Annotated in this window: 47 protein-coding genes and 1 riboswitch; of the genes, 35 read left to right on the forward strand and 12 right to left on the reverse strand. The window is 72.2% G+C overall.

Going from position 1 to position 53,108, the window contains the following annotated elements:
- Positions 1 to 59: 59 nt before the first annotated feature.
- Positions 60 to 2,513: a DNA gyrase/topoisomerase IV subunit A gene (locus ACWGIG_RS07245; protein ID WP_453320541.1), complete on the reverse strand. Its 2,454-nt coding sequence runs from the start codon at positions 2,511 to 2,513 to the stop codon at positions 60 to 62.
- Positions 2,514 to 2,768: 255 nt separating this feature from the next.
- On the opposite strand from ACWGIG_RS07245, the gene ACWGIG_RS07250 reads away from it, so the two are divergent.
- The 4 genes from ACWGIG_RS07250 (at position 2,769) to ACWGIG_RS07265 (ending at position 7,583) form a co-directional block, all read left to right on the forward strand.
- The gene (locus ACWGIG_RS07250; protein WP_453320581.1) at positions 2,769 to 4,139 is read left to right on the forward strand and encodes a M16 family metallopeptidase; all 1,371 of its coding nucleotides are present in this window, start codon (positions 2,769 to 2,771) and stop codon (positions 4,137 to 4,139) included.
- Positions 4,140 to 4,165: 26 nt separating this feature from the next.
- A complete protein-coding gene (locus ACWGIG_RS07255; protein WP_453320582.1) occupies positions 4,166 to 5,533 on the forward strand; it encodes a M16 family metallopeptidase in 1,368 nt (455 codons plus the stop codon).
- A gap of 232 nt (positions 5,534 to 5,765) precedes the next feature.
- A riboswitch (cyclic di-AMP (ydaO/yuaA leader) is annotated at positions 5,766 to 5,933 on the forward strand.
- A 14-nt stretch (positions 5,934 to 5,947) separates the two neighbouring features.
- On the forward strand, positions 5,948 to 6,742 hold the full coding sequence (locus ACWGIG_RS07260; protein ID WP_453320542.1) for a M23 family metallopeptidase: 795 nt from the start codon (positions 5,948 to 5,950) through the stop codon (positions 6,740 to 6,742).
- Between the two features lie 181 nt (positions 6,743 to 6,923).
- A complete protein-coding gene (locus ACWGIG_RS07265; RefSeq protein ID WP_453320543.1) occupies positions 6,924 to 7,583 on the forward strand; it encodes a GntR family transcriptional regulator in 660 nt (219 codons plus the stop codon).
- A gap of 239 nt (positions 7,584 to 7,822) precedes the next feature.
- Here ACWGIG_RS07265 and ACWGIG_RS07270 read toward each other — a convergent pair whose 3' ends face one another.
- On the reverse strand, positions 7,823 to 8,104 hold the full coding sequence (locus ACWGIG_RS07270) for an HPr family phosphocarrier protein (RefSeq protein WP_398422442.1): 282 nt from the start codon (positions 8,102 to 8,104) through the stop codon (positions 7,823 to 7,825).
- Positions 8,105 to 8,242: 138 nt separating this feature from the next.
- Here ACWGIG_RS07270 and ACWGIG_RS07275 point away from each other — a divergent pair, with 138 nt between their 5' ends.
- The 5 genes from ACWGIG_RS07275 (at position 8,243) to ACWGIG_RS07295 (ending at position 14,159) form a co-directional block, all read left to right on the forward strand.
- A complete protein-coding gene (locus ACWGIG_RS07275; RefSeq protein WP_453320544.1) occupies positions 8,243 to 11,200 on the forward strand; it encodes a bifunctional acetate--CoA ligase family protein/GNAT family N-acetyltransferase in 2,958 nt (985 codons plus the stop codon).
- Positions 11,201 to 11,264: 64 nt separating this feature from the next.
- The gene (locus ACWGIG_RS07280) at positions 11,265 to 11,861 is read left to right on the forward strand and encodes a DUF5998 family protein (protein WP_453320545.1); all 597 of its coding nucleotides are present in this window, start codon (positions 11,265 to 11,267) and stop codon (positions 11,859 to 11,861) included.
- Positions 11,861 to 13,051, forward strand: coding sequence for an alkaline phosphatase family protein (locus ACWGIG_RS07285; RefSeq protein ID WP_453320546.1), 1,191 nt, complete (start codon positions 11,861 to 11,863; stop codon positions 13,049 to 13,051). Before ACWGIG_RS07280 ends, ACWGIG_RS07285 begins: the two co-directional genes overlap by 1 nt.
- A gap of 108 nt (positions 13,052 to 13,159) precedes the next feature.
- Positions 13,160 to 13,810 carry a thymidine kinase gene (locus tag ACWGIG_RS07290; RefSeq protein WP_453320547.1) on the forward strand — a complete coding sequence of 217 codons (651 nt, stop codon included), beginning with the start codon at positions 13,160 to 13,162 and terminating at the stop codon, positions 13,808 to 13,810.
- 163 nt (positions 13,811 to 13,973) lie between these two features.
- Entirely contained in the window at positions 13,974 to 14,159 is a 186-nt protein-coding gene (locus ACWGIG_RS07295; protein WP_453320548.1) for a hypothetical protein, read from the forward strand.
- On the opposite strand, the gene ACWGIG_RS07300 is transcribed toward ACWGIG_RS07295, so the two are convergent.
- Both ACWGIG_RS07300 and ACWGIG_RS07305 read right to left on the reverse strand, forming a co-directional pair.
- On the reverse strand, positions 14,120 to 15,661 hold the full coding sequence (locus ACWGIG_RS07300; RefSeq protein WP_453320549.1) for an MFS transporter: 1,542 nt from the start codon (positions 15,659 to 15,661) through the stop codon (positions 14,120 to 14,122). The two genes, ACWGIG_RS07295 and ACWGIG_RS07300, sit on opposite strands and share 40 nt — an antisense overlap.
- A gap of 318 nt (positions 15,662 to 15,979) precedes the next feature.
- Positions 15,980 to 17,902, reverse strand: coding sequence for an anthranilate synthase family protein (locus ACWGIG_RS07305; protein WP_453320583.1), 1,923 nt, complete (start codon positions 17,900 to 17,902; stop codon positions 15,980 to 15,982).
- A gap of 478 nt (positions 17,903 to 18,380) precedes the next feature.
- On the opposite strand from ACWGIG_RS07305, the gene ACWGIG_RS07310 reads away from it, so the two are divergent.
- The 15 genes from ACWGIG_RS07310 (at position 18,381) to ACWGIG_RS07380 (ending at position 33,478) form a co-directional block, all read left to right on the forward strand.
- Positions 18,381 to 19,589 (forward strand): 3-deoxy-7-phosphoheptulonate synthase, encoded by a 1,209-nt coding sequence (locus tag ACWGIG_RS07310; RefSeq protein WP_453320550.1) that lies wholly within the window; start codon positions 18,381 to 18,383, stop codon positions 19,587 to 19,589.
- Positions 19,590 to 19,599: 10 nt separating this feature from the next.
- On the forward strand, positions 19,600 to 19,860 hold the full coding sequence (locus ACWGIG_RS07315) for an acyl carrier protein (protein WP_453320551.1): 261 nt from the start codon (positions 19,600 to 19,602) through the stop codon (positions 19,858 to 19,860).
- Positions 19,857 to 21,128: a beta-ketoacyl-[acyl-carrier-protein] synthase family protein gene (locus ACWGIG_RS07320; RefSeq protein WP_453320552.1), complete on the forward strand. Its 1,272-nt coding sequence runs from the start codon at positions 19,857 to 19,859 to the stop codon at positions 21,126 to 21,128. The genes ACWGIG_RS07315 and ACWGIG_RS07320 overlap by 4 nt, the downstream gene beginning before the upstream one ends.
- Positions 21,118 to 22,149 carry a hypothetical protein gene (locus tag ACWGIG_RS07325; protein WP_453320553.1) on the forward strand — a complete coding sequence of 344 codons (1,032 nt, stop codon included), beginning with the start codon at positions 21,118 to 21,120 and terminating at the stop codon, positions 22,147 to 22,149. Before ACWGIG_RS07320 ends, ACWGIG_RS07325 begins: the two co-directional genes overlap by 11 nt.
- Positions 22,146 to 23,690: an AMP-binding protein gene (locus ACWGIG_RS07330; RefSeq protein ID WP_453320554.1), complete on the forward strand. Its 1,545-nt coding sequence runs from the start codon at positions 22,146 to 22,148 to the stop codon at positions 23,688 to 23,690. Before ACWGIG_RS07325 ends, ACWGIG_RS07330 begins: the two co-directional genes overlap by 4 nt.
- On the forward strand, positions 23,687 to 24,838 hold the full coding sequence (locus ACWGIG_RS07335; RefSeq protein ID WP_453320555.1) for a beta-ketoacyl-[acyl-carrier-protein] synthase family protein: 1,152 nt from the start codon (positions 23,687 to 23,689) through the stop codon (positions 24,836 to 24,838). Before ACWGIG_RS07330 ends, ACWGIG_RS07335 begins: the two co-directional genes overlap by 4 nt.
- Positions 24,835 to 25,851: a beta-ketoacyl synthase N-terminal-like domain-containing protein gene (locus tag ACWGIG_RS07340; protein ID WP_453320556.1), complete on the forward strand. Its 1,017-nt coding sequence runs from the start codon at positions 24,835 to 24,837 to the stop codon at positions 25,849 to 25,851. The genes ACWGIG_RS07335 and ACWGIG_RS07340 overlap by 4 nt, the downstream gene beginning before the upstream one ends.
- Positions 25,848 to 27,164, forward strand: a complete 1,317-nt coding sequence (locus ACWGIG_RS07345; RefSeq protein WP_453320557.1) for a beta-ketoacyl-[acyl-carrier-protein] synthase family protein — start codon at positions 25,848 to 25,850, stop codon at positions 27,162 to 27,164. Before ACWGIG_RS07340 ends, ACWGIG_RS07345 begins: the two co-directional genes overlap by 4 nt.
- Positions 27,161 to 28,156, forward strand: a complete 996-nt coding sequence (locus ACWGIG_RS07350; protein ID WP_453320558.1) for a beta-ketoacyl synthase N-terminal-like domain-containing protein — start codon at positions 27,161 to 27,163, stop codon at positions 28,154 to 28,156. Before ACWGIG_RS07345 ends, ACWGIG_RS07350 begins: the two co-directional genes overlap by 4 nt.
- Entirely contained in the window at positions 28,157 to 28,963 is an 807-nt protein-coding gene (locus ACWGIG_RS07355; RefSeq protein WP_453320559.1) for an SDR family oxidoreductase, read from the forward strand.
- An 82-nt stretch (positions 28,964 to 29,045) separates the two neighbouring features.
- Complete coding sequence (locus ACWGIG_RS07360) at positions 29,046 to 29,300, forward strand: acyl carrier protein (protein WP_453320560.1); 255 nt, start codon at positions 29,046 to 29,048, stop codon at positions 29,298 to 29,300.
- A 114-nt stretch (positions 29,301 to 29,414) separates the two neighbouring features.
- Positions 29,415 to 30,161 (forward strand): 3-oxoacyl-ACP reductase FabG, encoded by a 747-nt coding sequence (gene fabG / locus ACWGIG_RS07365; protein ID WP_453320561.1) that lies wholly within the window; start codon positions 29,415 to 29,417, stop codon positions 30,159 to 30,161.
- Positions 30,158 to 31,150 (forward strand): alpha/beta hydrolase, encoded by a 993-nt coding sequence (locus ACWGIG_RS07370; RefSeq protein WP_453320562.1) that lies wholly within the window; start codon positions 30,158 to 30,160, stop codon positions 31,148 to 31,150. Before fabG ends, ACWGIG_RS07370 begins: the two co-directional genes overlap by 4 nt.
- Entirely contained in the window at positions 31,147 to 32,205 is a 1,059-nt protein-coding gene (locus ACWGIG_RS07375; RefSeq protein WP_453320563.1) for an LLM class F420-dependent oxidoreductase, read from the forward strand. The genes ACWGIG_RS07370 and ACWGIG_RS07375 overlap by 4 nt, the downstream gene beginning before the upstream one ends.
- An 85-nt stretch (positions 32,206 to 32,290) precedes the next feature.
- Positions 32,291 to 33,478, forward strand: a complete 1,188-nt coding sequence (locus tag ACWGIG_RS07380) for an NAD(P)/FAD-dependent oxidoreductase (RefSeq protein WP_453320564.1) — start codon at positions 32,291 to 32,293, stop codon at positions 33,476 to 33,478.
- 112 nt (positions 33,479 to 33,590) lie between these two features.
- Here the strand turns inward: ACWGIG_RS07380 and ACWGIG_RS07385 are convergent, their stop codons facing one another.
- From ACWGIG_RS07385 to ACWGIG_RS07395, 3 genes are all read right to left on the reverse strand, one after another.
- Positions 33,591 to 34,013, reverse strand: a complete 423-nt coding sequence (locus ACWGIG_RS07385) for an acyl-CoA thioesterase (RefSeq protein ID WP_453320565.1) — start codon at positions 34,011 to 34,013, stop codon at positions 33,591 to 33,593.
- Positions 34,014 to 34,038: 25 nt separating this feature from the next.
- Complete coding sequence (locus ACWGIG_RS07390) at positions 34,039 to 36,114, reverse strand: LuxR C-terminal-related transcriptional regulator (protein ID WP_453320566.1); 2,076 nt, start codon at positions 36,112 to 36,114, stop codon at positions 34,039 to 34,041.
- Positions 36,115 to 37,037: 923 nt separating this feature from the next.
- On the reverse strand, positions 37,038 to 37,811 hold the full coding sequence (locus ACWGIG_RS07395) for a VOC family protein (protein WP_453320567.1): 774 nt from the start codon (positions 37,809 to 37,811) through the stop codon (positions 37,038 to 37,040).
- A 248-nt stretch (positions 37,812 to 38,059) separates the two neighbouring features.
- Here ACWGIG_RS07395 and ACWGIG_RS07400 point away from each other — a divergent pair, with 248 nt between their 5' ends.
- Positions 38,060 to 38,887 (forward strand): sulfurtransferase, encoded by an 828-nt coding sequence (locus ACWGIG_RS07400; protein WP_453320568.1) that lies wholly within the window; start codon positions 38,060 to 38,062, stop codon positions 38,885 to 38,887.
- A gap of 67 nt (positions 38,888 to 38,954) precedes the next feature.
- Here the strand turns inward: ACWGIG_RS07400 and sepH are convergent, their stop codons facing one another.
- Positions 38,955 to 40,061, reverse strand: coding sequence for a septation protein SepH (gene sepH / locus ACWGIG_RS07405; RefSeq protein ID WP_453320569.1), 1,107 nt, complete (start codon positions 40,059 to 40,061; stop codon positions 38,955 to 38,957).
- 529 nt (positions 40,062 to 40,590) lie between these two features.
- On the opposite strand from sepH, the gene ACWGIG_RS07410 reads away from it, so the two are divergent.
- Complete coding sequence (locus ACWGIG_RS07410; protein ID WP_453320570.1) at positions 40,591 to 41,514, forward strand: hypothetical protein; 924 nt, start codon at positions 40,591 to 40,593, stop codon at positions 41,512 to 41,514.
- A gap of 32 nt (positions 41,515 to 41,546) precedes the next feature.
- On the opposite strand, the gene ACWGIG_RS07415 is transcribed toward ACWGIG_RS07410, so the two are convergent.
- Positions 41,547 to 42,863 (reverse strand): D-arabinono-1,4-lactone oxidase, encoded by a 1,317-nt coding sequence (locus ACWGIG_RS07415; protein ID WP_453320571.1) that lies wholly within the window; start codon positions 42,861 to 42,863, stop codon positions 41,547 to 41,549.
- Positions 42,826 to 44,073, reverse strand: coding sequence for an MFS transporter (locus ACWGIG_RS07420; protein WP_453320572.1), 1,248 nt, complete (start codon positions 44,071 to 44,073; stop codon positions 42,826 to 42,828). The genes ACWGIG_RS07415 and ACWGIG_RS07420 overlap by 38 nt, the downstream gene beginning before the upstream one ends.
- Before the next feature lie 161 nt (positions 44,074 to 44,234).
- Between ACWGIG_RS07420 and ACWGIG_RS07425 the strand changes: the two genes are divergently transcribed.
- Together ACWGIG_RS07425 and ACWGIG_RS07430 are read left to right on the forward strand one after the other, a co-directional pair.
- Positions 44,235 to 45,404 carry a ferrochelatase gene (locus tag ACWGIG_RS07425; RefSeq protein WP_453320573.1) on the forward strand — a complete coding sequence of 390 codons (1,170 nt, stop codon included), beginning with the start codon at positions 44,235 to 44,237 and terminating at the stop codon, positions 45,402 to 45,404.
- A 20-nt stretch (positions 45,405 to 45,424) separates the two neighbouring features.
- Positions 45,425 to 46,252 (forward strand): inositol monophosphatase family protein, encoded by an 828-nt coding sequence (locus ACWGIG_RS07430; protein WP_453320574.1) that lies wholly within the window; start codon positions 45,425 to 45,427, stop codon positions 46,250 to 46,252.
- A gap of 76 nt (positions 46,253 to 46,328) precedes the next feature.
- Here the strand turns inward: ACWGIG_RS07430 and ACWGIG_RS07435 are convergent, their stop codons facing one another.
- A complete protein-coding gene (locus tag ACWGIG_RS07435) occupies positions 46,329 to 46,556 on the reverse strand; it encodes a hypothetical protein (protein WP_453320584.1) in 228 nt (75 codons plus the stop codon).
- A 261-nt stretch (positions 46,557 to 46,817) separates the two neighbouring features.
- Here ACWGIG_RS07435 and ACWGIG_RS07440 point away from each other — a divergent pair, with 261 nt between their 5' ends.
- From ACWGIG_RS07440 to ACWGIG_RS07455, 4 genes are all read left to right on the forward strand, one after another.
- Entirely contained in the window at positions 46,818 to 47,471 is a 654-nt protein-coding gene (locus tag ACWGIG_RS07440; protein WP_185026810.1) for a response regulator transcription factor, read from the forward strand.
- A gap of 7 nt (positions 47,472 to 47,478) precedes the next feature.
- Positions 47,479 to 48,723, forward strand: coding sequence for a sensor histidine kinase (locus ACWGIG_RS07445; RefSeq protein ID WP_453320575.1), 1,245 nt, complete (start codon positions 47,479 to 47,481; stop codon positions 48,721 to 48,723).
- A 402-nt stretch (positions 48,724 to 49,125) separates the two neighbouring features.
- A complete protein-coding gene (locus tag ACWGIG_RS07450) occupies positions 49,126 to 49,422 on the forward strand; it encodes a DUF4193 domain-containing protein (RefSeq protein WP_185026814.1) in 297 nt (98 codons plus the stop codon).
- 13 nt (positions 49,423 to 49,435) lie between these two features.
- Complete coding sequence (locus ACWGIG_RS07455; RefSeq protein ID WP_453320576.1) at positions 49,436 to 50,410, forward strand: hypothetical protein; 975 nt, start codon at positions 49,436 to 49,438, stop codon at positions 50,408 to 50,410.
- Positions 50,411 to 50,472: 62 nt separating this feature from the next.
- Here ACWGIG_RS07455 and ACWGIG_RS07460 read toward each other — a convergent pair whose 3' ends face one another.
- Entirely contained in the window at positions 50,473 to 50,928 is a 456-nt protein-coding gene (locus ACWGIG_RS07460; protein WP_453320577.1) for a DUF3093 domain-containing protein, read from the reverse strand.
- A gap of 149 nt (positions 50,929 to 51,077) precedes the next feature.
- On the opposite strand from ACWGIG_RS07460, the gene ACWGIG_RS07465 reads away from it, so the two are divergent.
- Genes ACWGIG_RS07465 through ACWGIG_RS07475 form a run of 3 tightly spaced genes read left to right on the forward strand, consistent with a single transcriptional unit; the run spans position 51,078 to position 53,033 of the window.
- Positions 51,078 to 51,704, forward strand: a complete 627-nt coding sequence (locus ACWGIG_RS07465) for a PaaI family thioesterase (RefSeq protein WP_453320578.1) — start codon at positions 51,078 to 51,080, stop codon at positions 51,702 to 51,704.
- A complete protein-coding gene (gene dut, locus ACWGIG_RS07470; protein WP_453320579.1) occupies positions 51,701 to 52,267 on the forward strand; it encodes a dUTP diphosphatase in 567 nt (188 codons plus the stop codon). Before ACWGIG_RS07465 ends, dut begins: the two co-directional genes overlap by 4 nt.
- Position 52,268: 1 nt before the next feature.
- Positions 52,269 to 53,033, forward strand: a complete 765-nt coding sequence (locus tag ACWGIG_RS07475) for a DUF3710 domain-containing protein (protein ID WP_453320580.1) — start codon at positions 52,269 to 52,271, stop codon at positions 53,031 to 53,033.
- Positions 53,034 to 53,108: the final 75 nt, after the last annotated feature.

Genomic DNA, 53,108 nt, shown 5'->3' on the forward strand with positions numbered 1-53,108 from the left:
TCCACCGGGGGCACCGGTGCCGGGGCCGCCCACTGGGGACGCCCGTGCCGGGGGCCTCGCTACACCGGCCCCGCCAGCGATGCCACCGGCTTCGTCAGCGGGGTTCCCGAGCCGTCCCTGCGCGGGTCCGGGACCGGGAGGTCCGACGGGGTGCCGTTCTGCTGGGCGGCCCTGGCCGGGGCCGCGCCCGCCCAGGCCAGCGTCAGGATGTTCTCGCCGCGCAGGAACCGCTGACAGCGGACGCCGCCGGTGGCCCGGCCCTTGCGCGGGTACTGGTCGAACGGGGTGAGCTTCGCGGACGATTCGGCGTCGCCGATCAGCGTCCCCTTCGAGCCCGCCACGGTGAAGACCACCGCGTCCGCCGCCGGGTCCACCGCGGCGAAGGCGATCACCTTGGCGCCCGTGGCCAGCTTGATGCCCGCCATGCCGCCCGCCGGACGGCCCTGCGGCCGTACCTGCCCGGCCTGGTAGCGCAGGAGCTGGGCGTCGTCGGTGATGAAGACGAGGTCCTCCTCACCGGTGCGCAGCTCCCGCGCGCCCACGATGCGGTCACCGTCCTTGAGGGAGATGACCTCCAACTCGTCCTTGTGGGAAGGGTAGTCGGGGACGACGCGCTTGACGACGCCCTGCTCGGTGCCGATCGCCAGTCCGGGCGACGACTCGTCGAGCGTGGTCAGGCAGATGAGCGTCTCGTCGCCTTCGAGGGACAGGAACTCCGACACCGGGGCCCCGCCCGACAGGTTGGGCGCGGACGCCGTGTCCGGGAGCTGCGGCAGGTCGATGACCGCCATGCGCAGCAGCCGACCGGCCGACGTCACCGCGCCGATCTCGCCACGGGCCGTCGCGGGGACCGCGGAGACGATCACGTCGTGCTTGGTGCGCCGCGCGTCGTCGAGGGCGAGGGGCTCGCCGTTGGGCGTACGGGCCAGCAGTCCGGTGGAGGAGAGCAGCACGCGGCACGGGTCGTCCGGCACTTCGAGCGGGACGGCGGCGACGGCCGAGGCGCCGGATTCGAGAAGTACCGTGCGGCGCTCGGTGCCGAACTTCTTTGCCACCGCGGCCAGTTCGGTCGAGACGAGCTTGCGCAGCTCCGTGTCGGAGTCCAGGATTCCGGTCAACTCGTCGATCTCGCCGTTGAGCCGGTCGCGCTCCGACTCCAGCTCGATGCGGTCGAACTTGGTCAGGCGGCGCAGCGGAGTGTCCAGGATGTACTGCGTCTGGATCTCGCTCAGCCCGAAGCGCTCGATCAGCCGCTCCTTGGCCTGTGCCGAGTTCTCGCTGGAGCGGATGAGGCGGATGACCTCGTCGATGTCGATGAGGGCGACGAGCAGGCCCTCGACCAGGTGCAGACGGTCCCGGCGCTTGGTGCGGCGGAACTCGCTCCGGCGTCGTACCACCTCGAAGCGGTGGTCGAGGTAGACCTCAAGGAGCTCCTTGAGACCCAGGGTGAGGGGCTGACCGTCCACCAGCGCCACGTTGTTGATGCCGAAGGACTCCTCCATCGGCGTCAGCTTGTAGAGCTGCTCCAGGACGGCCTCCGGCACGAAGCCGTTCTTGATCTCGATGACCAGGCGCAGGCCGTGCGAGCGGTCGGTGAGGTCCTTGACGTCCGCGATGCCCTGGATCTTCTTCGAGCCGACCAGGTCCTTGATCTTCGCGATCACCTTCTCCGGGCCGACCGTGAAGGGCAGCTCGGTGACCACCAGGCCCTTGCGGCGCGCCGTGACGTTCTCCACGGTGACCGTGGAACGGATCTTGAAGCTGCCGCGGCCCTTCTCGTACGCGTCCTTGACGCCGGCGAGGCCGACGATCCGGCCGCCGGTGGGCAGGTCGGGGCCCGGCACGAAGCGCATCAGCGTTTCGAGGTCGGCGCCCGGGTGCTTGATCAGGTGGCGTGCGGCGGCCACGACCTCGCCGAGGTTGTGCGGCGGCATGTTGGTCGCCATGCCGACCGCGATGCCGGTGGCGCCGTTGACCAGCAGGTTCGGATACGCGGCCGGCAGTGCGACGGGCTCGCGCTCCTTGCCGTCGTAGTTCGGGGTGAAGTCGACCGTGTTCTCGTCGATCGACTCCGTCATCAGCGACGTCGCGTCGGCCATCTTGCACTCGGTGTAACGCATCGCGGCCGGCGGGTCGTCGTTGCCCAGCGAGCCGAAGTTGCCGTGGCCGTCGACCAGCGGCAGCCGCATGGAGAACGGCTGCGCCATGCGGACCAGCGCGTCGTAGATCGACGCGTCGCCGTGCGGGTGCAGCTTGCCCATCACCTCGCCGACGACGCGGGCGCACTTGACGTACCCCCGGTCGGGGCGCAGGCCCATCTCGTTCATCTGGTAGACGATGCGGCGGTGCACCGGCTTCAGGCCGTCCCGCGCGTCCGGCAGGGCGCGCGAGTAGATCACCGAGTAGGCGTATTCGAGGAAGGAGCCCTGCATCTCGTCGACGACATCGACGTCGAGGATCTTCTCCTCGAACGCCTCGTCAGGCTGCGGGGTCTTCGTGCTGCGGCGGGCCATCGCGCTGCGGCTCCTTCTCACTGTTCAAAGGGTGGTTGTGGGATCGGTGGTGCGGGACGCGGGGGTGCTGACGCGGACCATTGTGGACCGCCGCACTGACAACGCCGACCTCGACCCGTCCGTAGCGGTTTTTGGGGCATCCCCGAGAAGAGTGCCCGGACCGGGAACTTCGCGGACTGTCAGTGCGCTTGCATACAGTGGCAGGACTTACTTGCAGGACCTGTCTCATACGCGATCGAAGGGACGTACATGCCCATGGGTCACACGGCCACAGCGCAGGCCGGCTCCGGCGGCCTGACAGCGACCGAGCACCGGCTTGCGAACGGTCTGCGGGTGATCCTCTCCGAGGACCACCTGACCCCGGTCGCCGCGGTCTGTCTCTGGTACGACGTCGGCTCCCGCCACGAGGTCAAGGGCCGTACGGGCCTGGCGCACCTCTTCGAGCACCTGATGTTCCAGGGCTCCGCCCAGGTGCACGGCAACGGCCACTTCGAGCTGGTGCAGGGCGCCGGCGGTTCGCTCAACGGCACCACCAGCTTCGAGCGGACCAACTACTTCGAGACGATGCCCGCGCACCAGCTGGAGCTGGCGCTGTGGCTGGAAGCCGACCGGATGGGCTCGCTGCTCACCGCGCTCGACGACGAGTCCATGGAGAACCAGCGCGACGTCGTCAAGAACGAGCGCCGCCAGCGGTACGACAACGTGCCCTACGGCACCGCGTTCGAGAAGCTCACCGCCCTCATGTACCCCGAGGGCCACCCCTACCACCACACCCCGATCGGCTCGATGGCCGACCTGGACGCCGCGACGCTCGAAGACGCCCGCGCCTTCTTCCGTACGTACTACGCGCCCAACAACGCGGTGCTGTCCGTGGTCGGCGACATCGACCCCGAGGCGACGCTGGCCTGGGTCGAGAAGTACTTCGGCTCGATCCCCTCGCACGACGGCAAGCAGCCGCCGCGCGACGGCTCGCTGCCCGACGTCATCGGCGGCGAACTGCGCGAGGTCGTCGAGGAGGAGGTCCCGGCGCGTGCGCTGATGGCCGCCTACCGCCTGCCGCACGACGGCACCCGGGAGTCGGACGCCGCGGACCTGGCGCTCACCGTCCTCGGCGGCGGCGAGTCGTCCCGGCTGCACAACCGTCTCGTACGACGCGACCAGACGGCGGTGGCGGCCGGGTTCGGCCTGCTGCGCCTGTCCGGCGCGCCCTCGCTCGGCTGGCTGGACGTCAAGACGTCCGGCGGCGTGGAGGTCCCGCAGATCGAGGCGGCCGTCGACGAGGAGCTCGCGCGGTTCGCCGCCGAGGGCCCGACGGCCGAGGAGATGGAGCGCGCCCAGGCCCAGTTGGAGCGCGAGTGGCTGGACCGGCTCGGCACCGTCGCCGGCCGCGCCGACGAACTCTGCCGGTACGCCGTGCTGTTCGGCGACCCGCAGCTCGCCCTGAGCGCCGTGCAGCGCGTGCTGGACGTGACGGCCGAAGAGGTCCGGGCCGTCGCGCAGGCGCGCCTGCGCCCGGACAACCGCGCGGTCCTGGTCTACGAACCGCTCGCAGCCGCCGCCGATCTCGCAGACGACACGGCCGGCGAGGCCGCACAGGAAGACCAGCAGGAAGGGGCGGACAAGTGACGGAGACCGTAGCCGTGACCAGCGAGATGCAGTTCCACCCGCAGCCGCAGGCCGGGCCCGCCACCCCGTGGGCCTTCCCTGCCCCCGAGCGCGGCGCCCTGCCCAACGGGCTGACCGTGCTGCGCTGCGACCGTCCCGGCCAGAAGCTGGTGGCCGTCGAGGTCAATCTCGGGGCGCCTCTTGAGGCCGAGCCCGCGGGCCTGGACGGGGTGGCCACGATCATGTCGCGCGCCTTCACCGAGGGCACCGACAAGCACTCCGCCGAGGAGTTCGCCGCCGAGCTGGAGCGCTGCGGCGCCACCCTCGACGCGTACGCCGACCACCCCGGCATCCGGGTCTCCCTCGAAGTGCCGGTCTCCCGGCTGCCCAAGGCGCTCGGCCTGCTCGCCGACGCCCTGCGCGCGCCCGCGTTCGCGGACGGCGAGATCGACCGTCTCGTGCGCAACCGGCTCGACGAGATCCCGCACGAGGCGGCCAACCCGTCGCGGCGGGCCGCCAAGCAGCTCTCCCACGAGCTGTTCCCGGCGGACCTGCGCATGTCGCGCCCCCGCCAGGGCACCGAGGAGACGGTCAAGGCCATCGACTCCGCGGCCGTGCGCGCCTTCTACGAGGCGCACGTCCGCCCGGCCACCTCCACCGCCGTGGTCGTCGGCGACCTGACGGGCATCGACCTGGACGCCGTCCTGGCCGACACCCTGGGGGAGTGGACGGGCAACACCGCCGCTCCCCGCCCGGTCCCGCCGATCACCGCCGACGACACCGGCCGTGTGGTCATCGTCGACCGCCCGGGTGCCGTCCAGACCCAGCTGCTGATCGGGCGCATCGGCGCGGACCGGCACGACCGCGTCTGGCCCGCCCAGGTCCTCGGCACGTACTGCCTCGGTGGCACCCTCACCTCGCGCCTGGACCGTGTCCTGCGCGAGGAGAAGGGCTACACCTACGGCGTGCGCGCCTTCGGGCAGGTCATGCGCTCCACGGCCGATGGTGCGGGAGCGGCCATGCTGGCCATCAGCGGCTCCGTGGACACCGAGTCGACCGGGCCCGCCCTGGACGACCTCTGGAAGGTCCTGCGGACGCTCGCGGCCGAGGGGCTCACCGACGCCGAGCGCGATGTCGCCGTGCAGAACCTGGTCGGGGTCGCCCCGCTCAAGTACGAGACGGCGTCCGCCGTCGCGGGCACGCTGGCCGACCAGGTCGAGCAGCACCTGCCCGACGACTTCCAGGCCCAGCTGTACGCCCGGCTCGCCGCGACCGGCACGGTGGAGGCCACGGCGGCCGTCGTGAACGCGTTCCCGGTGGACAAGCTGGTCACGGTCCTGGTCGGCGACGCCTCGCAGATCGCGGAGCCCGTACGGGCGCTGAACATCGGTGAGGTCACGGTCGTCACCGGCTGACCGGTGGAAGGCCGCCTCACAGGCCCTCCACACAACCGGTACAAAGCATGACAAGAAGGACCCCGATGACTCCCGAGTCGTCGGGGTCCTCCCTTTTGTCCGATTTATTGGAGAGGTTGCCTGTCTGCCGTGTGGGCTCCGTTACAAAAACGGCTGTCTGTTTGGCGATTGAAAGAAGTGCCGCTTAGCGTCGGTCCGGCTGTCCGTCAGAGTGCGCCGCAACCGTGGCACCGGGCAGTCATCGCCGAGTCCCCGTCAGGCGCGAGCCTGGGGAGCCGGGGACCCATTCAGTCCCTGGGGTGAATCGGACGCCATCGCCCTTCACGGGCCGGTGGGGCCCGTAGGAGACCTTCCTGCTCCGAACCCGTCAGCTAACCCGGTAGGCGAGAAGGAAGGAAAGGAAACAGCCACTTCATGGCGTTCACCCGTGCCGCCGGGAAGCACCGGCGTCCCTCCGTGCTGTCGCGCAGGAGCGCAAACATCGCCGGAGTCGCCGCACTCACCACGACCGGTGTCATCGGAACGCTGGCCCCGCAGGCCATCGCCGCCGAGCACGACCTGGCCGCCGAGGACACCGGCACCATCCGCGCCGTCGTCATGGAGGACTCCGTGACGGAGGCCCTCACCGCCCAGGTCGAGGCCCAGGCCACCGCCCAGAAGCAAGCGTACGAGAAGGCCGAGGCCGAGCGGAAGGCCGAGGAGGCCCGCAAGGCCGAGGTCAAGCGCAAGGCGGAGGCCAAGGCCAAGAAGGAGCGCGAGGAGCGCGAGCGTGCCGCCCGCGAGGCCGAGCGCAAGCGCCTCAACGCCTTCCGGCTGCCCGTCGCCGGCTCGTACGTCTCCACCGGCTACCAGTCCGGCGGCGCGATGTGGTCCTCCGGCAGCCACTCCGGTGTCGACTTCCACGCCTCGTCGGGCAGTTCCGTCGTCGCCGTCGGTGCCGGCACGGTCGTCGAGGCCGGCTGGGGCGGGGCGTACGGCAACAACGTCGTGATCAGGATGAACGACGGCTCGTACACCCAGTACGGCCACCTCTCCTCGATCGGCGTCTCCGTCGGCCGGTCCGTCGCGGCCGGCGAGCAGATAGGCCTCTCCGGCTCCACGGGCAACTCCACCGGCCCGCACCTGCACTTCGAGGCCCGCACCTCCTCCGAGTACGGCTCGGACATCGACCCGGTCGCGTACCTGCGCGGCCACGGCGTCAGCGTCTGACCGCACCCGCCGCGGTCGCACGTGCGGTGGCCGCTCCCGCTGTTCCGGAATGCCCCGGCTCTTCACGAGCCGGGGCATTTCCGTGTGCGCATTCCTCGGAGATCCCGGATTTTCTTCGGTAATTCCCCCGTGTTGCAATAGAGTTGAGAGAAGGCTTCGGCGGGCAGACGGGGGTCCTGGCATGCGCATTCCCGCGCATTCGGTGTGTACGGCGATTCGCGACGACATCGTGTCCGGATTCCTGCCGTGCGGCAGCCGACTCACGGAAGAGGTGCTGGCCCGCAGGTACGGCGTCTCGCGCGTCCCGGTCCGCGAGGCGCTGCGCACCCTCCAGGCCGAGGGCTTCGTCACCACCCGCAGGCACGCGGGCGCCTGCGTCGCCGAGCCGACCGCGCAGGAGGCCGCGGACCTCCTGGAGATGCGCACGCTCCTGGAGCCGCTCGGCGCCGCGCGTGCGGCCGTTCGGCGCAGGGAGGCGCACCTCAAGGTGTTGCGCGGCCTGGTCAGGATGGGCCAGGAGCGGGCCGGGCGGGCGGAGGGCGAGGACCTGACCGCCCTGACCGGCTGGTTCCACGAGACCCTCGCCCAGGCGTCCGGCAGCCCCGGCCTGATCACCCTGCTGACCCAGCTCAAGCACAAGATCGCCTGGATGTACGTGGTGGACCGGCCGGCCAGGCCCGCCGAGGCGTGGGCCGAGCACGGCGCGATCGTCGACGCGGTGACCAGGCGGGACGCGGAGCTGGCCAGGACGCTGACCGCGCGGCACGCGGAGCGGGCGCTGGCCGCGTACCGCATGAGGATTCCGCAACAAGCCGTCAACGCGGCGGGCGGCCGGAATTAACACGAGGGCCGTATACAAGCAGTAGGGGAAATCGGTGGGCGGCGAAAACCCTGGGCGAAAGCCGTATGGGAAAACCGCGGGCCGGAATCGGATACCGGATGGACGCAATTCCACCGGCGTCTTCGGCACCCTGAATTCAGGGGAAACGCCGACAGCCGCGGCCCCCGAATCGGGGGAGGCCACGGCTGCCGGGTCAAGAATTCGCCCGTACGGGCGCGACCTTATGGGGTCTCAGAAGGTCAGACGGTCTCGGGGAGCTCGTCCAGGCCCTCGGCGACCAGCTTCGCCAGACGGTCCAGAGCCGCGTCCGCACTCTCGGCCTCGGACGCGAGCACGATCTCCTCGCCGCCCTGCGCACCCAGGCCCAGCAGCGCCAGCATCGACGCCGCGTTGACCGGGTTGCCGCCCGCCTTGGCGATGGTGACGGGGACGCCGGTGGCCGTGACGGCGCGGACGAAGATGGAGGCGGGGCGGGCGTGCAGGCCCTCGGCCCAGCCGACGGTGACGCGGCGCTCAACCATGGTGTTGCCCTTCATGTGCTTATTGGTTGTCTAGACCAGTCTCTCACGTGGTGCGGGCTGCTCTGCCCGGCAAAAGTCCCGCCGAACAGGACCAGATTGCCCCGCTCCCCGGGTGCCCGCGAGTCGTAGGCTGCACCCATGGCCATGGCTGCGGGCGATCAGGATCACGTCTATCCCGACCACTGGGAGGCCGACGTCGTGCTCCGCGACGGCGGCACCGCGCGCATCCGGCCCATCACCACCGAGGACGCGGAGCGCCTCGTCAGCTTCTACGAGCAGGTCTCGGACGAGTCGAAGTACTACCGCTTCTTCGCGCCCTACCCCCGGCTGTCCGCCAAGGACGTGCACCGCTTCACCCACCACGACTACGTCGACCGGGTCGGCCTCGCGGCCACCGTCGGCGGCGAGTTCATCGCCACCGTCCGCTACGACCGCATCAACGCCGACGGGCTGCCCGCCTCGGGCCCCGACGCCGACCAGGCCGAGGTCGCCTTCCTCGTCCAGGACGCCCACCAGGGGCGCGGCGTCGCCTCCGCCCTCCTCGAACACATCGGAGCCGTCGCCCGCGAACGCGGCATCCGGCGCTTCGTCGCCGAGGTGCTGCCCGCCAACTCCAAGATGATCAAGGTCTTCACGGACGCGGGCTACCAGCAGAAGCGCTCCTTCGAAGACGGCGTCGTGCACCTGGAGTTCGACCTGGAGCCCACCGACCGCTCCCTCGCCGTGCAGCGCGCCCGCGAGCACCGCGCCGAGGCCCGCTCCGTGCAGCGGCTGCTGTCGCCCGGCTCCGTCGCGGTCGTCGGCGCGGGGCGCTCCGCGCAGTCCGTGGGCCGCACCGTCCTGCGCAACCTGCTGGCCGCCGGATTCACCGGCCGTACGTACGCGGTGAACGCGGCCCTTCCCCCGGGCGTCACCGAGCTGGGCGGCGTTCCCGCGCACCGCTCCGTCGCCGGGATCGGCGAGGGCGTGGACCTCGCGGTCGTCGTCGTACCGGCGGAGAAGGTGCCGGAGGTCGTGGCCGACTGTGGCGAGAGCGGTGTCCAGGGACTGGTGGTGCTGGCCGCCGGGTACGCGGAGAGCGGGGCCGAAGGGCGGGAGCGGCAGCGTGAACTGGTCCGCCAGGCCCGTTCGTACGGGATGCGGATCATCGGCCCCAACGCCTTCGGCATCATCAACACCTCCGACCTCGTACGTCTCAACGCTTCCCTCGCGCCCCAGCGCCCGGCGCGCGGCGGGATCGGTCTGTTCGCCCAGTCCGGCGCCATCGGCATCGCGCTCCTCTCCGGGCTGCACCGGCGCGGCGCGGGCGTCTCCTCCTTCATCTCCGCCGGGAACCGCGCCGACGTCTCGGGGAACGACTTCCTCCAGTACTGCTACGAGGACCCGGACACCGATGCCGTCCTCCTCTACCTCGAATCCATCGGCAACCCGCGGAAGTTCACGCGCCTGGCCCGCAGGACCGCCGCCGTGAAGCCGGTCGTGGTCGTCAAGGGAGCCCGGCACAGCGGGAGTACGCCGCCCGGGCACGCGGTACCGGTGGCGCGCATTCCGGACGCCACGGTCTCGGCGCTGTTCCGGCAGGCGGGTGTCGTCCGCGTGGACACCGTCACCGAGCTCGTCGACGCCGGGCTGATGCTGACCGGCCAGCCGCTGCCGCGCGGACCGCGCACCGCGATCCTCGGCAACTCCGAGTCGCTCGGCCTCCTCACGTACGACGCCTGCATCGCGGAGGGGCTGCGTCCGCTCCCGCCGCGCGACCTCACGACGGGCGCCACCCCCGCGGACTTCCGTACGGCCCTGTCCCAGGCGCTCGCGGACCCGGCGTGCGACGCGGTCGTCGTCACGGCGATCCCCTGGGTCGGTGAGGGCGGAACGATGGAGTCCGGCGACGGCGAGGTGCTGGCGGCGGCCCTGCGCGAGGCGGCGGCGACGTCCCCGGCGAAGCCGGTGGCGGTGGTCCACGTGGAGATGGGAGAACTGGCCGAGGCCCTGGCGGCGGCGACGAGCACGGCCCCGGGCAGGACCGCCGCACCGGTGGCCCCGCAGCCGGCACCGGACAGGACCGCCACCGCACCGGTGGCCCCGCAGCCGGCACCGGCGGTGCAGCAGCCGACGCCGTCCCAGGAACCGGCCCCCGAGCCCGTCACTCCTGAGTCCGTCACCCCTGAGTCGGTCACTCCTGAGTCCGTCACCCCCGACCCCCTCGCCCCCGAGCCCCCCACCTCCCGGCGCATTCCCGCCTACCCCGCCGCCGAGCGTGCCGTCCGGGCCCTCGCCGAGGCGGTTCGCTACGCGCAGTGGCGGCGGGAGGCCGCCGAGCCGGGGCGGGTGCCGGAGTACGAGAACATCGACGAGGGCGGCGCCGCCGCCCAGATCGACGCACTCCTCGCCGAGGACGCCGACCCGCGCGGTCTGCCGCTGAAGCCGGACGCCGCAAGGGAGTTGCTCGGCCGGTACGGGATCGCCGTACGCGACGCGCTGGCCGCGCCCACCCCCGACGCGGCCGTCGCGGCGGCCGGGCGCCTCGGCTACCCCGTCGCCCTCAAGACCACCGCCCCGCACCTCCGCCACCGTCCCGACCTCGGCGGTGTCCGCCTCGACCTGGCCGACGAGGACGACCTGCGGCGGGCGTACGGCGAGCTGACCGACGCCCTCGGCAAACCGGAGGAGCTCCTGCTCGTCGTGCAGGCCATGGCGCCGCGCGGCGTGGACACCGTCGTACGGGCCAGCATCGACCCGGCGGCGGGCGCCGTGCTGTCGTTCGGCCTGGCAGGAGCGGCGTCCGAGCTGCTCGGGGACACCTCGCACCGGCTCGTCCCGGCGACCGACAGGGACGCCGCCGAGCTGATCCGGACGATCAGGACCGCCCCGCTCCTCTTCGGCTGGCGGGGCTCCGCACCCGTGGACACCGCAGCCCTGGAAGAACTGCTGCTGCGCGTCTCACGGCTGGTCGACGACCACCCCGAGGTGGTCGGCGTCGCCCTCGAACCCGTGGTCGCCGCCCCCGACGGGCTGTCCGTCCTGGGCGCCACCGTCCGCCTCGCACCCCCCGCCGTGCGGAACGACCTGGGCCCCCGCCGCCTCCCGAGCTACTGAGCCCCCACGGCCCGCCCCCGGCTCAAGGGACATCCGCCCTCCCGGGCCCCGTAGGATGGAAGGCATGGCGAAGACCGGTACGACGACCCAGGGGCTGCGAGCAGCGATCGAGCGCAGCGGCTACTACCCGGCTCTTGTGGCCGAAGCGGTGGAGGCCGCTGTCGGCGCGGAGCCCGTCTCGTCGTACCTGGTGCACCAGGAGACCACCTTCGACTCGAACGAGGTCCGCCGGCACGTCACGGTCCTGGTCCTCACCGGCACCCGCTTCATCGTCAGCCACACCGACGAGCAGAACGCCGACACGAGCTCCCCGACGCCGTACGCCACCACCTCCACCGAGTCCGTGAAGATCGGCCGGATCTCCTCGGTCGTCGTCAGCCGCGTCGTGGCCAACCCGGAGAAGTACGTTCCGGGCACGCTGCCGCGCGAGGTCGTCCTGACCATCGGCTGGGGCGCCGTCGCCCGGCTCGACCTGGAGCCCGCCGCCTGCGGCGACCCCAACTGCGACGCCGACCACGGCTACACCGGCAGCTCCACCGCCGACGACCTGAGCCTGCGGGTCAGCGAGGCCGGGGACGGCCCGGACACCGTGAAGCAGACCCTCGTCTTCGCCCAGGCGCTGTCCGAGGCCACGGCCGCGACCGGCACCTCCGTCCGCTGATGGCGCTGCCCGCCGCCTGGCAGGACCCGGTCCCCCTCGCGCTCGACACCGCCCCGGTCCCGGAGTACGGCTCCGGCTCCCTCGCGGACCTGCTGCCGACGCTGGCGGCAGGCATGGAAGTACCCGGAATGCCCGCCTCCATCGGCGAGTTGACCCCGGCCGACCGGAACTGCGTGTTCCTGATCGACGGTCTCGGCTGGGAGCAGATCAAGGCGCACCCGGACGAGGCCCCGTACCTCCACTCCCTCCTCGCCACCTCGCGCGGCGGCACCGGACGCCCGCTGACCGCCGGCTTCCCCGCCACCACCGCGACCTCGCTCGCCTCCGTCGGCATCGGGCGGACGCCCGGCACGCACGGCCTCGTCGGCTACACGGTCCGCGACCCGGACACCAACGCCCTGATGAACCAGCTGCGTTGGCGCCCCTGGACCGACCCGCACGTCTGGCAGCCGTACCCCACGGTCTTCCAGCTCGCGGACGCGGCGGGCGTGCACACCGCACAGGTCTCGTCGCCCGACTTCCAGCACACCCCCCTCACCAAGATCGCGCTGAGCGGCGGCACCTTCCAGGGCCGCCTCACCGGCGAGGACCGCATGGACCTCGCCGCGCGCCACCTGGCGGCCGGGGACCGCTCGCTGGTCTACACGTACTACAGCGAGGTCGACGGCCAGGGGCACCGTTACGGGGTGGACTCCGACTCCTGGCGCGGCCAGCTGATGCACGTCGACCGGCTCGCCCAGCGTCTCGCGGAACAGCTCCCTGCGCGCAGCGCCCTGTACATCACCGCCGACCACGGCATGATCGACATCCCCTTCGACGAGGAGTCGCGCATCGACTTCGACGAGGACTGGGAACTGAGCGCGGGAGTCGCCCTGTTGGGCGGCGAGGGCCGCGCCCGCCACGTCTACGCCGTGCCCGGCGCGGAGTCCGACGTGCTGACCGTCTGGCGCGAAGTGCTCGGCGAGCAGTTCTGGGTGGCGAGCCGCGACGAGGCGATCGAGGCGGGCTGGTTCGGCCCGCACGTCGAGGAGCGGGTGCGCGGCCGGATCGGCGACGTCGTCGCCGCCGCCCACGCCGACGTGGTGATCACCGCCTCGCGGGGCGAGCCGGGCGAGTCCTCGATGACCGGCATGCACGGCTCGATGACTTCCGTGGAGCAGCACGTTCCACTCCTCGAAGTACGCTCGTAAAGACCGCGGCCCGCACTGCGATCCGTACCGCAGGTCCGTGCCGCGGGTCCGTACCGCAGGTCCGTAAGCCCCCCCACACGCCTCACCGCCCGAAAGGCTCAACTCCTCATGTCCGAGCTGGTGTTCTTCTCTGGAACGATGGACTGCGGGAAGAGCACCCTGGCGCTCCAGATCGGACACAACCGGTCCGCTCGTGGGCTCCAGGGCGTGATCTTCACCCGCGACGACCGGGCGGGGGAGGGCAAGCTCTCGTCCCGGCTCGGCCTGGTGACGGAAGCGGTCGAGGCCGACGAACGCATGGATCTGTACGCGTATCTGGTCGGGCAGATCAGCCGGGGCGGCCGTGCGGACTACGTGATCGTGGACGAGGCGCAGTTCCTCGCCCCGGCCCAGATCGACCAGCTCGCCCGCATCGTCGACGACCTCGAACTGGATGTCTTCGCCTTCGGCATCACCACCGACTTCCGCACCAAGCTCTTCCCCGGCTCCCAGCGGCTCATCGAACTCGCCGACCGCATCGAGGCGTTGCAGGTCGAGGCGTTGTGCTGGTGCGGTGCCCGCGCCACCCACAACGCCCGCACGGCGGGCGGCGAGATGGTCGTCGAGGGCGAGCAAGTGGTGGTCGGGGACGTGGGCATGGCGGCCGAGATCGTCGGCTACGAGGTGCTGTGCCGCCGCCACCACCGCAAGCGGATGACCAGCGCCTCCGCACACGCGGCGGCGCTGTCCCCCGACGTTCTGCCGGTCACCACCGGCTGAGGGGTGACTCCTGGGCCAGACCTTCCGAGCACACTGTGCAAGGAGATCGCAAAGTGGCCCCTGTCGTACGGACCGTGGTGTCAGGATCACCCGAGTTTCACCGGCCCCACGCGCCGCACTTGCCCCGCCGGCGGCGTACCGACGAGTGAGCAGAGGACCCGCCATGAGCCAGAGACCGAAGACCGCGGCCAAGAACCGGAACATGACCCTTCCCGTCCTCTACGCCATCGTCGTCATCCTGGTCGGCGCGCTGGCCAACGGTACGGCTCAGGCCGTCGTCGCCGTGGTGGGCGCCGTGCTGCTGGGCCTCTACTTCGTGTTCGGGCGCCGGGGGCGTACCCGCAACTGACTGACGGGCGGGGCCGTTTCGGGTTCGGCGTCCTGGCTGCCCGCGCCTGCGGGGCGTACCACCTTGTGGTGCGGGACGGCCTTGGTCCGCAGACCGGTCAGAGCGATGAGGACGACCAGTGCGAAGGCGGCGGCGCCGAGCGCGAAGGAGAGCGTGTACTGGCTCTCGGCCGGCACCGCGGGCGCACCGGCAGGAAGACCGGGCAGCAGGCGGGCGCTCAGCAGCGCGGTGATCACGGCGCTGCCCAGCGAACTTCCCAGGGACCTGGCGATCGAGTTGATGCCGTTCGCGATGCCGCTCTGATGGGCGGGAACGCCCGCCACGATGAACGCGGGCAGGGTCGCGAAGCCGAAGCTGACCGCGATGCCGGTGAGCAGCCCCGCCGCCACGATGCCCCCGGGGCTGCCGTGGCCGACGGCCAGCCAGCCGAAGCCCAGTACCCCCGAGGCGGCCCCGGCGGCCAGGGTGACGCGGGCGCCGATCCGCCGCACCAGCACACCGCCGAACTGCGCGGCGATCAACGACGCCACGGTGCCGGGCAGCAGATAGACCACGGCGGCGTCCAGCACCGAGGCGGAGAAGCCGTACCCGGCGATCCGGTGCGGCGTCTGGACCAGGTACGAGATGCCGATGAACTGGGTGAACATGCCGAACCCCAGCAGGACTCCGGCGAGGTTGGTGAACACCACCGGCCGCAGGACGAACATCCTCATGTCCACGAGGGGTTGGCGCACCCGGCGTTCGACGAGCACCCACACGGCGGTCAGGACCGCCGCGGCTGCCAGCAGCCCCAGGCAGCGCGCCGATGTCCAACCCCAGGTGCCGCCCTGCGAGATGGGCAGCAGGAGCAGGACGAGCGCTCCGGCGAGCGTGGTCACTCCGAGCCAGTCCGTACGGCCGCCGGTGGAGGACGGCGACGGGGGGACGGCGATCGCCACGGTGGCCAGCGCGACCAGGGACAGCGCGGTCGCCAGCCAGAACACCCGGTGGTAGTCCGGGTGCGCGCCCTGGGTGAGCAGTCCCGCACCGACCAGCGCGAGGCCGCTGCCGAATGCCAGGGTCCCGCTGACCAGCCCCATCGCCCCCGGAAGCCGTCGCGCGGGCAGCTCGTCGCGCAGCACCGACAGGGCGAGCGGGAAGATCGCCGTCGAAGCCCCCTGCATCGCGCGGGCGAGGAGCAGCAACGGCAGCGAGCTGGTGGTCGCCGCCAGCGCGGACCCGACGACGGTCACCCCGAGGACGCACAGGAGCACGGGCCGCTTGCCGCGCATGTCGCCCAGGCGGCCGAGCAGCGGCGTGAAGACGGCGGCGGACAGCAAGGTCGAGGTGGCCAGCCAGCTCGTGCTCGACGGGGACAGCGACAGATCCTGCTGGACCACGGTCAGGATCGGGACGACCAGGGTCTGCATCATCGACACGATCATGGCCGAGAGGCCCAGGGCGAGAACGAGTCCGCGTCCGCCGGACTCCGTCGTGGCCGGACGGCTGTGGGTGCGTGACATCAGTTGCGCTTTCGGTCGGGTGGGGTGACACGGGAGCGAGGGGTGCGGCCCCTCGCGGAGCGGGCCGGAGCGGTGGTGTGCCGGGCGGTGGTGAGGGCCGGAGCGGTGGTGTGCCGGGTGGCGGTGTGCGCCGGAGCGGTGGTGTGTGCCGGGTGGTGGTGCGCCTAGGGGCAGGGGTGCGCGCCCGTCGTCGGTGTGGGACCGGCGCGGGCCGCTCAGCGCCGCCGGGGGAGCCCTGTCAGGCGTCCGCCCGCGCGGCGGGGGAGCCGTGTCACGCGTCCGCCCGCGCGGCAGGGGACGGGCGCCGAACCGCCCCGGTCAGCCCGCGGCGCGGGCGGGTGCGGGCAGCAGCGCCGCCAGGTCGTCGGCGAGGACGCGCAGCCCGTCCTCGGACAGGAGCGACTCCGGGTGGAACTGCGACGACCGCAGCCACTCGCCGCGCAGCGCGTGGACCTCGCCGCTGTCCGGGTCCCGGCTGACGTCGACGCCCCCGGGGACCTGCGGGCCGCTGAAGCGGTCGGCGGGGGAGAGCGCCGCGTAGGTGTTGTAGAAGCCGAGCGTGGCCGGGCTGCCGAACAGGTCGATCCGCCGCTGAACCCCCTGGTGGGGCGGGTTCTTGCGGATCAGGCCGAGCCCGAGTTCCGCGCAGAGCACCTGGTGCCCCAGGCAGACCGCCAGCAACGGCCGTCGCGCTGCGAGGAGTTCGCGGACCGTGCGGCGCAGGGCGGCGATCTTCGGGTGGTCCTGCTCGCGCGGGTCGCCGGGGCCGGGCCCCACGATCACGAGGTCGTGGTCGGCGGGTTCGTACGCCTCGTCGAAGCGCCGGACGGTGACATGCAGGCCCAGGGCGAGGAGTTGGTGGGCGAGCATCGCGGTGAAGGTGTCCTCGCCGTCGATCAGCAGGACCCGCCGGTCGGCCAGTACCTGCCGGTGGGCGCGGTGGGTCTCCTCGTCGAGCGGGTCCAGCCAGAACCTGGCGAGGGAGCGGTTGCGGTCCGCCAGGGAGTCGAGCACTGCGGGGTCCGCGGTGAGTACGGGCCCCCCGGCCGCCCCCTGCCGGCCGCCGCCGTGCAGGGCCTGGAGCACCGCCGCCGCCTTGGCGCGGGTCTCGGCGACCTCGGAGCCGGGGTCGGAGTGGCGGACCAGCGTCGCGCCGACGCCGATCCGCAGCCGGGAGCGTGCGTCGATGTCGGCACAGCGGATGAGCACCGCGGAGTCCATCCGCCTCGCACCGGCCGCGTCCCGGCCGATCACGGCGAGCACCCCGCTGTAGTAGCCGCGGCCGTCGGTCTCGTACCGGTGGATGACCCGGCAGGCGTTCTCCAGCGGGCTGCCCGTGACGGTGGGCACGAACATCGTCTCGCGCAGGATGTCGCCGACCTCGCGGGTGGTGCGCCCACTGAGGTGGTACTCGGTGTGCGCGAGGCGCGTCATCTCCCGCAGGTACGGCCCCTCCGCCCGTACCCCCGGCTCGCAGATGCGGGCCATCATCTTCAGCTCTTCGTCGACCACCATGTACAGCTCGTCGGTCTCCTTGGGGTCCGCGAGGAAGCGGAGCGTCCCGGGGACGGTCGGGCCGGCGGCGGGATAGCGGTAGGTGCCGCTGATCGGGGTCATGGTGACGGTGCCGTCGTTCAGCGCCACGTGCCGCTCGGGGGTGGCGCCCACCAGGGTGCGCGTCCCCGTGTGCACGAGAAACGTCCAGTACGCACCGGCCTCACCGGCCAGCAGACGGCGGAACACCGTCAACGCGGCCTCGGTGGGCGGACCCTGGACCGTGGCGACGAAGGAGCGCTTGATCACGAAGTTCGCGCCCTCGCCGCGGCCGATCTCCTCGCTCATGATCTTGCGGACGATGGTCTCGTACTCGGCGTCGTCGGTGTCGAAGCCGGAGCCGGCCAGCTCGAAGGGCCGGTCGGGGACGGTGGCCAGGGTCTCCTCGACACTCAGCCTGGTCTGCTCGGCCACCGTCATGGCGAGCAGCGGGGTGCCGTCGTCCTGGTGCGCGTAACCGCGCTCCGCTATCTGACGGTACGGAACCAGCACCACCAGGTCGTGGCGGTCTTCGCCGCCCTGCCCCGGCGGTCCCTGGGGCAGCGGCAGATCGCCGAGACTCGCGACCTCCGTGACGTCCCCCAGCAACAGTTCGACGTCGTCATGACCCGCCGAATGCGGTCGGTGGAGCAGTGCGAACGGCGGTGCGCCGGGACTCAAGAGGGCGCGCAGACGTGCCGTATTCATCTCATTCACGAGAACTCCCCAGAAATTCGCACGGTACCGGTCACGACCGCCACCCCTTGTCCTGCTTTTCCTTTTTCTCGCTTCTCCTGCTTCTCTCCTGCTTCCCGATCAGTCTGGCAGTCGGGCGGGTCCGCGGGCCACTACTCACATGCGCCGCGGTCTGCGGTCAACGAGTAGCGTGTCAACCGCTCCCGGCTACTCACACGGGTAGTCCTCAGGGGCTTCCCCGCAGCTAGAGTCGAAATCGACAGGCCGCGCCGAACCGTGCAGAACCGCGCCGAACCCGGCCGTTCCCGCCGGATATCCAGCCGTAGCAGAAGGCTGTGCAGGTCGTCGTCCTGCGGTAACCCGCCGGACATTTGAGATTCACCTTCGAGCTTCATTCGCTTTCGCCTCATGCACTCGCCTCATGCACTTCGCCTCATTCACTTGCGCCCCTTCCGGGGCAGCCGACAGGGGATACGGGGATCGAACCTTCATGAACGTCGCCATCAACTGGGCCGGACTCACCGAATCCCATTCCGCACTCACCGAGGACGAGATGCGGTCCTGGCGGTTGCTGCCGTCCCGTCAGCAGCCCGCCTGGACCGACGACTGGCTGGTCACCGGCATCAGGAGGGACCTCGCCCACCTGCCGGAACTCGTGGACGCCGACGAGATCCAGGCGCTGCGCTCGGCCCTCGCCGACGTCGCGGCAGGCCGCCGACAGGTCGTCCAGGCGGGCGACTGTGCCGAGGACCCGGCCGAGTGCACGCCCGTCCACCTGGGCAGGAAGACCGGCCTGTTGGACGCTCTCGCCGGGGTGATGCAGATCGGTTCCGGACTGCCGGTGCTGCGGGTGGGCCGCTTCGCCGGCCAGTTCGCCAAGCCCCGCTCCCGCCCGACCGAGGTCGTCGACGGCGTGGAACTCCCGGTCTACCGGGGCCATCTGGTCAACGGCCCCAAGGAGACCGAGGAGGACCGCAGGCCCGATCCGCTGCGGATGCTCGCCTGCCACGAGGCCGCGACCACCGCCATGACGTACCTGCGCAAGCAGCAGGAGATCACCAGGGTGCCGGTGTGGACCAGCCACGAGGCCCTGGTCATGGACTACGAGCTGCCGCAACTGCGCCGCGGCTCCGAGGGCGACATGCTGCTGACCTCCACGCACTGGCCGTGGATCGGCGACCGCACCCGCCAGCTCGACGGTTCGCACGTACGCATGCTGGCCGCGGTCTCCAACCCGGTCGCCTGCAAGGTCGGCCCCAGCATGACGGAGGAGGAACTCCTGCGGCTGTGCGAGCTCCTGGACCCGGCCCGCAGGCCGGGGCGGCTGACGCTCATCTCGCGGATGGGGGCCGGAGAGGCGGCCCGCCGGCTGCCCGCGCTGGCGGAACGGGTGCGGGAGGCGGGGCACCCGGTGGTCTGGCTGTGCGACCCGATGCACGGCAACACAGTACGGGCCGAGAACGGCCGCAAGACGCGGCTGCTCAGCTCCGTCACCCAGGAGATCGGTGAATTCCAGGCAGCCCTGCGGGAAATCGGCGTGCATCCGGGCGGACTTCATCTGGAGACCACTCCCGACAGGGTTGCCGAATGCGTCGCCGACGCGTCGGAACTGACCGGCTGCGACGGTCTCTCCACGACATTGTGCGATCCCCGGCTGAACGCGGAACAGGCAATTTCCGCCGTCGCGAACTGGAATTGAGGCACGGTCAATGTCCGAGGTGCAGAACATTTCCGCTCTCGACCGGGTGCGTGCCATCGTCGCGGAAGTCCTGGAGATCGACGTCGAAAGCGTGGAACCGGATGCGAGTTTCTACGACGAACTGGCGGCGGACTCCCTGGAGAAGGTCGAAATAGCCGTCCGGGTGGAGCGGGAATTCGATGTCCCGGTAAGCCCCGACGAGGCGTCCGGCATGACGTCGGCATCGGCCGTGCTGGCGCTGCTGCGTGCCAAGGGGAAGGTGGACCGATGACGACTGCCGTCGAGTGCCCTCCGGGGCGCGCCGGCATCGTGGTGACGGGGCTCGGCGCGGTGTCGCCCGCCGGACTCGGTCACCGGGCGCTGTGGGACGCCGTACGCGGGGGCCGGGTGACGACGGGACCCGTCACCCGTTTCGACACCTCCCGCCATCCCTCGCACCGCGCCGGGGAGATCCCCCGGTCCACGCTGTCCCGGCTCGACTCCATCGTGCCGCCGCACCGTTCGCTCGCCGCGCGCTGCCTGGCCGCCGCAGCGGCGGAAGCGGTACGGGGCGCCGGACTCACCGGGAGCGGAGGCAGCAGCCGGGGCCGCGCACGTACCGCAGGCGCTACCCGCACCGGTGTCTTCGCCGGGACGGTCATGGGCACCAGGCCGGTCCTGGACCACGGCATCACCCCCGCCGGACTGACGGCCGAGGGCTCCGAATGGGCCGAACCGGAACGGCTGCTCGACCTGGTGCCCGGGGTCGTTCCCGTGGACGGGCCCGTGGTGCTGCTGGCCTCTGGCTGTTCCGTCGGTGGCGACGCCGTGGCGTGCGGCGCCGCCGCGATCTTCGAGGGGGAGGTGGACGTCGCGATCTGCGGAGGGGCCGAGGAGCTCTCCCAGGAGGTGTTCGCCATGTTCACCACGCTGCGGGCCCTCGCCCCCGACGTCGCCCGGCCCTTCGACGGCGACCGGCTCGGCATGCAGCCCGCGGAGGGCGCCGCCGTCCTGGTCCTGGAGAGCGCCGAGCACTGCGCCGCACGCGGCGGCCGGCCGCTGGCCGTCCTCCTGGCGCACGGTGCGGCAGCCGACGCGCACCACCTCACCCGGCCGCGGCCGACCGGCGACGCCCTCGTCGCGGCGATCGGCACCTGTCTGCGGGACGCGGGCCGGGCGCCCGAGGAGATCGACTGGGTGTGCGCGCACGGCACGGGCACCCCGGCGAGCGACGGCGTCGAGGCGAGGGCGATCGCCTCCGCCCTCGGCGGGCCCGGACGGCGCAGGCCCGTCGTGTCCTCGCTCAAGGGGGTGCTCGGCCACACCCAGGGCGCGGCGGGCGTGCTCGAAGCGGTGGTGGCGGTGCACGCGCTGTCCGCGGGGCACCTCCCGGGCAACGCCACCCTCCGCAGGCCCGACCCGGCCTGCGCCGACCTGGACCTGGTGCCGCCGCAGGGGCGCCGGGCCCCCGTCGCCACCGTGCTCAGCCTCGCCTTCGGGCTGGGCGGCGGAGTGTCCGCACTCCTGCTCGGCGCGGCCGGAGGCGACCATGGGGTCTGAGAGCGTACGCACCGTCCGGCGCGGCACCGTCCGGCGCAGTACCGCCCCGCGTGGCCCCGTCCGGCCCGTCCCCGCGCGGCAGTTGGCGGTGGCCGTCGCCGGGATCGGTGTCCGGCTGCCCGGAGCCACGCGCCTGTCGGATCTGCACGCCCCGTCCGGCCTCCGCCGCTTCGCGCACGAGGCGCCGGAGCACGACCACGCGCTCGCCGCCGCGACCGACGCCGTGACAGCCGCGTCCACGAGAAACGTGCCAGGGGAGCCGGGCGCCGCCACCGCCACCGTGTGGGCCTCGTCCACCGCCGGACTCACCGCCTACGCGCAGACCTGCGCCGACATCCCGGAGTTCGGGCCGGACCGGGTCTCCCCGAGGCGATCGGCGCACTCCGCGTTCACCGCGCCCGTGACGGCGGTGTCCGTAGGCCTCGGCCTCGTCGGGCCGTACCTGAACCTGACCGGGGAGCAGGACGCCGGCGCGCACGCCGTCACCGAAGCCGTACGACTGCTGACGCAGGGCCGGTGCGAGCGCGTCGTGGTCGGAGGCTCGGCGGACACGTCCGCATGGCGCTCCGGCCCCGGCGGCGACCCGGCCGACGGCGCACTGTGCGCGGTGCTCCAGCGATACGCCCCGGACGACGGGGGCGCGACCGTCCGCCCGGTCCTCAGGGGCCGTACGGACCACCGAGGCCTCGACGCCTTCGTCCGCTCCTGCCTGGAACGCCTCGACGGGCCGCCGGACCACCTGGTCCTGTCCGCGCCCGCGACGGACACCCGCGCCGCGGGAGCCCTGGCCCTGCTGTGCGCCGCACCACTGCTGCGGATCGAGGAGCACCTCGGTGACCTGGGCGCCGCCGGAGGCATTGCCGCACTGGTCACCGCGGTCGCCCTGACGACCGCCCCCGGCCCCCTGGCGCCACCCCCCGGCCCTCTGGAACAACCGGGTCCGCGCGTCCTCGCGCTGGCCCTCGGCAGCGGCAACGCCGTCGCCCTGGAAGTGACGTCCCGAAGGAAAGGTCCGCGATGAAACTGGTGGAACTACTGGTGGGCAAGCACGTCTCGGCAGGTGCGGGTGACCGCGTCAGCCACGTGGACCCCGACGTCGGCGAGGTGACCTACGCGCGCCTCCACGACGCCGTGACCGACTACGCACAGGCCCTGCGCGAGCGCGGGGTGCCCGCGGGCACCCGGGCGCTGGTGGTGGCCGACGACTCGGTGGCGACCACCGCGGCGATCCTGGGCCTGTGGTGGCACGGCTGTGTGCCCGTGCCGGTCAGCCCCGCCCTGTCCGACGCCGAACTGCGCTTCATGGCCGCGGACTGCGAGGCCGGGTTCGCACACTTCGACCTGCCGAACGCCGCCCGGCGGGAGCTGGGCGCGGACGTCGACCGGCTGCCGCACACCACGGGCGACGAGGTCCGCACGGCCTTCGAAGCCGACGCCGGGCCCCGGGCGCAGGCTCCGGGTGCCCCGGCCGACGAGGCCGACTGGGCCGCCGGACAGCCGGCGCTGATCCAGTACACCTCGGGCAGTACGGGATCTCCCAAGGGAGTGCTGCACGCGGCCAGCGGCATCGAGGCCGTCGCCGCGTCGGTCGGCTCGCTGCTCGGTCTCGGACCCGACGACGTGGTGCTCTCCACCGCCAAGGTGTCCTTCGGGTACGGCTTCGGGAACTCCGTCGTCCTGCCGCTCGCCGTGGGCGCCCGCACCGTGGTGCTGCGCGGCGGCGTCGACGCGCACGCGGTGTACAGCGCGCTGCGCCGCCACCGGCCGACCGTGCTGTTCTCCGTACCCAGGATGTACGTCGCCCTGCTCGCCCTGGCCGCAGGTCACGGCACCGACGCGACGGCCTCGCTGCGGCTGGCGGTGACGGCGGGCGAACACTGCCCCGCCGCGCTCGCCGACCGGGTGCGCGAGACGTTCGAAGTGCCGCTGGTCAACGGCCTGGGTGCCACCGAGGCCCTGCACTTCGTCGTCGCCACCCCGCCCGCTGCCATCACCGCGGGAGCCACCGGTCTTCCGGTCCCGGGCGCCACCGCGACCGTCAGGGACGAGGACGGCGGACCGGTCCCGCAGGGAACCGAGGGCAGGCTGCACGTGTCCGGGCCCTCCGTGGCGCTCGGCTACCTCAACAGGACCGAGGCCACCCGCCGCACCTTCGCCGACCGGGGCGTCTACACCGGAGACGTCGTCCGCCGCGACGAGGCGGGCGAGCTCTGGTACCTGTGCCGCGCCGACGACCTGCTGAACATGGGCGGCTACAAGGTCGCCCCCGGTGAGATCGAGGCGGTCGTGCGCGAGGCCGGAGAAGTGGCGGAGTGCGCGGTCGTGGCCGTGAGCGACGAGAACGGACTCGACCAGGCGGTGGCCTACGCCGTCCCCGTGCCGGGCGCCGACCCCAGCGTCGTCCGCAAGGCGGTCCTCGCCCTGCTCCGCACCCGCCTGGCGGCCTTCAAGCGCCCGGCCAGGGTTGAGGTCATCGACGTCCTGCCCACCACATCCACGGGAAAGCTCGCCCGCAACCGGTTGCGGGAGTCCGCGGGACAGGAAGCGGGGGCCGCCCGATGAGCTGGGACATCACGGGCCTCGGGGCCGTCGCGAGCATCGGCGCCGACCCGCGCGCCGTCTACGACGCCCTGTGCGCGGGCCGCAGCGGCCTCTCCGACCTGCACGCGTTCGACGGGGACAAGTACCGGGCCAAGCAGGCGTACGAGATCGACGACCGCGGCCCGGACGGCGGCGACCGACCGCTGCGCGCCACCCGCTGGCTGGAGACCGCGGTCGAACAGGCCCTCGCCGACGCCGGTCTGGACTCCGGTGCAGCCGGGACCGACGACATCCCGGTCCTCGTCGGGACGACGCTGAGGGAACAGCGCTCCGCCGAACTCTGGTGGCGCGACGGCGCCCCGCTGACCGTGCGGGACCTGCACTTCGGCGGCGCGCTGCGGGACCGGTTCGGCACGGCGCAGAGCTACACCTTCGCCAACGCCTGCGCCGCCACGCTGTACACGCTGGGCATGGCCACCGACATGATCGAGCTCGGACTGGCCGACACCGTGGTGGTGGCGGGCACCGACTCGATCACGGAGAGCGCCTTCGGGACGCTCGACCGGGTCCAGAACGAGACGCCGCGCGCACTGCGGCCCTTCGACCGGGCCCGTGCGGGCATGCTGATGGGCGAGGGCTCGGTCGCCGTCGTCGTCCAGCGAAAGGGCGCCGCCCGCAAGGGAGTTCACGCCGTCGTCCGCGGCGTCAGCATGAACTGCGACGCCGCGCACCCCACCGCCCCCGACCCGACGACCATCTCCTGGGCGATCAGGGACGCGCACCGCAGGGCAGGACTCAAGGCCGAGGAGATCGACCTGGTGATGCTGCACGGCAGCGGCACCCGGCTCAACGACTCCGCCGAGGCGACCGCCGTGTCCGGAGTCTTCGAGGGCGCGGGCGCCGGCCCCCTGCTCACCGCCATCAAGTCCATGACGGGACACACCCTCGGAGGATCGGGGCTGCTCAGCCTGGTCACCGCGGCCTTCGCGCTGCGCCACGGCGTCGTCCCGCCCGTAGTGGGCCTGACCGACCCGATAGAGGAGGCGGCAGGGCTGCGCCTGGTCCGCGACCGGGCCGCCACGGCCCGACTGTCCACCGCACAGATCAACGCGTTCGGCTTCGGCGGCATCAACGCCGTGGCCGTCCTGGAGAAGGGGGACCGCCCGTGACCGCGCGGCACACAGCGGATACGGCGAAGGCCGTCGTGATCACCGGAGTGGGCACCGCCATCCCCGGCCTGACGGAAGCCGCCGACCTCCTGGCCCCCGAGGGCCCCGAGGCTCCCGAGGGCGGGTTCGACCCGGCGACCGGCCTCAAGGGCAGGGAGATGCGGCACAAGGACCGGGCATCGCGCCTCGCCCTGCGCGCCGTGGGCCCCGCCCTGAGCCGGGCGGGCCTGCTGTCCGACGACGGCGAGACGTACACGGGACCCGGCGACACCACGGCCGTGGTGATCTCCACCAACTTCGGCAACCTCGACAGCGTCTGCGACTTCGTCGACACCCTCACCGAGCACACCGTCACCGGACTGAGCCCGCTCGGCCTGCCGCACACCTCCTCCAACGTGATCGCCGGCTGGATCGCCATCCGGTACGGGATGCGCGGGCCGAACCTCACGGTGTGCAACGGGGCGACGAGCGGGGCCGACGCGCTCTACTGGGCGCGCAACCTGCTCGCCGTGGGCAGGGCCGAGACGGTCGTCGTCATCGGGGTCGAGCCGGACACCGAGCCCGTCGCCAGGCTGCTGGACGACGGCTCGGGCCGCGGGGTGCTCGACGGTGCGGCGGCACTGGTCCTGGAGTCGGCCGAGCGGGCCGCCGCACGAGGCGCCCGCCCCCTGGCCACGCTGTCCCGCAGCGTGCGCGCCGCCGACTCCGCCACGGCCGTGGCCCAGGCGGTGCAGGAGGGCGAACCCGCGGCCGGACTGTGGCTCGGTGCGGCCGGGAGCGCCGGTGCGGCCGGGGACGCCGGTGCGGCCGGGGACGCCGGTACGGACTCGCCGGTGGACCTCACCGTACGGCTCGGCCACTGCTCGGGAGCGCTCGGCGTCGTCCAGGCCGCGGTGGGCGCCGCCCACCTCGCCGCGGGCCGCCCCGGACCGGTACTGGCCACCAGCGGCGGGGGAGAGACGGACGACGCGGCTGCCGCACTCGTACTGACCGGAGTCGGTGAGGCGGCGTGAGCGCGCCGGGAGCATCCGGCCGCCGGGTGGTCGTCACCGGCCTCGGCGCGATCTCCTGCCTGGGCTCGGGCGTGCCCGCCTTCTGGCAGGGCCTCGCCTCGGGAGGGGGCGCGCCCCGGCCGGTGACCGACCCCCACGCACGTATGGCCAACCGGCTGATGTACCTGGTCCCCGAGGCCGACGTCCCCGAAGGGCCCGAACACCACGCCCACGTGGAGCTCGCCGCGGGCCCCCGGATGGCGATCGCCGCCGCCCACGAGGCGGTGTCGGACGCCGCTCTGGACGACGCGCAGCGCGAACGGCTCTGCGTCGTACTGGGCGTGGAGATGGGCAACGCGGGCCGGCACGAGGCCCGCCGGTCCGCCGCACACGACGCGTCGAACAGCCGGTCCGCCGAGCACGACGCGTCGAGCAGGTCCGCCGAGCAGGACGCGCCCAGCAGCCGGTCCGGCGACCCCGAAGCACCGTCCGGCCGGGCCGCCGGGAGGTGGTCCCCGATGACGGTGACCTCCGCCGCGGTCTCCGCCGCGATCGGCGCCACCGGCGGCAGCACCAGCGTCGGCAACGCCTGTGCGGCCAGCGGCTACGCGGCGGCGATCGCCGCCGACATGATCCGGGCAGGGGAGGCGGACCTGGTCCTCACCGGCGGCGCGGAGGGTCCCACCCGCGTGGGCATGGGCGTCTTCAACCGCATCGGCGCGGCCGACCCGGTGGCCTGCCGGCCCTTCGACACCGAACGGCAGGGCACTCTCTTCGGCGACGGCGCGGCGATGCTGGTGCTGGAGTCCGCCGAGCACGCCGAGGCGCGCGGGGCGAAGGTGTACGCGGAACTCTCCGCCGCCGCGTTCAGCTGCGACGCCCACCACCCCACCGCCCCCGACCCCGGTGGCAGCCAGGCCGTGCGCGGCATGCGCCGGGCACTGGCCGACGCGGGCCTGAAACCCGGCGACGTCGGGGGAGTGGTGCCGCACGGCACGGGCACCGAGCTCAACGACGTGGTGGAGAGCGAGGCGCTGCACGAGGTGTTCGGCGAACTCGCCGCGGAACTCCCCCTGTTCAGCCTCAAGGCCATGATCGGGCACACGGCGGGAGTCGCCGGAGCGTTCGGCGTGCTGACCGCGGCACTGATGCTGCACCACGGGCGGCTCCCGGCCAACGCGCCCGTCACCGCGCAGGATCCGCGCTGCGCGGTGTGGCTGCCGCAGGACGCTCCCGTGCCGCTGAACGCGCCCGCCGTACTGGTCAACGCCTACGCGTTCGGCGGCAACAACGTCTCGCTCGTCCTGTCGGGCGCACCGGGAGCCGCCGCATGAGCGCACTCCACGTGCTCGGGGTGGGCGTCTGCCTGCCCGGCACCGACAAACCCACCGAAGCACTGTCCCCGGCCGTCACCAGCACCCCCGGGCCCGGCTGGCTCGACGTGGCCGCCGTGCTCCCCGGGCGCGGCTACAAACGCCTGCCCCCGGCCTGCCAGTACCTGCTCGCCGCCACCGCGAACGCCCTGACGGACGCGGACGGCGCACTGTCCGCGGTCCCCGCCGAACGCCGCGGCGTCGTCGTGGGAACGGGCAACGCGGGCATGGCCCTGCTGGACGAGCAGGACCGCACCATCATCGGCCTGGGCGCGGACGCCATCGCCCCGCTGACGGCGCCGTACTTCGCGATGAGCCTGTTCGCGTCCCGGCTGGCCACGGAGCACCAGGTCAACGGCTTCACGCTGACCGTCAACTCGCCGCGCACCGCCGCCCTGGACGCGCTCCGCGCCGGCGGCAGGGCCCTGGCCGCGGACCGGGCCGACGTGCTCGTCGTCGGCGCGACCGAGGAGACGCTGCCCGCGGGCGAACCGGGCGCCGACGGCAGCGACACCGGAGCCGTCGCCCTCGTCTGCGCCCGCGCGGACGGCCGGCCCCCGGCGTCCTCGTACGGCACGGTGCGGGTGCGCGACGCCTTCCTGGCGCCGGGCACCCGACCGGGCCGCGCACTGGACCACGCCTGGCGCGCCCTCACCGAAGACGGCGACGGGACTCCCCGGGCCGACGTGGCCGTCGACGCGATCGTCGACGACTCGCCCGTCGGCGAGGCCGTCACGGCCTGGCTCGGCACCCGGTGCGCCGACCTCACCGTCTCCCCGGCCGGCGCCGGAGCGCTCACCCCGCTGCGCCACCTCGCCGCAGCGCTCGCCGCCCGGGACGGCCACGGCCGGATCGTCGTGACGGCCGCGGCGGAGGGCAACGTGGCGTTCGCCCGGCTGGACGCCCCCGTGCACGTACCCCCCATCCACCCCCAGCAGAACGGGAGCCGATAAATGATCACAGAAATCCAGGGGTCCTGGTCGCTCGTCCTGGGCGTCTCCAGCGGCTTCGGCCGGGCCGTCGCCAGGGCTCTCGCGGAACGCGGCGGCAACGTCATCGGTGTGCACTTCGACACCGCGGACGGCGCGGAGGCCGCCGAGAAGTTCGCCGACGAGCTCCGCAACACCGGAGTGTCCGCGCACTTCTTCAACCTCAACGCAGCGAGCGCGAACACCCGCAGGGAGGTGGTCGGCCAGGCCGTCGAACTCGCCGGGGACAAGGGCATCCGCATCCTGCTGCACTCCCTGGCGTTCGGCACGCTGCTGCCGTTCGCACCCGCGCCGGACGGGCCGCAGGACCAGGAGACCGTCAACTCCCGGCAGTTGGCGATGACCCTCGACGTCATGGCCAACAGCCTCGTCCACTGGACCCAGGACCTCCTCGCCGCCGGCCTGCTCCGGCGCGGCGCGAAGATCTACGGAATGACCAGCGCGGGCAGCACCCACGTCCTGGACAGCTACGGACCCGTCTCCGCGGCCAAGGCGGCACTGGAAGCCCATCTGCGCCAGCTGGCAGCCGAGTTGGCCCCGCGCGGCATCGCCGCCAACGCACTGCGCGCGGGCACCACGCTCACGCCGGCCCTGGAGAAGATCCCGGGCAGCGCCGCGTACGCCGAGGTGTGCCGGACCCGCAACCCGCACCAGCGTCTCACCGAGCCCGAGGACGTCGCCGAGGCGGTCGTCCTGCTGTCGATGTCCGACTCGTCGTGGCTCACGGGCAACGTCATCGGCATCGACGGCGGCGAGATCCTCGCCGCCTGACCCCCCTGCCACCACCGCACCCCACCCCGCGAGGCCCGGAAGATCCGGGCCGGCACCCACCCGTACGGAAGGAAACCACCACATGTCCGAGAACACCGCCGTCGCCGTCGACACCGAGGAACTGCGCTCGCTCGTCGCGGACGCACTGGAGCTCCCCGTCGAAGAGGTCGCCGACGAGGCGCACTTCGTCGAGGACCTCCAGGTCGATTCGCTGATGGCCCTGGAGATCGTCGTGAACCTGGAGAAGAAGTACGGAATCAAGGTCGCAGAGTCCGACTTCAAGGAGGTCTCCAACCTGCTCCAGGTCCGCGCGCTGGTCGACTCGAAGCTCCGGTAACCACCGTCACGAGCGCTGTCCGTGGGGCTCCCGCGCCCGTCGCGGGGCCCCGCGCAGCCGGCCGGCCAACGCCCCCCGAAAGACCGACCCGCAAGCCCACCGAAAGGCAGCAACATGTCAGACGGCGCACGACCGGTCGCCCTCGTCACCGGCGGATCCCGAGGCATCGGAAGGGCCGTGGTCACCCGGCTCGCCCGCGACGGCTTCGACGTGGCGCTCTGCTACCGCTCCGACACGGGCGCGGCCGAGCAGGTCGCCAAGGAGGCCACCGCGCTCGGCGCACGGGTCCTCACCCAGTCGCTGGACGTCGCCGACCCGGCCGCGGCGCGCGAGTTCGTCACCCGGACCGAGGAGGACCTCGGCCCGCTGGACGCCGTGGTCACCAGCGCGGGCATCGTGCGGGACAACCCGCTCGTGCTGATGGAGGACGACCAGTGGCGTGACGTCATCTCCACCAACCTCGACGGCACCTACACCATCTGCCGCGCCTCGGTCTTCTCCTTCATGAAGCGCCGCACCGGCACCATCGTGACCATGTCGTCCGTGGCGGGCGTGTACGGCAACGCCACCCAGAGCAACTACGCCGCTTCCAAGGCCGGCATCATCGGCTTCTCCCGCTCGCTGGCCAGGGAGGTCGGCAAGTACGGCATCCGCGTCAACTCCGTCGCCCCCGGCCTCATCGAGACCGACATGACGGCCGACATGACCGACGCCGTCAAGAAGCAGATCCTGGGCAAGGTCCCGCTGGGACGCTTCGGGGCGGCCGACGAGGTCGCCGACCTGGTCTCCTTCCTGGTGTCCCCGCGCGCCGCGTACATCAGCGGCCAGGTGCTCGGCATCGACGGAGGTCTGGTGGTGTGAGCGGCACCAGCGGTACGAACCGCCGCACGCGCCGCGCGGAACCGGGCGGGGGGCCCGCCGCGCTGCTCACCGCGCCCCTCGACGCCCTGCGCACCGCGTACACCGCCTTCCACCCGCCCAGGCCCGAACGCAGGCGCCGCCCTGAGCAGTTCGGGCTCGGGGCGCAGGAGGTGACCGTCCCCGCGGGCAGGGCCGGCCGGACACTCGCCGGCTGGCTCTGCCGGGGCGAGCGGACGGACCGCGTGGTGCTGCTCGGCCACGGACTCGGCCTGGACAAGTCCCGCAGCCTGCCCTACGCCCGCTACCTGCACCGGGCCGGACACACGGTGCTGCTGTTCGACTACCGCAACCACGGCGACAGCTTCCAGGACCGCTCGTTCACCGGCTTCGACCGGAGGTTCGGGCACGACACCGTCGCCGCCGCCCGGTACGTGAGCGCCCTGCCGGAGTACGCGGGCGCGCGGCTCGTCCTGTACGGCTTCTCGCTCTCGTCGTTCGCGATGCTGCGCGCGCTGCGGACGCTGCACCCGGTCGTCGACGCGGTGGTCTGCGACAGCGGGCCCGCCTGCGACCCCCCGGCGATCTCCCCCAACCTGCTGCGCGAGGGGCTGCTCCCGCTGCCGCAGCGCTCCCGCGGCGGAAGGGCGGGGGCGCTCGCCCAGCGGTCCTTCGAACTGTTCAACCACCTGACCATCGGCGGCGCCGACTGGCCGCCCGCCCCGGCCGCACCCGGCTACGCCACCACCCCGATGCTGTTCATCGGGGGCGGCGCGGACGCCGTGGTGCCCGCCGACGAGATCCTGCGGCTGGCCCGCCGCTACCCGCAGGCCCAGACCCTCGTGCTCCCCGAAGCCCGCCACCTGCGCGGTCTGTGGACCGACAAGGAGCGCTACACCTCGACCGTCCTGGAGTTCCTGGACCGTGCCTGCGCCCGGACCGGGAACGGCCCGCGGACGGTCGCCGATCCGACCGGGACGGTGCACCGATGAGACTCGGACTGAACCTGCGTTACCTCGGCAACCTCGGCGCGGGCGCCGACCCGAGGACCTCCGCCGGGTACGTACGGGAGGCGGAGCGGCTCGACTACGCGGTGGCCTGGACCGCCGAGGCCTTCAGCTCGGACGCGGTGTCCCTGCTCGGCTACCTCGCCGCGCAGACCAGCCGCATCGACCTCGGCACGGCCGCCATGCAGATCCCGGCCCGCAGCCCCGCCATGACCGCGATGACCGCGACCACCCTCGACATCCTCTCCGAGGGCCGCTTCCGGCTCGGCCTGGGCGTCTCGGGGCCCCAGGTCGCCGAAGGGTGGCACGGGGCGCGCTTCGACAAGCCGCTGGCGCGCACCCGCGAGTACCTGGACATCGTCCGGATGGCACTGCGCCGCGAGGACGTCGTCTACGACGGTGCGCACTACCGGCTCCCGCTGCCCGAAGGACCGGGCAAACCGCTGCGCCTCGGCACCCGGCCGCGCCGCGCGGACGTGCCGGTCTACCTGGCGGCGGTCGGCCCGCGCAACGTGGAACTGGCGGGGGAGATCGCCGACGGCTGGCTGTCCGTGTTCTTCCAGCCCGAGACCGTCGCCGAGCACCTGCCGCTGCTGCGGGCCGGCCGGGAGAGGGCGGGCAAGGACCTGGCGGGGTTCGACATCGTCTCCTCGATGCCCGCGGTCGTCGGCGACGACGTGGCCGCGTGCGCCGACCGCGTCCGCATGTACACCGCGCACTACCTGGGCGGCATGGGCTCCCGCAAGGAGAACTTCTACAACCGCCTCGCCGCCCGCATGGGCTACCAGGACGCCGCACGGCGCGTCCAGGAGCTGTACCTGGAGGGCCGCCCGCGCGAGGCAGCCGCGGCGATCCCCCAGCGGTTCCTGGAACGGACCTGTCTGCTGGGCCCCGTCGAGCGCATCGCCGACACCCTGCGGGAGCACGCGGCGGCGGGCGTCACCACGCTCTCCGCGATGATCTTCCCCGCCGACGCGGAGGACGGCCTGCGGACCCTGCGCGCCCTCGCCGACGCGCTGGACAAGGCGGGCGTCGGCTGACGCGCGCACCGTGTCCCCGCCCCCGTAACCCAGCCCCGTACCTCAGCCCCCGTACCCCCGACCTCCAGGAAAGGCACGGTCACCCGTGTACGACGTCATAGTGGTGGGAGCGCGGGCCGCCGGCTCCCCGACAGCGATGCTCTTCGCCCGCGCCGGATACCGCGTGCTGCTGCTGGACCGCATCCGCCATCCCCGCGACACCCTCTCGACCCTCTACATCCACCAGCCGGGCGTCGCCCACCTGAACCGGTGGGGAGTGCTCGACGCGGTCGCCGCCACCGGCTGCCCGCCGCTCGACCACGCCCGTCACCAGGTCAAGGACGTGGTGCTCGAAGGCTGTTCGTGGCCGGCCGACGGCATCAGCGCCGCGTACGCCCCGCGCCGCTACCTGCTGGACCGCATCCTCACCGAGGCGGCCGTCGCGTCCGGTGCGGAGTTCCGCGAACAGTCCACGGTCGACGAGCTGGTCTTCGAGGGGGGCCGGGTGGCCGGTGTCCGCTACCGGTCGGGCCGGCGGCAGTTCGAGGAGCGGGCCCACCTGGTGGTGGGCGCGGACGGCATGCGCTCGAAGGTCGCCGAACTCGCGGGCGCCGGTATCGAGTCCGAGGATCCCATGCTGACCTGCGCGTACTACTCGTTCTGGTCGGGAATCGACACCGGCACCGGCTTCGAGGTGTACGAGGGCACCCGCAAGTGGGCCGGCTTCGTCCCCACCAACGACGGACTGACCCTGGTCGGCACCTACTTCCCGATGGCGGAGTACGACCGGGTGCGCGCGGACGCCCGCAGCGCCTACCTGGAGAACATCTCCGCGATCACGCCCGCGCTGGCCGACCGGATGGCCGGCGCGACGCAGGAGGACCGGCTCTTCGGCACCGGGGACCAGCGCAACTTCTTCCGTCGGGCAGCGGGCTCCGGCTGGGCGCTGGTGGGGGACGCGGGCCACCACAAGGACTCGCTCACCGGCAAGGGCATCACCGACGCCTTCCGGCAGGCGACCGCGCTCGTCGAGTGCGTCGGCGACGGGCTGCGGGACGGGCCCCTGCTGGACAAGGCGCTGAGCCGGTACGGCGAGCGCCGGGACGACCTGGTCATGGACGGCTACCGGGACACCCTGGCCGCGGCCGAGCTGCGTCCCGGCCGCCGGCTGCCGCTGATGCGCGCCATCGTGGGCGACCCGGGGATGACCGCGCGGTTCTTCTCCACGATCTCCGGGGTGCTGCCCTCCAGGGAACTGATGACACCTGAGCTGCGGGAGCGCGTGGGGGCGTGACGGGCCGCCGCCCCGGTGCGGCAGAGCGCGCCCGGGGCGGCCGCGGACCAGGGACCCGCAGCAGGGTCGGAGCCCAAGGGCCCCGCGGCAGGGTCGGGGCCCGGCAGCACCGTCAGAGCCCGGCCACCTCCGGATTGGCCGCCACCGAGCGGAAGGCCTCCCGGGGGTCGGAGACGAGCCTGCGGGCGTCCAGGTCGAGGATGCCGCCCACGTTGAAGACCTCCGCCACGAGCGTGCCGTCGGCCCTGGTCATGGTCTGCTCCACCCGGAAGCTCTTGCCCTCGCCGAAGACGAAGACGCAGTTGATGTCCACCTCGTCACCGGCGACCACCTCGCGGTGGTACTTGATGGTCGTCTCCAGATTGACCGGGCTGACGCCCTTCTTCAGCAGGTCGCTCTGGTTGATCCCGGCCGCGCGCAGCAGTTCCCAGCGCGCGTGCTCGGCGTGCTGGAGGTACACGTTCCCGTTGAGGTGTCCCTGCGCGTCGGTCTCGTAGACGCGAACGGTGACCCGGACCGTGAACGGCTTCGCCATGTTCTTCCTTTCTGAGGTGCGCACTTCATGCGCCGTGGGTGACGTGGCGGGCGACTTCCACCCGTGAACCGATGCCGAGTTTCCGGAAGATCGCCCTGAGGTGGTAGTTGACGGTGTGGGGGGACAGCCTGACCCGCCGCGCGACCTGGCGGTTGGTCAGCCCGTCGCTGACCAGGTGGGCGATGGTGCGCTCGGTCTCCGAGAGCGCCTCCCAGCCCGCGGTGGCGGTCCTGCCCCGGCGGGGAGCGCTCGCGACGGGCGTCCCGTGCTCCTCCATGAAGGCCCGGATCCGCTCGATGTCGCCCTGTGAGCCGATCTGTACGAAGCGCCGCAGCGCGGACCGCAGCGCGGCGGCGCCGAGGGCGCCGTTCTTCTCCTCCTGCGCGCTCAGCAGTACCCCCAGGTCCTCCTCGGCGAGCGCCCCCGCGCACGGGCTGACGTGCTCGTGCGCGGCCGTGCGCAGCGCCTCGGAGTCCCGCTCCAGCAGCCCCCTGGCGTGCAGGGCGGTGACGGCCAGGGTGGGACGGCCGGGGTTGGCCGCGGCGAACCTCTCGGCGGCCGTCACCACGGTCGAGGCGAGCGGCATGTCGTCCGCCGCGAGTGCGAGCCTGACGAACCAGGCCGCGGCAGCCGCCTCCTCGACGAACAGCTGGGGCGAGGTCAGGAGATGGGTGTACCTGGTGGTCAGCAGCTCCGCCGTGCGCCGCGGGCTCAGCTGCGCGGTGGCCACCAGGCACTCCCCCCAGTCGAAGTGGATCGAAGGGAAGACGGTGCTGTCGGCGCCGACGGCCGCCCGGCAGCGCCACACGTAGTCGGCGGCGGACGCCAGGTCGCCGCGGCGCAGCGCGACCAGGATCAGCACCGCCTGGCCGACCGGCACGCTCCAGCCGCCACCGGTCTTCGCCGCGATCTCAAGACCGGTCCTGGCGGAGTCCTGGGCCTCCTGGAGCCGGCTGGACTGGAGCAGCAGCATGGCCCTGGCGATCAGCGGCGTCGCCGTGTGCGGGGGGCCGAGCGCCTCGGCCTCCCTGCGGGCCGCGCCGATCAGCTCCTCCGCCTCCTCGAACCTGCCGATGTCGGACAGCTTGGTGGCCAGCGCCAGCTTCACGTACGGGGACCACATCGGCGGGGTGGCCGGGCCGAGGCGCTGGACGGCGCGCTGCCCCCAACCGAGTCCCTCGGTGAGGTTTCCCACGGCCCATTCCAGGTTGGACATCACGACGGTGGCGGTCACCGCGTCCGCCTCGTCGTCGCGGCCCCGGTGGGTGTCGAGCAGCGCCCGCGCACGGGTGGTGGCGCGCTGCACGCCGTCGGCGAAGAGCGAGACCGTGTTGCGGGTGACCCGGTCGGCCCGGTCCGCGAGCGGAGCGTCGGAGCTCCCGGTGAGCTCCACGTCGGCGTAGTGCGCCTGCAGCATGCCGGTCAGCCCGGCCCGCAACTCGTCGGCGAGCCCCAGCGGCAGGGGCTCGGTGCGGGTGCTGCGGGCCATCAGCAGGGCGGGCAGCAGCCGTTGGGCGAGCCCGGGCCCCGTGGACGACGCCGGGAGGGGGGCCGGCGCAGGCAGCGGGGCGGGCGTCTCCACGGAAGCCGGTACGGGGGCGCCGGGCGGGCGGCCTCCGGCGACCGGGTGGCCCCCGGTGACCAGGAGCTCCGGCGGCATCGGCACCTGGAGGCAGTGCTGGCTGCGCAGGGCGCTCACGTCCTGGCGCAGCGCCTGACGGACCGCGGCGGGCAGCGCCTCGGCGACGGAACGCCGCACCAGCTCGTGCTGGAACACCGTCTGCTCGCCCGGGCAGATCAGCAGCCCCGAGGCGATGGCCTCGTTCAGCGCCGGAAGCATCGACGCCGTGGTCTCCCGGAGCATCGAGGCGACCTCGACGACCATGAAGGACCCGCCGACGGCCGCGGCCACCTGGACGAGTTGGCGGGCCTTGTCCGACAGCGATTCCAGCCAGTGCTGCGCCAGGTCGCGCACCCGCCGCGGGATGCGTGCGTCCGTCAACCGGGCCCGGTCGTGGGAAATCTCCACGGAGCCCTCTTCACGCAATCCGTGGATCAGCTCCACGATCAGGAGCGGATTTCCCCCCGCGCCGGAGATCATCTCGGCCAGTTTCACATCGGGAACGGCCCCGAGAATATCGGCGGCGAGCTCTGTCGAAGAGGATTCGGAAAGCCTGCCGAGCTCAATTCGCTGACATCCGGCGAATTCACTGGAAAGACGGCGAATCGATTGGTTCTGCGATCCCGTACGAAGGCCGATTATCCGGATGAGGGGCGCCGTACGAGAATTACTCGGAGGCTCGTAATGGGCCAGTGAAGCAACTGCCTCGGTCAATTCCTCGGGGACGTTGTGCAGGTTGTCCACCACTACCAGCCGGGGCTTGGAGCTCACGGCGGCGGAGTCGAGCACCGCCATGAGGGACGCCGTCTCCTGCCGTCCCGCCGGCCCGCCCGCGGCGGGGTTCAAGAACGAGGAAACAGTGAAGTCGAGCCGTTCCGCGGCCCGTTGGGATTCCAGCAGCAACCGGGACTTGCCCGTTCCCGACGGCCCCTGGACGGTGAAGGTGCCACTGCTTCCCGCGGCACCTGCGGCGAGTAATTGCGCTATTCGATCTATTTCTGTTTTCCGGCCGACAGTCCGAATCAATTCAGTGCGTTCTGTCATGGCGCCTTAAAATATCGGTTCAAGTGAAGGCCTGGGCATCGGGACGGAAGACGGCGGGTGACAAGACACGGAATTCTCCCTCCGCAACTGCGGTCGAATGGCAGGCTAACGCCTTGCTCCAGACTGGCATGCGGACCGTCCGAAAGCGGAGACGGCCCGTCTAATTTAACATGTGACCTTCGTCTCAGTTCCAGGATTTCCGTAAAATTTACCTGGTTCCGAAGAATGGGTCTTTTTGTGTCGTGTTCCATGTGAACGGGATGTGTCCACGGTCTGCCGATGAATTCACGCCCCGCCGATGGATTCCCGCCATTGTCCGGGCGACAGGTTTCGAGGAGCGCCGCAGGGAGAACGCGGAGCTAGGACGCCGTCCGTACGATCGTGAACACCGCGCCCTCCGGGTCCGAGACCACCGCGGTCCGCCCGGTCGTGCTCTCGCGCGGCGGCTGAAGGACATGGCCGCCCAGGTCGGAGACCAGGCGGGCCGCCCCGTCGGTGTCCTCGACCTCGAAGTACGTCATCCAGTGCGCGCCCCGGTCGCGGGGCAGCGCGTGGCCCACGCCGTGCAGCGAGGCCACCGGTTTCCGGCCGACCAGCAGCGTCGTGAAGTCGAAGTCGGCCGAGACGACCGCCTCCGTCTCGTATCCGAACACCGCCTGGTAGAACTTCGCGATGCCGGCCGTCTCACGCGTCACCAGCTCGTTCCAGACCGGCGTCCCCGGCGCCCCGGCGACTGCCGCGCCCGGGTGCGACGCCGCCTGCCAGAGTCCGAAGACCGCGCCCGCGGGGTCGGCCACGAGCGCCATCCGCCCCGCGTCACCCGCGTCCAGCGGACCGACCGCGACGGTGCCGCCGCTGCTGGTGACCGCCTGCGCGCTCGCCCCCGCGTCGTCGGTCGCCAGGTAAGGCGTCCAGGCGGTGGGCAGGTGCCGGTCGGCGGGCAACTGCCCGATGCCGGCGACCTCGTGCCCGTCGAGCAGGGCCCGGACGTACGGGCCGAGCTGCTGGGGCCCCGGCCGGAACTCCCAGCCGAACAGGGCCCCGTAGAACTCCTGGGTGCCGGTCAGCCGGTGCACCATCAGACTCACCCAGCACGGGGTGCCGGGCGTGTGCCGTGCGGCAGCCTCGGTCATCGTCTTGTCTCCTCGGACCATTCGTGGTGGCCGTAACAGGATGACGACCGGTGCACGAAAGCGCACCAAGTCGTTACGGGGCGTGCACGCCGTTGTGCGGTACGGATTCGTGCCCCGTGCAGATGCTTGCACCACCCGACGCGCGGCGCGCCCCGGCCGCGCCGCGCGCCGGGTTTCGACCTCGTTACGAGACGGTCGGGCCCGAGGTACGTTCCGGGCCGGCCGACCGCTGCGCAAGGATGGCCCCCATGAACGCCATCATCTCCGCAGCCGACCTCGCGAGCGAGTCGGCAGGACCCCGCCCGCCCGTCCTCCTCGACGTCCGCTGGCAGCTCGGCGGCCCGAATCTGCGCCCCGCATACGAGGCCGGGCACCTGCCGGGCGCGGTCTTCGTCGACCTGGACGCGGAACTCGCCGGAGCACCCGGAGCCGGCGGACGGCACCCGCTGCCCGACCCGGCGGCCTTCGGCGCGGTGATGCGCAGGGCGGGAGTCCGCGCGGCGACGCCGGTCGTCGTGTACGACGGCGGGCTCGGCTGGGCGGCGGCGCGCGCCTGGTGGCTGCTTCGGTGGTCCGGGCACCAGGACGTACGCGTGCTGGACGGCGGGCTCGCGGCCTGGGAGGGCGAGCTGTCCACGCGGCTCCCGACCCCGTCCGAGGGAGATTTCCAGCCAGTACCGGGAGGGGTGGGGCTGCTGGACGCCGACGCCGCGGCGGAACTCGCGGATCGCGGGCTGCTGCTCGACGCCCGGGCCGCCGAGCGCTACCGGGGCGACGTCGAGCCCATCGACCGTATCGGCGGCCACATCCCGGGCGCGGTCTCCGCCCCCACCAGCGAGAACACCGCGGCCGACGGCCGCTTCCTGTCCGCGGCGGAGCTGAAGGAACGCTTCGGGGCGCTGGGCGCCTCGGGAGCGTCCGCCGTCGGCGTGTACTGCGGGTCCGGGGTCTCCGGCGCCCACGAGGTGCTGGCCCTGGAGATCGCGGGCATCCCGGCGGCGCTGTACGCGGGCTCCTGGTCCCAGTGGTCATCGGACGAGTCCCGGCCGGTGGCCACCGGCCCCGAACCCCGCTAGCCGTACGCACGACGAGGGGCCCGTACGCCGGACGTACGGGCCCCTCGCCATGACGACGTACCGCCGTCTACTCCTGCTTCTTGCGGCGCGTACCGAAGACGATCTCGTCCCAGCTGGGCACCGCGGCCCGGCGACCAGGACGCACTCCGTCCGCCTCCGCCTGCCGGTCGGTCGTGCCGACCAGACGGTCCCTGTGCCCGGCCACGGCGCGCGGCATCAGCACGTCCGCGTACGCCGCTCCCGCACCGGCGGACGCCGCGGGCGGCTCCTCGGGCACGGACTCCTGCTCGTCCAGGTCGATCGGGGACGGGGGCTCGGGAGGCGCGGGCGGAGCGGGTCGTTCCGGTACCACCATGTCGCCCCGGAAGCTGGGCACCGCCTCAAGAAGGCTGGTCAGCGAGTCGCGGTCGTTGCTGCCCTCGTCGGCCTCCAGCGCGGCCGGCGGCGCGGGCCGCTCCATCGGCCGGTCCAACTGCCGGTCCAGGGCGCGGTCCAGTGGACGCTCCAGGGAACGGTCGAGGGCGCGGTCCAGCGGCCGGTCGCGCGGCAGCCGTGCGATCCGGGGCACGAACGGGAAGCTCGGCTCGGGCGCCGCCGGGATGTCGTCGCTCTCGCCGATCAGCGAGCGCGCCTCGTCGTCCACGGCCGCGACCAGCCTGCGCGGCGGGTCGTAGGTCCAGCTCGCCGAGTGCGGTTCGCCCGCGACCCGGTAGACGAGGAGGACTTCCCAGGTGCCGTCGTCGCGGCGCCAGGAGTCCCACAGCACGGTCTCCTTGTCGGCGCCGCGCAGCAGCAGACGCTCCTGCACCGCCTCGCCGAGCTGGGGTCCCGCGTTCTCGCCGGGGCGGCGGACCGGAGTCTTCCTGGCGCGCTCGGCCATGAACGCGCGCTCGGCGAGCACGGGGCCCTCGAAGCGGCGCACCCGGTCGACCGGGATACCGGCCATCTGGGCGACCTCTTCGGCCGAGGCTCCGGCTCGTATCCGCGCCTGGATGTCGCGAGGGCGGAGGTGACTCTCCACCTCGATCTCGATCTGGCCGAGGCGGGCGCGGTCGTTGCGGACGGCGGCACGCAGTCGCTCGTCGATCGGAAGCGTGTACTCCGTGCTGTCCGCAGCCTTCAAAACCAGCCGTGTGCCGTCGTTGCTGACGGCCACGACACGCAGTTCGGGCATGGGGACCTCCCGGGTGGTGCCTGCCGACGTCACGTGCGTCGCTGCTTCCGCTAGTCGAGTGTGGCCTGCCCGGGTGCAGCCTGCCACTACCTTGCCGTGTTGCCCGGCGTGTCGGGCGTTGCGCCCTGGTTCGCCGTTATGGCACGGTGACCTGTTGTCGACGCAAAGTAACCATTGGTCACCCTGTGTAGCAGGTACCCGTCGATGCCGTGGCGCCGCCGGTGCGAGTGCCGTTCGGCCCCCTCCCGAAGGGCCCGGACGCCCATGGGGGAGACCGGATCCAGGGCTCGCCACAGTACTCCATTCGGGCCACATGGGTGGACCGGCGCGCCACCGAAGTTCTCCCCGTGAACGGGAGTTGCCAAGCCTCCCGCGGAGTCAACTCCGTGAGCCCCCTCCTGCCCCGCGGGCGAGGTGTGACGCCCCCGGGTGTCCTGATTCACAGAATGAGCAGAATCGGAACTTTTGACTTCGCCCAAATGTCCCTTCCTGTAGCAAGGTGCAACGGATGGGCAAACAGAGGCTGTAGATGGACAAGAAGCTGGATACCGGTTCAGAACCGGCCAAGCGCCGCATCGACCTGAGCGTGGCGCAGGTCGCGGGCAGCGCCGTGGCCGCCGTGGTCGCGGCCGTGCTGGCGTCCAAGCTGGGCGTGTACGGAACGGTCATCGGCGCCGGTGTGGTCAGTGTGGTCGCCACCAGCGGCGGAACGATTTTCCAGCACTTCTTCAAGCGCACCGGCGAGCAGCTCCGCGAGGTCACCGTCCACGCGAAGCCGAAGGGCCGGCAGCCGTACGTGGACGGCGCCACGCGGGTGCTGCGTTCGGTCGAGGTCCCGGCGGGCCTGGGTGCGGGGCAGCCGTCGGGGGACGGCGGGTTCACCGAGGGCACCGTGCACGGCACCCGCGTGCGTGGCTGGAAGCGGTCGGCGGTCGGGGCCGCGGTGGTGTTCGCGGTGGCGATGGGCGGGATCACGACGTACGAGCTGGTCGCGCAGGAGGACCTCAGCGGTGGCGCGGGCACCAGCGTGGGGAACTTCGTCCGCGGCGGCGGCGAGCAGAAGGCCCCGCCCGCCCGGCAGCCCACCACCGGCCCGGACGGCAGCACCCCGGACCAGGACCGGACCCCCGGCAAGGACGCCGGCAGCCGGACCCCCGGCCCCGGCACGGGCACGGGTGCGGGAACGGGCGAGACCGGCAAGGAGACGCCGGGACCCGGCGCCACCACCACCCCCGACCCGGACGCGAGCAAGGGCACCCCGAGCGGTGGCGGCGAGAGCCCGCCGCCGACTCCGCCCGCGAAGGAGACGCCGAAGGACGGCGGGGGCCAGGGCGACGGCGGCGACGGCAGGAGCGGCGAAGGAAAGGGTGCGGACGGGGCCGACGGCGCCCGGAGTGCCGCCGGTGGCGCCCAGCGCGCCCCCGCCTCCACCGGGGACGCCCAGGCCCCGTAACGGCCCGTCACGCGCCCGCCGCAGCCCGTCCGTCAGTCGCCCAGCACCCGCCGCAGGTAGTCGTTGCCGAACAGCCGGTCCGGGTCGAGCCGGTCGCGTACCGCCGTGAACTCCGCGAAGCGGGGGTACGCGGCGGACAGGTACTCGGCGTCGCGGGTGTGCATCTTGCCCCAGTGCGGACGGCCGCCGTGCGCCGTCATGATGCGCTCGACCGCGGTGAAGTAGCCCTGGAAGGGTGTGCCCTTGTACATGTGGACCGCGATGTAGGCGGTCTCCCGGCCGGACGCGGTCGACAGCGGGATGTCGTCGGCGGGGGCGGTGCGCACCTCCACCGGGAAGCTGATCCTCAGCGGCGAGCGCTCGACCATCGCCCGCACCTCGCGCAGCGCCTGTACCGCCGCCTCGCGCGGGACGGCGTACTCCATCTCCACGAAGCGGACCCGGCGCGGGCTCGTATAGACCTTGTACGGAATGTCCGTGTACGTACGGGCGGACAGGGCGCGGCTGGCGAGCTTGGCGATCGCGGGGACGGTGCGCGGCACGGCCCGGCCGAGCGAACAGACCACCTGGAAGAGCCCGTTGGACATGAACTCGTCCTCGATCCAGCCGGCCACCTTTCCGGGCGGGGCTGCGGGACCCATGCTGCGGTTGTTGCGCTTGGTGCTGCAGTTTCCCGTGTGCGGGAACCAGTAGAACTCGAAGTGCTCGTTCTCGGCCACGAGCGCGTCGAACTCCGAGGTGACCCTGTCGAAGCTCATCGGCTCCTCGCGGGCGGTCAGGAAGAAGACCGGCTCCACGGCGAAGGTGAGCGCGGTGACGATGCCGAGCGCGCCGAGGCCCAGCCGGGCGACCGCGAAGACCTCCGGATTCTCCTTCTCGGAGCAGGTGAGGACGCGGCCGTCGGCGGTGAGCAGCTCGACCGCCTTGATCTGGGCGGAGAGCGAGGCCGACTCGCGTCCGGTGCCGTGGGTCCCGGTGCTGGTGGCGCCGGCCACCGTCTGCTCCATGATGTCGCCCATGTTCGTCAGCGACAGGCCCTCGCGGGCCAGCGCGACGTTGAGGCGCTTGAGCGGAGTACCCGCCTCCACGGTGACCGTGCCGGCTTCGCGGTCGATGCGCCGGATGCCGGTGAGGAGGTCGGGGCGGACGTGCACGCCGTCGGTGGCGGCGACGGCGGTGAAGGAGTGGCCCGTGCCGACCGGCTTGACCTTCAGGCCTTCGGAGGCCGCCCTGCGTACCGTCTCGGCGAGTTCCTCGACCGAGGAGGGGGTCACCGCCCGCGCCGGGCGGGCGGTGACGTTGCCCGCCCAGTTATGCCACGCGGTGCTCGTCTTCGTGGTGTCGCTCATCGGCGCCGTGCCCTCCCCGAGTCGGTGCCGGCCTGCCCAGCCGGCGGTACCCCAGGAACGCCACCGCGGCCGCGAGCGCCCCCGACGCGACGGGCACCACGTACGCCGCGTCCGCCCCCATCCCGTCGACCGCCCACCCTGCGGCGGACGATCCGAGCGAGACGCCGACGGCGAGACCCGTACTGGTCCACGTCATGCCCTCGGTCAGTTTGGTGCGGGGTACGTGCTGTTCGACGAGGGCCATCGTGGTCACCATCGTCGGTGCGACGGAGAGGCCCGCGACAAAGAGCGCCACGGCCAGAAACGGCAGGTTCCCGGCCAGTTGGAGGGGGATCATACTCACGGCCATCGCACACACACCCAGCAGCCACCTCTTCGTGGGGGAGCCCTTGAGGTGCAGCAGCCCGAACACCGCGCCCGCCAGGCACGATCCGGCCGCGTAGGCAGCCAGCACCAGGCTCGCCGCCGCCTTGTGGCCCTGCTCCTCGGCGAACGCCACGGTGACCACGTCGACCGACCCGAAGACGGCCCCCGTCGCGACGAAGGTGGCCACCAGGACCTGGAGCCCCGCCGACTTCAGCGCCGAACCGCCGTTGCCGCCGGGCCGGCGCGGATGCGGAGCCGGCTCCGTGGCGCGCTGCGAGGTCAGCCAGAAGACGCCCACCAGCAGGAAGACGCCCGCCACCAGCGGCCCCGCCTCCGGGAACCACGCGGTGGAGAGCCCGATCGAGACGATCGGCCCGAAGATGAAGCAGACCTCGTCGGCGATGGACTCGAAGGAGTACGCCGTGTGCAGGTCGCGCGGCGAGCCCCGGTAGATCGCCGCCCAGCGGGCCCGGACCATCGACCCGACGCTGGGCACCGTGCCCGCGCCCGCCGCGAACACGAACAGCGCCCAGTCGGGGGCGCCCTGCTGGGCGCAGACCAGCAGCCCGGCGACCGCGACGGCGGCGACCAGCGTCGCCGGGCGCAGCACCCGGCCCTGCCCGTGCCGGTCGACCAGCCGGGAGATCTGCGGGCCGAAGACGGCGGCGGACATCGCGAGCGTCGCGGCGAGCGCGCCCGCCAGCCCGTAACGGCCGGTGAGCTGGGAAATCATGGTGACGATGCCGATGCCCATCATGGACAGGGGCATCCGGCCGAGCAGGCCGGCCGCCGAGAACCCCTTGGAGCCGGGGGCGGCGAATATGGCGCGGTAGGGACTGGACAACTGTGGTTCCGCCGATCCGGCGCGCACTGGGGGCAGGCGCCGATAACACATGTAAGTGGTTCGTACAGATATCCGTACAGGTTACGTACCGGAACAGCGCCGCGACAGTGTGATCTGTGTCGGGTGCAGGCGCTCCGGGGGCGGGTGGCAGGATCGGGGGCATGCCTGATCAGCCCGACGCAGTCCTCGAAACGGCGCCCGACGCAGCGCCCGACCCGGCCCCTTACGACGCCCTGCTGCTGCTCTCCTTCGGCGGCCCGGAAGGCCCGGACGACGTGGTCCCGTTCCTGCAGAACGTGACCCGCGGCCGGGGCATCCCCGAGGAGCGCCTCAAAGAGGTGGGGCAGCACTACTTCCTGTTCGACGGGATCAGCCCGATCAACGAACAGAACCGGCAGCTGCTCGACGCCCTCCGCGAGGACTTCGCCGCGCACGGCCAAGGCGGCCTCCCGGTCTACTGGGGCAACCGCAACTGGGCCCCGTACCTGACCGACACCCTGCGGGAGATCACGCGTGACGGTCACCGCCGCATCGCCGTCCTCGCCACCAGTGCGTACGCCTCGTACTCCGGCTGCCGCCAGTACCGCGAGAACCTCGCCGAGTCGATCGCCCTCCTCAAGGAGGAGGGCCTGGAGCCGCCGCGCGTCGACAAGCTGCGGCACTACTTCAACCATCCCGGCTTCGTACGACCGATGGTGGACGGCGTCCTGAAGTCCCTGGCCGAACTCCCCGATGCCGTGCGCGCGGGCGCCCACCTCGCCTTCACCACGCATTCCATCCCGACAGCGGCCGCGGACACCTCGGGCCCGGTGGAGGAGCACGGCGAGGGCGGTGCGTACGTCGCCGAGCACCTGGACGTCGCCCGGCTGATCGCCGAGGCCGTGCAGGAGGCGACCGGCGTCGCGGACCGCCCCTGGGAGCTGGTCTACCAGTCGCGCTCCGGCGCCCCGCACACCCCGTGGCTGGAGCCGGACATCTGCGACCACCTGGAGGCCCTGCACGGCGCGGGCGCCCCGGCCGCCGTCATGGTCCCCATCGGCTTCGTCTCCGACCACATGGAAGTCCTGTACGACCTGGACACCGAGGCCACCGCGAAGGCCGCCGAACTGGGCCTGCCCGTCGCCAGGTCCGCGACCGTCGGCGCCGACCCGCGCTTCGCCGCGGCCGTGCGCGAACTGGTCCTGGAGCGCGCAGCAGTCGAGCGCGGCCTCGTGGTGCGGCCCTGTGCGCTGGGCGCGCTCGGCCCCAGCCACGACCTGTGCCCGGTCGGCTGCTGCCCCTCGCGGACCCCGAAGCCCGCCGCCGCGGGCGCCGACAGCCCGTACGCCTGATCCACACCCCTGGGAGAGCCATGAGCGACGAAGACCGGGAAGCCCTGAAGTCCGAACTGCTCGCCGTCGCGCTGGAGGCGGCCCGCCGGGCCGGTGCGCTGCTGCGCGACGGCCGCCCCGACGACCTCGGGGTGGCCGCGACCAAGACAAGCCCCGTCGACGTCGTCACCGAGATGGACATCGCCGCCGAGAAGCTGATCACCGGCTTCCTCGCCGAGCGGCGCCCCGACGACGGCGTACTCGGCGAGGAGGGCGCCTCCACCGAGGGCAGCAGCGGCGTCCGCTGGGTGGTCGACCCGCTCGACGGAACCGTGAACTACCTTTACGGACTGCCCACTTGGGCCGTCTCGATCGCCGCGGAACACGAGGGCGAGACGCTGGTCGGTGTGGTCGAGGCCCCGCTGCGGCGCGAGACGTACCGCGCCGTGCGAGGCGGCGGGGCGTACTGCGACAGCCCCTCGGGCACCGGCCGGAAGCTGAGCGTCCGCCCGGCGCCGCCGCTCGGCCGGGCGCTGATCGGGACCGGTTTCGCGTACGTCGCCGAGCGGCGGAAGCGGCAGGCCGAGATCGCCGGACGGCTGATTCCCGGCTTCCGCGACATCCGGCGCGGCGGGTCGGCCGCCATCGATCTGTGCGACGTGGCGGCCGGGAGGCTCGACGGGTACTACGAGCGCGGGCTCAACCCCTGGGACCTGGCGGCCGGCGACCTGATCGCCCGCGAGGCGGGCGCCCTGACCGGTGGCAGGCCGGGGGAGCGCCCCTCGGGAGAACTGGCGGTCGCCGCCCCGCCCGGCGTCTTCGAGCCGCTCCAGGGCCTCCTCGACGAGCTGGGCGCCTGGCACGACTGACGTGTCCCGGCGCATGCGGAGGGCCCCGCTCCGGACGAACCGGAACGGGGCCCCGCGCATGCGCTTGTGGGTCGGCTCAGGCGGCCACGTCGATCGCCACGCCGTGCTCGGCGGCGATCCGGTGCAGGTCGTTGAGCTCTTCCTGCTCGACGTCCGCAAGGAAGTCGTCGCCGGCCTCGCGGGCCCGGGTGAGGTCCGACTCGGTGTCCTTTATGCGGTTCAGAATGCTGGTGGTGAAGGCGTCCATGTGTGCCCCCTCGTCATGGGTCGGTGGCACGGGGGTGTGCCGAGGGTGTGCGATCACGGGCACTCCCTCTGGCGGCGGAGCGGGCTGTGGCGCGCCAAATACGGGGCGTGATCGCGGGGTGTTCTGACGTCCTCCCCGCGCCGCACCTCAGGGAAACCTCAACTGCCCCGGGAATCATGGAAGTCGCCCTCGCCGACCGGGCCGGCAGCGCACCCGGGGAGCAGGTACAGGCCGCCTTACAGCCGGTTTACGGCCGAAACGGGCAGGATGGAGGTCCACACACCCTTGCCCGTCAGGGCACCAGAGGAAGGACCCGACGTGCGCGTACTCGTCGTCGAGGACGAGCAGCTGCTCGCCGATGCGGTGGCCACCGGACTGCGCCGGGAGGCCATGGCCGTCGACGTCGTGTACGACGGCGCCGCCGCCCTGGAGCGGATCGGGGTCAACGACTACGACGTCGTGGTCCTGGACCGCGACCTCCCCCTCGTGCACGGAGACGACGTCTGCCGCAAGATCGTCGAGCTGGGCATGCCCACCCGCGTGCTGATGCTCACCGCGTCCGGCGACGTCAGCGACCGCGTGGAGGGTCTGGAGATCGGGGCGGACGACTACCTCCCCAAGCCCTTCGCCTTCACCGAGCTGACCGCCCGCGTGCGCGCCCTGGGACGCCGTACGACCGTGGCGCTGCCGCCCGTGCTGGAGCGCTCCGGCATCAAGCTCGACCCCAACCGGCGCGAGGTCTTCCGCGACGGCCGGGAGATCCAGCTGGCGCCGAAGGAGTTCGCGGTGCTGGAGGTGCTGATGCGCAGCGAGGGCGCCGTGGTCTCCGCCGAACAGCTCCTGGAGAAGGCCTGGGACGAGAACACCGACCCCTTCACCAACGTCGTACGGGTCACCGTGATGACCCTGCGCCGCAAGCTCGGCGAGCCGCCGGTCATCGTCACGGTGCCCGGCTCCGGCTACCGGATCTGAGGCGCGGGTGAAGACCGTACCGGCGCCACCCGCAGCTCCTCCGAAACCCTCCTGGGACCCCCGGGAACCCGAGCAGGCCTTCCCCTGGATCCGCTCGACGATCCGGATAAGGCTCACGCTGCTCTACGGCGGCATGTTCCTGATCGCGGGCATCCTGCTGCTGTCGATCATCTACCTGCTGACCGCGCAGGCGCTGCGGGACGGGACGCAGCAGCCGGACTTCCAGGTCACCGGACAGAACATCCACTTCTCCAGCCCCACCTGCCCCGACCTGGCCGCGGCGCAGAACAACAACGAGCTGAACGCGGTGCTGCGCTCCTGCCTCGGCGGCCTGCGCCAGGAGGCCCTCAACGACCTCCTCAACCGCTCCCTGCTGGCGCTCGTGGGCCTCAGTGTCATCGCCTTCGCCTTCGGGTACGCGATGGCCGGCCGGGTCCTGTCGCCGCTGGGCCGGATCACCCGCACCGCCCGCCGGGTGGCGGGCACGGACCTGTCCCGGCGCATCGAGATGGACGGCCCGGACGACGAGCTGAAGGAGCTCGCCGACACCTTCGACGAGATGCTGGACCGGCTGGAGCGGGCCTTCACCGCCCAGCAGCGCTTCGTCGCCAACGCCTCGCACGAGCTCCGGACGCCCCTCGCCATCAACCGGACCCTGCTGGAGGTCCACCTCTCGGACCCCGGGGCCCCGGTGGAGCTCCAGCAACTGGGCAGAACGCTGCTGGCCACCAACGAGCGCAGCGAGCAGCTCGTGGAGGGCCTGCTGCTGCTCGCCCGCAGCGACAACCAGATCGTCGAGCGCAAGCCCGTGGACATGGCGGAGGTCGCCACCCGGGCCCTGGAGCAGACCCGCGGCGAGGCCCAGGACAAGGGCGTGGAGCTGCGCGGGGAGCAGGAGCCCGCGGTCGTACAGGGCAACGGGGTCCTGCTGGAGCGGATCGCGCTCAACCTGGTTCAGAACGCGGTGCGGTACAACGTGGCGGAGAATGGGTGGGTCGAAGTGACCACGGGTATGGAGCACGGACAAGCGGTACTGGTGGTCTCGAACACGGGTCCAGTGGTTCCCGCGTACGAGATCGACAACCTCTTCGAGCCGTTCAGGAGGCTGCGTACGGAGCGCACGGGCAGTGACAAGGGTGTAGGCCTGGGGCTGTCCATCGCGCGCAGCGTCGCGAGGGCCCACGGAGGCCGTATCATCGCGGAGCCCCGCGAGGGCGGCGGCCTTGTCATGCGCGTCACGCTGCCGGTGTGACACCCGGCCGAGGTACTTGGCGAAGCCGTCAATGTGTTCGCTTTAAGCGGAATTTTCGGGACGGAAACCCGATGGATCCGTGTGTGATCGATCACAGGTCGCACTTTCCGGTCACCCACTCTCCGTGATCACCAACCCTCCGTAAAACCGGGAAAAGTCCGGGTTTCCGGGGGGTGACATCACGGGAAGTACACGGGGTGGCGCACGGGCGGTGCGACATTCGGACCGTGTACGGTCCCGATCGCCATCCAAGACGATCACCCCGAGGGGTGCGTCCCAGGTGTCGATTGAGTAACAGACCTTGATGTGAGGCAAAATCTCCGCCTCAGGTCGGGCACAAGTCCGGCCTCTCACGCGTTACTGCGCTGGAGACACCGCAACCACCCAGAGGGGGAGAGCGACATGGCAACGGATTACGACACCCCACGTAAGACCGATGACGACCTCAACGAAGACAGCATCGAAGAACTCAAGGCACGGCGGAACGACAAGTCGAACACGACCGTCGACGTCGACGAGTTCGAGCAGGCTGAAGGCCTGGAGCTGCCCGGCGCGGACCTTTCCAACGAGGAACTGTCCGTCCGCGTGCTGCCCCGACAGGCCGACGAGTTCACCTGCATGAGCTGCTTCCTGGTCCACCACCGCAGCCAGCTGGCCCGCGAGAAGAACGGCCAGCCGATCTGCCGCGACTGCGACTAGGACGGGGTCGGCCGTGACTGGCGCGACACCGTTCAGGAAGCGGCCTTTCCGGCGCAAGAAGGCGTCGGAGGCACAACCGGGCGGTACCGGCCCGACGGACGTCCACGAGACGTCCGCCGAGTCCACCGCCCTCGTGCCGTCCTCCCACCGGGAAGTCTCCCAGCGGGATGACGGCGACTTGAGTGACGCCGCCGGCGCACATGACGGCGAGCAGGGCCTTCCGGCCCGGCTCGGCGACGAGAAGGGGCCCGTGACCGGGGCCCGGCGTCTGGCGGCCCTCAGGCAGGGTGTACCTGCTCTCAAGCAGCGCGTGCCTGCCCTCAAACAGGGCGTACGAAAGGGCGGGGAGGGCGCGAAAGCGGCTCTCGGCCACCTCACCGACCGGGTCATCGAGAACGCTCCGCGCGTTCCCGTCCGGGACCTGGCGACCCTGCGCAGGCAGTTCCCTGGGCTCGGCCCCGAGCAGCTCGCCGACAAGCTGGTGGCGGGTGCCTCCAACGGCACGTCCACCGTGGGTGCGGGCATCGGCGCAGCCGCGATGCTGCCCGTACCGCCGGCCATGCCGGCCGAACTGGCCGCGGAGGTCACCGGCGTCGCCGCGATCGAGCTCAAGCTCATCGCGGAGCTGCACGAGGTCTACGGGCAGCGCCCGCCGGGCAACCTCAAGCAGCGCACCATCGCCTACCTGGGCTCCTGGTCCGAGGAACGCGGCATCGACATCACCAGGCCGACCACGCTCAACGTGGCCCTCGGCGGGCAGATGAAGCGCGAGCTGCGCCAGCAGATCATGAAGCGCATGGTGCGGAACCTGCCGAACCTGATGCCGTTCATGGTGGGTGCGGCGGTGGGTGCCGTCATGAACCGGCGGGACACCAGGAAACTCGCCGAGCGGATCCGGGGCGACCTGCGTACGAGGCAGATCCCTTGGGACGCGCTGGAGCTGCCGCCGCTGGATCATGCGCGGGAGCTCAAGGAGCTGGAGGGGTAGCTCCCGCAGGCGGGTCTTCGCCTGCGGGTGCGTCGTGGCCGGTCGCGGAGTTCCCCGCGCCCCTAAAGGGCGCTTTCTGTCCTGGCGGCCGTGAGCACGTCTGCCAGGGCCTTGGGGTGGCGGGTGGAGAGGTAGAGGTACGGGGTCGGGTCGGACGGGTCGGTGACGGGGACCCGCAGTGCGGTGGGGATGTAGCTGCGCAGCAGCATGAAGGCGCGCAGATCCGCCTTGTGGGTCCGCCAGGCACGGGCCTCCTCGGCGTCCAGCACCTCGGCGTCGCCCAGCGCGGCCACCGGGATCCGGGCGTCGCCCGCGACCAGTGAACCGGCCACCACCCTGATCCGCACCGAGCCGTAACTGCTGACCAGCGCGCCCGTGAGGACGATCCCGCCGATCACTCCGCCCAGCATCGGCAGGGGGCCCACCGGCAGCAGGATCAGCCCGCCCGCGATCCCTACCAGCACGGTGATGAACCACCAGGAGCGGGGGGCGGTCAGGCGTTCTTCGTAGGACTGCATAACGCTTAGCTTGGCACGGCGCGACCTGCGCTTCCCTACGCGGGGCTGTGCCTTCCCGGGGGCAACCCCCGGACCCCCGGCCGGACAGGCAGCGCGCAGGGGTGGACCGAATGACTTCCGTGAGGCAAACCGAAGTAAGGTCTGCGCCTGTGAGTACTGAGAACCCCCGGGAGGCGACCGGCGGACGCCCGGCCGGCTCCGCGGCCCTGACGCCCCCGGCCGATGCCATAGCCCCGGTCCGGCACCCCGACGCGCCGGCCCCGGGAGAGCTTCTCGGCGCGCACTACGAGCACTGTTTCGGGTGCGGCGACGGCCAGCCGCACGGGCTGCACCTCCAGGCGCGGGCCGGCGAGGGACCCGGCGTGCGGGTCTCGGCGGAGTTCACCGTCAAGCCCGCCCACCAGGGCGCTCCCGGCCTCGCCCACGGCGGCGTACTGGCGACGGCGATGGACGAGACGCTGGGCGCGCTGCAGTGGCTGCTGCGGGCGATCGCGGTGACGGGACGGCTGGAGACCGATTTCGTACGTCCGGTACCCGTCGGCACCGTGCTGCACCTCGACGCCGAGGTCGTCGCCGTGCACGGCCGCAAGATCTACTCCACGGCGACCGGACGGATCGGCGGTCCGGACGGGCCCGTCGCGGTCCGTGCGGACGCCCTCTTCATCGAAGTCAAGGTCGACCACTTCATCGACAACGGCCGCCCGGAGGAGATCCAGGCGGCCATGGCCGACCCCGATCAGGTCAGGCGCACCCGCGCCTTCGAGGTGAACCCATGAGCCGTAACCCCGTAGACGTACTGATCCGCAGGGTCGACCCCGACGTGCCCCTGCCGTCGTACGGACACCCCGGCGACGCCGGGGCCGACCTCGTCACCACCGAGGCCTGTGAACTCGCCCCCGGTGAGCGGGCGGTGCTGCCGACCGGCGTGTCGATCGCGCTGCCCGACGGGTACGCGGCGTTCGTGCACCCGCGTTCGGGGCTCGCGGCCCGCTGCGGTCTGGCGCTCGTGAATGCCCCGGGGACGGTGGATGCCGGGTACCGTGGGGAGATCAAGGTGATCGTGGTCAATCTGGACCCGCGCGAGAGCGTGCGGTTCGAGCGTTTCGACCGGATTGCCCAACTGGTCGTCCAGCAGGTCGAGAAGGTGCGCTTCCACGAGGTCGCGGAACTTCCCGGCTCGGCGCGGGCCGCAGGGGGCTTCGGGTCGACCGGCGGTCACGCCGCGGTGGGTGGAGCCGCTTCCGGCGGACCGGTGGGCGGTTCGGTGAACGGCACCACGGATGACTCCACGGGTGGGAACTCATACGCTTCGGTCGTTGCCGACCGGGAAGGACAGTGACGTGTTCGGACGTCGCAAGAAGAGCGAATCCGCCGAGGACGAGGCGGGCGTGACCGAGCAGGTCGCCGACGCGGTCGAGGGCGAAGAGGGTACGGAGGGCGAGGTGCGCAGGTCCAACCTGCCGCCGGCGCCCCGCCCCGACGGTCCCTGGGACATCTCCGAGGTCTCCGAGCCCGGCGAGGGCCGGGTGGACCTGGGCGGCATCTTCGTGCCCGGAGTCGAGGGCATGGAGCTGCGGGTGGAGGTCGCGGGCGACGCGATCGTGGCCGCGACGGTAGTACTGGGCGACAGCGCAGTGCAGTTGCAGGCCTTCGCCGCGCCCAAGAAGGAAGGCATCTGGGGCGAGGTCCGCGAGGAGATCGCCACCGGCATCACCTCGCAGGGCGGAGTCATCGACGAGGTCGAGGGCCCTCTGGGCTGGGAGCTGCGTGCGCAGGTCCCCGTACAGCTGCCGGACGGCAACAGCGGCGTGCAGCTGGTGCGCTTCGTCGGCGTCGACGGCCCCCGCTGGTTCCTGCGCGGAGTGATCTCCGGACAGGGCGCGGTGCAGCCGGAGGCCGCGGGCGTGCTGGAGCACGTCTTCCTGGACACCGTGGTGGTACGGGGCGAGGGGCCGATGGCGCCGCGCGACCCGATCGTCCTGAAGCTCCCGGACGACGCGCAGATGGTCGCCGAGGGCGTCCAGACGGAGGACCAGGCGGAGTCCCGCTTCTCCGGCGGCATGGGACAGCTGCAGCGCGGGCCCGAGATCACCGAGGTGCGCTGAGGCGTTCGGCGGTCCTGCCGTTTGACCGTTTGCCTTTCGGGCCGGTGGCCCGCATCCCTCCAAGGGGTGCGGGCC

The organism is Streptomyces sp. NPDC054863 (assembly GCF_053610825.1).

What these genes read in the sequence shown, in the direction of transcription:
- ACWGIG_RS07245 (WP_453320541.1), bottom strand. Translation starts at nt 2,513, where the DNA reads ATGGCCCGCCGCAGCACGAAGACCCCGCAGCCTGACGAGGCGTTCGAG.
- ACWGIG_RS07250 (WP_453320581.1), top strand. Translation starts at nt 2,769, where the DNA reads ATGGGTCACACGGCCACAGCGCAGGCCGGCTCCGGCGGCCTGACAGCG.
- ACWGIG_RS07255 (WP_453320582.1), top strand. Translation starts at nt 4,166, where the DNA reads ATGCAGTTCCACCCGCAGCCGCAGGCCGGGCCCGCCACCCCGTGGGCC.
- ACWGIG_RS07260 (WP_453320542.1), top strand. Translation starts at nt 5,948, where the DNA reads ATGGCGTTCACCCGTGCCGCCGGGAAGCACCGGCGTCCCTCCGTGCTG.
- ACWGIG_RS07265 (WP_453320543.1), top strand. Translation starts at nt 6,924, where the DNA reads ATGCGCATTCCCGCGCATTCGGTGTGTACGGCGATTCGCGACGACATC.
- ACWGIG_RS07270 (WP_398422442.1), bottom strand. Translation starts at nt 8,104, where the DNA reads ATGGTTGAGCGCCGCGTCACCGTCGGCTGGGCCGAGGGCCTGCACGCC.
- ACWGIG_RS07275 (WP_453320544.1), top strand. Translation starts at nt 8,243, where the DNA reads ATGGCCATGGCTGCGGGCGATCAGGATCACGTCTATCCCGACCACTGG.
- ACWGIG_RS07280 (WP_453320545.1), top strand. Translation starts at nt 11,265, where the DNA reads ATGGCGAAGACCGGTACGACGACCCAGGGGCTGCGAGCAGCGATCGAG.
- ACWGIG_RS07285 (WP_453320546.1), top strand. Translation starts at nt 11,861, where the DNA reads ATGGCGCTGCCCGCCGCCTGGCAGGACCCGGTCCCCCTCGCGCTCGAC.
- ACWGIG_RS07290 (WP_453320547.1), top strand. Translation starts at nt 13,160, where the DNA reads ATGTCCGAGCTGGTGTTCTTCTCTGGAACGATGGACTGCGGGAAGAGC.
- ACWGIG_RS07295 (WP_453320548.1), top strand. Translation starts at nt 13,974, where the DNA reads ATGAGCCAGAGACCGAAGACCGCGGCCAAGAACCGGAACATGACCCTT.
- ACWGIG_RS07300 (WP_453320549.1), bottom strand. Translation starts at nt 15,661, where the DNA reads ATGTCACGCACCCACAGCCGTCCGGCCACGACGGAGTCCGGCGGACGC.
- ACWGIG_RS07305 (WP_453320583.1), bottom strand. Translation starts at nt 17,902, where the DNA reads ATGAATACGGCACGTCTGCGCGCCCTCTTGAGTCCCGGCGCACCGCCG.
- ACWGIG_RS07310 (WP_453320550.1), top strand. Translation starts at nt 18,381, where the DNA reads ATGAACGTCGCCATCAACTGGGCCGGACTCACCGAATCCCATTCCGCA.
- ACWGIG_RS07315 (WP_453320551.1), top strand. Translation starts at nt 19,600, where the DNA reads ATGTCCGAGGTGCAGAACATTTCCGCTCTCGACCGGGTGCGTGCCATC.
- ACWGIG_RS07320 (WP_453320552.1), top strand. Translation starts at nt 19,857, where the DNA reads ATGACGACTGCCGTCGAGTGCCCTCCGGGGCGCGCCGGCATCGTGGTG.
- ACWGIG_RS07325 (WP_453320553.1), top strand. Translation starts at nt 21,118, where the DNA reads ATGGGGTCTGAGAGCGTACGCACCGTCCGGCGCGGCACCGTCCGGCGC.
- ACWGIG_RS07330 (WP_453320554.1), top strand. Translation starts at nt 22,146, where the DNA reads ATGAAACTGGTGGAACTACTGGTGGGCAAGCACGTCTCGGCAGGTGCG.
- ACWGIG_RS07335 (WP_453320555.1), top strand. Translation starts at nt 23,687, where the DNA reads ATGAGCTGGGACATCACGGGCCTCGGGGCCGTCGCGAGCATCGGCGCC.
- ACWGIG_RS07350 (WP_453320558.1), top strand. Translation starts at nt 27,161, where the DNA reads ATGAGCGCACTCCACGTGCTCGGGGTGGGCGTCTGCCTGCCCGGCACC.
- ACWGIG_RS07355 (WP_453320559.1), top strand. Translation starts at nt 28,157, where the DNA reads ATGATCACAGAAATCCAGGGGTCCTGGTCGCTCGTCCTGGGCGTCTCC.
- ACWGIG_RS07360 (WP_453320560.1), top strand. Translation starts at nt 29,046, where the DNA reads ATGTCCGAGAACACCGCCGTCGCCGTCGACACCGAGGAACTGCGCTCG.
- fabG (WP_453320561.1), top strand. Translation starts at nt 29,415, where the DNA reads ATGTCAGACGGCGCACGACCGGTCGCCCTCGTCACCGGCGGATCCCGA.
- ACWGIG_RS07375 (WP_453320563.1), top strand. Translation starts at nt 31,147, where the DNA reads ATGAGACTCGGACTGAACCTGCGTTACCTCGGCAACCTCGGCGCGGGC.
- ACWGIG_RS07385 (WP_453320565.1), bottom strand. Translation starts at nt 34,013, where the DNA reads ATGGCGAAGCCGTTCACGGTCCGGGTCACCGTTCGCGTCTACGAGACC.
- ACWGIG_RS07390 (WP_453320566.1), bottom strand. Translation starts at nt 36,114, where the DNA reads ATGATCTCCGGCGCGGGGGGAAATCCGCTCCTGATCGTGGAGCTGATC.
- ACWGIG_RS07395 (WP_453320567.1), bottom strand. Translation starts at nt 37,811, where the DNA reads ATGACCGAGGCTGCCGCACGGCACACGCCCGGCACCCCGTGCTGGGTG.
- ACWGIG_RS07400 (WP_453320568.1), top strand. Translation starts at nt 38,060, where the DNA reads ATGAACGCCATCATCTCCGCAGCCGACCTCGCGAGCGAGTCGGCAGGA.
- sepH (WP_453320569.1), bottom strand. Translation starts at nt 40,061, where the DNA reads ATGCCCGAACTGCGTGTCGTGGCCGTCAGCAACGACGGCACACGGCTG.
- ACWGIG_RS07410 (WP_453320570.1), top strand. Translation starts at nt 40,591, where the DNA reads ATGGACAAGAAGCTGGATACCGGTTCAGAACCGGCCAAGCGCCGCATC.
- ACWGIG_RS07415 (WP_453320571.1), bottom strand. Translation starts at nt 42,863, where the DNA reads ATGAGCGACACCACGAAGACGAGCACCGCGTGGCATAACTGGGCGGGC.
- ACWGIG_RS07425 (WP_453320573.1), top strand. Translation starts at nt 44,235, where the DNA reads ATGCCTGATCAGCCCGACGCAGTCCTCGAAACGGCGCCCGACGCAGCG.
- ACWGIG_RS07430 (WP_453320574.1), top strand. Translation starts at nt 45,425, where the DNA reads ATGAGCGACGAAGACCGGGAAGCCCTGAAGTCCGAACTGCTCGCCGTC.
- ACWGIG_RS07450 (WP_185026814.1), top strand. Translation starts at nt 49,126, where the DNA reads ATGGCAACGGATTACGACACCCCACGTAAGACCGATGACGACCTCAAC.
- ACWGIG_RS07460 (WP_453320577.1), bottom strand. Translation starts at nt 50,928, where the DNA reads ATGCAGTCCTACGAAGAACGCCTGACCGCCCCCCGCTCCTGGTGGTTC.
- dut (WP_453320579.1), top strand. Translation starts at nt 51,701, where the DNA reads ATGAGCCGTAACCCCGTAGACGTACTGATCCGCAGGGTCGACCCCGAC.